Below are 54,851 nucleotides of genomic sequence, written 5' to 3'. Positions count from 1 at the left end.
TTGATCCAGCGCATGGACAGGGCCAGGCGACGGACAGGGCGCACTTCGACGGGCACCTGGTAGTTGGCACCGCCCACGCGGCGGGACTTCACTTCGACCATGGGCTTCACGTTGTTGATGGCAACGGTGAACGCTTCCAGAGGGTCCTTGTCAGGGTGCTTCTTCTCGATCAGTTCCAGGGCGCCGTAAATGATGCGCTCTGCAACTGCCTTCTTGCCGCCTTCCATGATCACGTTCATGAATTTGGACAGCTCTACATTGCCGAACTTGGGATCCGGCAGGATTTCACGTTTGGGGACTTCGCGACGACGTGGCATTTTTCACCTCTATCTTTGCTTCAGTTGGCATCTTTTCAGACACCGCGAGAGCCAATCAGGACTCCCACTTACTCGACCCGCGCAGAACACCTGCGTTTGGGGTCACTACGCTGCATCACCGCGCCACGCGGGAGACAGCACCGAAAATTCTGTTGTGCAAAAGCGCAGGGCTTACTTGGCCTTGGGCTTCTTGGCACCGTACTTGGAGCGCGATTGCTTGCGGTCTTTCACGCCTTGCAAGTCGAGCGAACCGCGCACGATGTGGTAACGCACACCGGGCAAGTCCTTGACACGACCGCCGCGAACCAGCACCACGCTGTGTTCCTGCAGGTTGTGGCCTTCACCGCCGATGTAGGAAATCACTTCGAAACCGTTGGTCAGGCGAACCTTGGCGACCTTCCGCAGAGCGGAGTTAGGCTTCTTTGGCGTCGTGGTGTACACACGGGTGCACACGCCGCGGCGCTGGGGGGAGTTCTCCATCGCAGGGCTCTTGGACTTGATCTTTTCGACCTCGCGCCCCTGACGGACTAGTTGATTGATGGTTGGCATGAAATACGTCCCTAAACGTAAAAAACGAAAACGTGAAACCCTTCGGAAATTCCGAAAAGCCTTCTAATGTAGCAGCAAGGGTGTAAAGAGGCAAGCCGCAGCGGCTTTCTCAAAAAACCACGCCACACGGATGGCCTGAACCTGCCATTGCCGACGGCCGTCGAAAGCGCACGGCAAATGTGAGGGCAGCCGTGCAAGGGCCGCCCCGCCGCACTGGCTGCGTCCCCCTTCCCGAATGGTGCAGCCATTCGAGAGGAGGGGTGAAGGCGCGAAAGCGCCTCAGGGGGTTGCACCCTATTTAATCCACAGCCGGATCGCATCCCAGGCCCGGCCCAGGATCCCCGCCTGCTCCACGCCTTCGAGCGCGATGAGGGGCACCTCGGCCAGGGCCTGCTCGCCCAGCATCACCTTGAGGTGGCCGACGGACTGGCCCTTGGTGAACGGTGCCACCAGCGGGTCGGGCCGCGCGATCTGCGTGGTGATCTTGCCTGCGCTGCCCGAGGGCACCGCCACGACGATGGCTTCCTCGCGGCCGATCTTGAGGGTGTTTTCCGTGCCCTTCCAGACGGCGGGCGTGGCCACGGGCTTGCCGGCCTCGAACAGCTTGACGGCCTCGAACGCGGTATAGCCCCAGTTCAACAGCTTCTGGCTTTCATTCGCACGCGCATTTTCGCTGGCGGCCCCGAGCACGATGGACAGCAGGCGGCGCTGGCCCACGCCGGGGAATTCACGCTTGGACGTGGCCACCAGGCAGTAGCCCGCGGCAGCGGTATGGCCGGTCTTGAGCCCGTCCACCGTCGGGTCGCGGAACAGCAGCGAATTGCGGTTGCTCCCGTTCGACGCGGGAGTGCCGGGGTAGCTGTACTGCTTGGTGGAGTAGTAGTGCATGTACTCCGGGAAGTCCTTCATCAGGCGCATGGCCAGCACGGAAAGGTCGCGCGCGGTGGTGGTGTGGCCGGGTTCGGTGAGGCCTTCGGGGTTCTTGTAGCTCGTGCCCTTCATGCCCAGTGCCTGGGCCTGGTCGTTCATGAGCTTGACGAAGTTCTCGGCCGTGCCGCCCACGCCTTCGGCCAGCGCCATGGTGGCGTCGTTGCCCGACTGCACGATCATGCCCTTGATGAGGTCTTCCACCGGCACCTGCATCTTGGGGTCGATGAACATGCGCGAGCCGGGCATCTTCCAGGCGCGCACGCTCACGGGCAGCTTCTGCTCCAGGGAAATCTTCTTGGCGCGCAACGCATCAAACACCAGGTAGCCGGTCATGAGCTTGGTGAGCGAGGCCTGCTCGACGGGAGCATCGATGTCCTTGGCCGCGAGCACCTGGTTGGCGGTGACATCCACCAGCAGGTATGTGCGCGCGGCGATTTCGGGAGGTTGTGGCGCCTGGGCAAAGGCCCCGAAGGCGGCAGGGGCCACCGCAGCAAGGACGGCCAGGGATCGCAGCGCGGACAGGATTCGTTTCATGGGGCAATAGGGGGCTGGAAAGGCTCGAGAAAAAAAGGGAATGAAGAAAAAAGACGGGACAGGAAGAGGAAGGCGCGGCGGCGTGGCCTGCCGCGGCCGGGGCGTTTCAGCCCCCCGACCGCAGGTGGCGCACCACCAGATTTTTCAGAAGCGGCAATTGTCCGTGAAAGAAATGGCCGCCCGCGGGAATGACTGTGACAGGCAGTATCTGGGGCCGCGCCCAGTCCATCACGGCGGAAAGCGGCACGGTGTCGTCCTGCTCGCCATGCACGACCAGGGTCTGCAGATGGGCGTCGGGGGGCACCGGGGCGACGGTGAAGCGGCTGGCCGCGGTGCCCACCAGCACCGCGTGGTCCACGCGGCCCTGCGGCCAGAGGGCGGCCAGCGCGTGGCTGGTGACGAATGCGCCGAACGAAAAACCCGCCAGCGCGATGCGCGGCCCCGCGTCGCCCGCGGGCGCCACCTGTTCCACCACGGCCAGCAGGTCCTGCAGCTCGCCCCGGCCTTCGTCGTGCACGCCTTCGCTGCCGCCCACACCCCGGAAGTTGAAGCGCACCGCCGTCCAGCCGCACTGCACGAAGGCGCGCGCCAGCGTCTGCACCACCTTGTTGTCCATGGTGCCGCCAAAGAGGGGATGGGGGTGCGCGATGATGGCCACGCCCCGGGGAGGCGCACCGCCGTCGGGCGCGGCGGCATCGCGCACGGCCTCGATGGCGCCAGCGGCGCCGGACAAGCTCAGGCGTTCGGTTTGGGCATTCACGAATTGCTACTCAATCAATAGCTGTTAGCGCACGGCAGTCGTGCGCCAGCGGCTGAAATCATTCCAAAGTCCAGGATGGAGGCGCTTTCAGCGCCCGAGTTCCGCCGGTGGCACCAGGCGTTCCACGATCTGGCCATTCTTGAGGTGCGACTCGACGATCTCGTCGATGTCGGCATCGTCGACATAGGTGTACCAGGTGCCTTCGGGGTAGACCACCGCGACGGGGCCGGCCGCGCAGCGGTCCAGGCAGCCCGCCTTGTTCACGCGCACCTTGCCGGCGCCCGCCAGGCCGGCCGCCTTGACCTGCGCCTTGCAGCGGTCAAAGCCCGCCTGCGCGTTGTGGTGGGCGCAGCTGTCTTCGCCGTTGGTCCGGTCGTTCAGGCAGAAAAAGATGTGGCGCTGGTAGTAGCCGGGCGCTGCGGCCGGCGAGGGGTTGGTGTCGCTCATCCACCCATTTTAGGTTTGCGACTCGCGCCGGGACACGCGCAACAGCACATACAGCAGCGTGGCATAGGGCCACAGCCAGCCCAGCCACTGGCCCAGGCCGTAAAAACGGATGAACCGGCCCTGCTCCCAGATCTGCAGCGTCTGCGCGAAGTAGGCGCTGGTGGGCGCCTGGTTGAGCAGCGCCAGGTGCCAGACCAGCGCGACCAGCAGCACGGCCGCGCAGGCACGCCGGGGCAGCGCCAGCAGCAGCAGCGCCAGCGCCAGCGCACCCCACACGCCCACGCGCGTGGGCAGGCCCATCCACTCCCAGGCATGCACGGGCCCCCAGCTCAGGGCGGCCGACAACGCGGTGAGCGTGACGCCCACGGCCACGACCCCCAGGGCAAACAGCGCGCGCCGGCCCACGGAGCGGATCACGCAGTAGCCCAGCAGGCAGGGGGTCAGCAGGCCCAGCGTCACGCACAGGAGCTCGCCGCTGGGCGAGAGCGGGTCGAACGCGGCGTCGCGCAGCGGAAGCCATTCCAGGAACGGGGTATCGGCCAGCAGCTCGATGAGCGCGGCCTCCAGCCGCTCGAGCACCTGGCCCAGCCCGAACGGCACGGCCGCCGGGAACAGCAGCGCCAGGGGCCACAGCGCCAGCAGCACGATGGCGCCGCTGGCATCGGCGACGAACCAGCGCCCCCTGAAGTCGCTCCAGCGGTCGATGGCGCCCGCGCGCTCCAGCAGCGCGGCACTCAGCGCCCCCACCAGCGCCCCCGCCGCGTTGAGCAGCAGGTCCAGGTTGGAGGGCACGCGCCGGGGCAGGTAGATCTGCAGAAACTCCATGGCCAGCGACAGCAGCACGCCCACCAGCGTGGACAGCAGCACCGCGCCGCGCCGCCAGCCCGAGCGCAGCATGGCCAGCACCAGCAGAAAACCCAGCGGCGCATAGCCCACGACATTGGTGGCGATGTCGAAGCCCGTCCAGTACGGCGGCGGCAACGGCGCCAGCAGGAACACCAGGGGATCGATGCCCTGCGCGCGCCACCCGTCGAACGGGAACAGGCTGGCGAAGACGATCAGCGCCGTGTAGATCAGCGCCAGAGGCCAGGCGGAGGTCTTGTGCATGCCGTCTCAGCCATCCATGGCGCCATGTATCACCCATGCCCCGCAAGCACGGGCGCGGTACAGGGCAGGGGCGCCGCGCGGGGCCCGGCCACCGCAGCGGGCCGGTAGAGGGGACCAGGGAGAAGGCGCGCGGCGCCGCAGGGAGCTGCCCACTTCAGAACGGCTTGACCACCACCAGCACCACGGCGGCCAGCAGCAGGACCACCGGCACTTCATTGAACCAGCGGAACCACGCATGGCTCCTGCGGCTGGTGCCGTTGGCCAGCTTGCGCAGCAGCACACCGCAGGCGTGGTGGTAGCCGATCACCAGCAGCACCACCGCCAGCTTGGCGTGCATCCAGCCGTTGCCCGGGCCGCGCCCGATGCCATAGCCCATCCACAGCCACGCGCCCAGCGCCAGCGCGGGCACGGCCAGCAGCGTGGTGAAGCGCAGCAGCTTCCTGGCCATGAGCAGCAGGCGGTCACGCTCCGCGGCCGAGCCCGGCGCCACCATCGCCAGATTGACGAAGATGCGCGGCAGGTAGAAAAGGCCGGCAAACCAGCTGGCCACGAAGACGATGTGAAAGGCTTTGACCCAGAGCATGGGGGCAGTTTAAGGGCCCGCACCATGCCGCCGGGGCCACGCCAAAAAAAAGCCCGGCAAATCCGCCGGGCCGGGAAAGCCTGTTTTGCATCGCTGCAATCCAAGGCCCCGCTCAGGGAGGGAAAGCGGGGGGCAGCAAGCCGCCCGGCGCCAATTTAGCACCGGGCAAGAGGTGTTACAAGCGGCATTTCCAGGGCGCGGCGCTGCGGCGCCAGCGTTTGGCAACGGGCGCTCCGCCATGCCAGTGCACCCGTGGATCCGGCTTTGCCGGTCCACCGGGTGCGTCCCCCTCTGGGGGAAGCCGCGCAGCGGCTCAGGGGGATAATCTTCACATGCATCTCCAAAGCCCCGCCCCCTTCCCCCAGAACCGCCCGCGCCGCCTGCGCCGCGATGCCTTCACCCGCAATCTGGTGCGTGAGAACTCCGTCACGCCGCACGACCTGATCTACCCCGTGTTCGTGCACGAGGGCCAGGGCCGCAGCGAGGCCGTGACCTCCATGCCCGGCGTGGACCGCCTGAGCCTGGACCTGCTGCTGCCCGTGGCCGAGGACTGCGTGCAGCTGGGCATTCCGGTGCTGGCGCTGTTCCCGGCCATCGACCCGGCGCTCAAGACACCCGACGGCAAGGAGGCGCTCAACCCCGACGGCCTGATCCCGCGCGTGGTGCGCGCCCTGAAGAAGGAATTTCCGGCCCTGGGCGTGATGACCGACGTGGCGCTGGACCCGTACACCAGCCACGGCCAGGACGGCGTGCTCGACGACACCGGCTACATCATCAACGACGACACGGTGGAGATCCTCACCGGCCAGGCGCTCACGCACGCCGAGGCGGGCGTGGACATCGTCGCGCCCAGCGACATGATGGACGGGCGCATCGGCGCCATCCGCGAGGCGCTGGAGGTGCAGGGCCACATCCACACCCGCATCATGGCCTACAGCGCCAAGTACGCCAGCGCCTTCTACGGCCCCTTCCGCGACGCGGTGGGCACGCGCGGCGCCTTGGGCAAGGCCGACAAGAACGTCTACCAGATGGACCCCGGCAACAGCGACGAGGCCCTGCGCGAGGTGGCCATCGACATCGCCGAGGGCGCCGACATGGTGATGGTCAAGCCCGGCATGCCCTACCTGGACATCGTGCGCCGCGTGAAGGACGAGTTCAAGGTGCCCACGTTCGCCTACCAGGTGAGCGGCGAGTACGCCATGATCAAGGCCGCCGCCGCCAATAGCTGGCTGGACCACGACGCGGTGATGATGGAATCGCTGCTGGCCTTCAAGCGCGCGGGCGCCGACGGCGTGCTGACCTACTTTGCGCGCGATGCCGCGCGCTTGCTCCGAAAATAAGAGCTGCCAGCGCTTGATGGACAGGCGCCAGAAGCACTTTTTATTGCCACCCGGGGTCGCATGCGCATTTTTCACATCCACAGCGGCAGCGTGCAGGAGCTGGCCGAGCTGCCCACGCAGATGCCTGCCCAGGGCTTTGTCTGGATCGCCTGCGCGCGCCCGGCCTTCCAGGCGCGGCTGGCCGAGATCCAGGCGAGCCTGCAGGCCCTGGTGGGGCTGCAGCTGGTGGACCTGCATGTCTCCGACCTGCTGAACGCGCAGCTTCCCTCGCACTACGACTACACCTCCCAGTACGACCTGCTGGTGTTCCGCCGGCTGGCCACCGCGCAGGGCGGCGGCCCGGAGGCCGAAGCGGGGCAGCCCGGCGACGCCGCCTCCCCGCTCAGGCGGGCCGGCCCGCCGGTGCTGCGCCGCATCGACACCAGCCCCGTGGGCTTCGCGGTGTTCGACCAGCTGCTGCTGACGGTGCACCCCACGGACTGCGCCGTGCGCGATGCGTATGCCGCGCGCCTGCTGGCCGCCACGCCCGCCCCCGCGAGCGAGGGCCGCAGCAGCCCCGTGCCCGGGGCGCGCCGGCCCACCAGCCCGGCCGACCTGATGCTGCGCGTGGTCAACCTCATGGTGGACGGCTACCTGGACCTGCGCCGCGAACTCACGCGCCAGCTGGACCACTGGCAGACCGAACTGCTCAAGCCCCGCGCCCGCTACGTGAACTGGAGCTCGCTGCTCGAGGCGCGGCTGGCGCTGCACAAGCTCGATGAAATCTGCGAGGACCAGCGCACCGCCGTGCAGGACTGGATCGACGCCCTCGAAACCTGGGCCCTGCCCGACACCCCCGCCGGCCTGCGCGAGCTGGACCTGCTCAAGGTGCGCAGCCGCGACGTGCTGGAGCACATCGAGCGCGTGGTGCACCACGTGCGGCGGCTGGAGCAGAGCACGGAGACCGCCGTGCAGATGCACTTTTCCGTGCAGAGCAACCGCACCAACGACATCATGCGCACCCTCACGGCGCTCACCGCCGTGTTCCTGCCGCTGAACCTCATCGCCGGCATCTTCGGCATGAATTTTGAGTTCATTCCGCTGATCCACAAGGCCAACGGCTTCTGGTGGGCGATGGGCTCGATGGCGTTCATCGCCGTGGCGCTGGTGCTGGTGTTCTGGCGCAAGCGCTATCTGGCGCGCACGAGCAGGTAAGGGAGCGCGCCTGCCCGCCGCCGTCAGACGAAGGGTTCGGCCAGCGCCTCGTTGAACAGCACACGCTGCACGGCGGGGCGCTCCAGCATGCGCCGCAGGTACGGCCCCAGGTGGGGACGGCTGCGGGCCGGCGCGGTGCGCTGGAAGTTGCGGGTCCAGCGGCACAGCGTGAACACGTAGGCGTCGAGCGCGCTGTAGCCCGCGCCCAGGAACCACGGGCCGCCGTGGCGGGCCAGCTCGGCATCGAGCTGCGCCAGCAGGCCGTCGATGCGCAGCTCCGCGTGGCGCTGCAGCTCCAGCATGCCGGCCTCATGGCCCTCGTCCACCCAGCGGTGGGGATAGAAGTACACGATGAGCGTCGCCTGCAGCGTGTTGGTGAGCCACATCAGCCACTTGTAGAACTGCGCGCGCTGCGCCGTGCCCAGCGCGGGCGCCAGGGCCGCGGCGGGGTGGGTGTCGCACAGGTGCAGGGTGATGGCGGCCGTCTCGTAGAGCACCAGGTCCCCGTCGGTGAGCACGGGCACCAGCCCGTTGGGGTTGAGCCGCAGATAGGCGGGCGCCTGGTGGGCGCGCTGGCCGATGTCCACGGGCACGCGCGCGTAGGGCGTGCCCAGCTCTTCAAGCAGGATGTGCGGCACCATGGCGGCGCTGCTGGGGGCGTGGTGAAGCTCGAGCATGGTGTTGTGCGGGGGGACCGGTGGCCTGAAAAAGAGGAGGATGCGCGGACCGCGCGGGGATCGATCAGGGCCGCGCCACGCCGAACAGGCCGGCGCCGTTGTCCCACGCGACCTTGCGCGCCACATCGGCGGGCAGGCCGCCCAGCCAGGTGCGGTAGCCCTGCATGAGGCTTTCATAGTGCTGCCAGCGCTGGTTCACCCAGGTGTCGGAGCCCACGACAAAACGCGTGGGGTACTTGAGCAGCAGCGCGCGCCACGCGGGGCACAGCTGGTCGTCGTCGCACACCAGGCCCGGCCGGTACGAGAGTTCGCCCACGAGGCCGGGGTAGCGCGCGAGCAGCGCGTCCACCCGCTCGGCCGGCGCGCCGCCGATGCCCGTGTGCGCCCAGATCAGGCGCAGCTTGCGCCCTTGCGTGGGGGTGTGCGCCATGAGCTTGTCGATGGCCACGTCGTCCACATGGGCCAGCACCACCAGGTCGCGCTCCTCGGCCAGCGCCATGAGCTTCCTGGCCACCGGGCCGTCGGCATTGGCGCTGTCGTACAGGTGGAACTCGCCGATGCCCCGGTACGGCCCGGCCGCCGTGCCGCGCGCCAGCTCGGCCTGCACCATGGCGTAGATGCTCTCGTCGGCGAACCAGCCTGTGTAGTCGGCGCGGCTGCGGTACAGCCGCACGAAGGGCACCACGGCGACGCCGGCCTCGCGCGTCTCGCGCAGGCCGGCCAGCGTGAGCGAGCCGGTGTTGGGCCGGGAGTTGGCCACGATGGCCCGCACGCCGCTTTTCTGCATGCGGCCCAGCACGTCGGCCGGCGGGTGCGGGCCGTTCTTGCCGTCCCACGCCTCTTCGTTGTAGTGCAGGTGGGCGTCGAACAGCGGCCCGGGATAGTCGGCCGCATGAGGCTGGATCCCGAACGCTATCAAACCGATAGCTATCAGCGCCTTACCAGCAAGCGCCAGATGCCAAAAAGGCTTCACACTCTGAAGCGGGGCGGCCATGGTGCCGCCCCTCAGGCGAGATGTTTGTCGAAGAACGCCAGCGTGCGGTCGCGCGCGGCCATGGCCGAAGGCTCGTCGTAGCTGCCGCGCTGGTCGCAGTTGAAGCCGTGGTCGGCGTCGTAGATGTGGACCTCGACCTCGGGATGGGCGCGGGCAAATGCCTGCACGGTGTCGAGCGGGATGTAGTGGTCGCGCTGGCCGAAGTGCGCCAGCACCGGCACCTGCGGGTGGCGCGCTGCTTCGTCGGCTGAGGTCATGCCGCCGCCGTAATAAGGCACGGCCGCCGACAGCCCGCTCAGCGTGCAGGCCGCGCGCCAGGTCAACAGGCCGCCCCAGCAAAAGCCCACGATGCCGACCTTGCGGCCGCTTTGCTGCGCGGCGTAGTCGATGGCGGCCTGGATGTCGGGCATCACGCCTGGCGCGGGCAAGGCCTCGACCGCGGCCTTCAGACCCATGCCGGCCTTCATGTCGTCGCCGGTGTAGCCCATGTCCACATCCTGCTGCACGCGGTGAAACGTCGACGGTGCGACGGCCAGGTAGCCGCGCGCGGCAAACCGGTCGGCCACCGCGCGGATGTGCGAGTTCACGCCAAAAATTTCCTGCAGCACCACAATCGCACCGCGCGGCGCCGCATCGGGCTGCGCCACCCAGGCGGGCACGGCGAGACCATCGCTTGATGTCAGATTGACGAATTGACCCATGGCATTGACTCCTTGCTGCGTTGATGGACTGATGTGTGACTCGGGGGCATGCGGCCAGCGCGGGTGCCGGGGCTCCCCCACGCGCCGGTCCCGGCGCCCGCTGAACGCGCCATTCTGGCCGCTGAGCGGACCTCTGTTCAAATGCGGGCCATTTTCAGAGGAGTCCTTGCAGTGACCCACACCCACAAAGTAGCACTGATCACCGGAGGGTCGCGCGGCATCGGCGCGGCCACCGCCCGGCTGGCGGCGCGCCAGGGCTGGGCCGTGGCCGTCAACTACGCCCGCGACGCGCACGCCGCCGAGGCCGTGGTCGCCGCCATCGCCGCCCAGGGCGGCCGCGCCCTGGCGGTGCAGGCCGACGTGGCCGACGAGGCGCAGGTGATGGCCATGTTCCGCACGGTGGACGCGCAGCTGGGCCGCCTCTCGGCCCTGGTGAACAACGCCGGCGTGGTGGACGTGCCCGCGCGGGTGGAGGCGATGGGCGTGGCGCGCCTCAAGCGCATGTTCGACATCAACGTGATCGGCAGCTTCGTCTGCGCGCGCGAGGCCGTGCTGCGCATGGGCACGCGCCACGGCGGGGCCGGCGGCAGCATCGTCAACGTGTCCAGCGCCGCCGCGCGGCTGGGGGCGGCGGGCCAGTACGTGGACTACGCTGCCGCCAAGGGCGCGATCGACACCATGACCCTGGGGCTGGCGCGCGAGGTGGCCGCCGACGGCATCCGCGTGAACGCCGTGCGCCCCGGCCTGATCGAGACCGACATCCACGCCAGCGGCGGCCTGCCCGACCGCGTGCGCGACCTCTCGCACCAGGTGCCCATGCTGCGCGGCGGCACGGCCGAGGAGGTGGCCGAGGCCATCGTGTGGCTGATGTCGCCCGCCGCCAGCTACACCACCGCCACGCTGATGGACGTCTCGGGCGGGCGCTAGAGCGCTGCGGTGCAGCATGCGCGGGCGCCAAACCGCGCCAAAAACACCGCATACTCGCGCACAGCAGCCCGGCGGCGGCGCCTGTGCGCTGCCTTGCCGGGCCCAGCCCGATCCACCGCCCTGCCCCCTGCCTCCCGGAGCGCCCTGATGGACCTCAAACCCCTGATCACCCTGCTGGCCATCGTCAACCCGCTGGCCATCGTTCCCTTTTTCATCCACTACACGCAGGGTTTCTCGTACCCCCAGCGGCGGCGCACCATCCAGGTGGCGAGCTTCAGCGTGTTCTGCGTGATCGCCGCCTGCGCCCTGCTGGGCCTGCAGATCCTGGACTTCTTCAACATCTCGCTGCAGAGCTTCCAGGTGGGCGGGGGCATGCTGCTGCTCATCAGCGCGATGAACATGCTCAACGCCCAGCCCGCCGAGGCCAAGCCCAGCACCAACGAATACGAGGAAGGCGCCGAGAAGGCCGCCGCGGGCAGCAGCATCGCCGTGGTGCCCCTGACCATCCCGCTGCTCACCGGGCCGGCCAGCATGTCCACCGTGGTGATCTACGCCGACCGCGCGCAGACCTTCTGGCAGCATGCCGCCCTGGTGGGCTACGGCGTGGTGATCGCCCTGGCCACGGCCGTGTGCTTCGCGCTGGCCGACCCGATCGCGCGCGTGCTGGGCAAGACCGGCATCAACGTGATGACCCGGCTGATGGGCCTGATCCTGGCCGCGCTGGCCGTGGAAGTGATGGCCGACGGGCTGGGCAAGCTCTTTCCCATCCTCATCTCCCGCTGAGATGGAGCACCCCCTGAATCGCCTTCGGCGGCCTTCCCGGCCGCGACCGTGCCAGTTTCGTATGCCGCGGGTGTCTCGCAGCACGAGGGGCGACTAGGCATGTCTGCAAGGCTTCTGCTGCTGGAGGACGACCCCGCCATCGCCCGCACCGTGGCGTACGCGCTGGAACGCGACGGGCTGTCCGTGACGCACAGCCTGCTGGTGCACGACGCGCGCCAGCAGATGCTCTCGCACCGCTTTGACCTCCTGGTGCTGGACGTGGGCCTGCCCGACGGCAGCGGGCTCGACCTGCTGCGCGATGTGCGCGGCGCCCCGCAGACCGCGGCCGTTCCCGTGCTCATGCTCAGCGCCCATGGCGAGGAGATCGACCGCGTGCTGGGCCTGGAGCTGGGCGCCGACGACTACCTGGCCAAGCCCTTCAGCCCGCGCGAGCTGGCGGCCCGCGTGAAGGCCCTGCTGCGGCGCGCGGGCACCCGCCTCGCCGCGGCGCCCACCGCCACGGCCAGCCTGTTCCATGACGACGAGGCCGGGCAGCGCATCAGCCTGCACGGCCAGCCCCTGCCGCTGACGCGGCGCGAATACCGCCTCCTGTCGTGCCTGCTGCGCGGCGCGGGCCGCATCCACTCGCGCGACGCGCTGCTGGCCGCCGCCTGGGGCGACGACAGCGACAGCACCGACCGCACGGTGGACACGCACATCAAGACCCTGCGCGCCAAGCTGCGCGAAGTGGACCCGGCGCGCGAGTACATCAGCACGCACCGCGGCATGGGCTACTGCCTTGACGTCTGAAACCAAATGGGCCACTGGCGCTTGCCCATCAAGCGCTGACAGATATTGTTCTTGAAGCAGACCCCACAGATCCATGCGCCTCGGCATCCGCCTGCTCTTTGCGTTTTTCCTCATCAACGGCATCGCCGCGTTCTTCGTGCTGCGCGTGTTCATGGCCGAGATCAAGCCCAGCGTGCGCGAGGTGATGGAGGACATGATGGTGGACACGGCCAACATCCTGGCCGAGCTGGCCAGCGAGGACCTGGCGGCCGGCCGGCTGTCCGACGGCACGGGCCAGCACAGCCCGTTCGCGCAGCACGTGCGCCGCTATGCGAGCCGGCCCATCGACGCCGCGATCTGGGGTTTCTCCAAGCAGTCGCTGGACTACCGCATCTACGTGACCGACACCACGGGGCGCGTGCTGTTCGACTCCGAAAACCGCGCCATTGGCGCTGACTATTCGCGGTGGCGCGACGTGGCCCGCACGCTGCGCGGCGAGTACGGCGCGCGCTCCACGCGCGACGTGGAGGGCGACGACACCAGCGGCGTGATGCACGTGGCGGCCCCCATCTACGTGAACAATGAGATCGCCGGCGTGCTGACCGTGGCCAAGCCCACGCGCACCGTGCAGCGCTTCATCGACCGCGCCGAGCGCAAGGTGTTCATGGGCGGGCTGCTGCTGCTGGCGCTCTCGGCCGCCGTGGGCGTGGCCGTGACGCTGTGGATGGTGTGGAACGTGCGCCGCCTGCGCGACTACGCCCTGAGCGTGCAGGGGCCGGCCGACGGCGAACACCGCGACCCCGACACCCCGCCCATGGCGGCCCTGGCCGTGCCCCAGGTGCCCGGCGAGCTGGGCGACCTGGCCCGCGCCATGGACCGCATGCGCGCCCGGCTGGAAGGGCGCGACTACATCGAGGGCTACGTGCGCGCCCTCACGCACGAGCTCAAGAGCCCCGTGGCCGCCATCCGGGGCGCGGGCGAACTCCTGCAGGACGACCTGCCCGCCGCGGACCGCGCCGAATTCGCCACCCAGGTGGTGCAGCAAAGCGAGCGCCTGCAGCGCATCATCGACCGGCTGCTGGAACTGTCCAAGCTGGAGCAACGCCAGCACGCCGAAGGCCGCGCGCCCGTGGCGCTGCACGACTGCGCCGAGGCCGCCATCGCCCAGACCCGCGCCCGCGCGGGGCAGCGCGGCATCACGCTGGCGCTGCAAGGGCACGGCACCAGCGGCCCGTGGGAGGCCGAACTGGTGACGCTGGCGCTCACCAACCTGCTGGACAACGCCATCGACTTTGCCCCGCAGGGCAGCACCGTGCAGGTGGAGCTGGAAGGCAGCTGCGTGGCCGTGCAGGACAGCGGCCCGGGCGTGCCCGACTACGCGCTGCCGCGCCTGGGCGAGCGCTTCTTCACCACGGCGCGCCCGGGGGGCGAGCGCAGCGGCTCGGGCCTGGGCCTGGCCATCGTGCGGCGCGTCATGGCGCTGCACGGGGGGCAGCTGGTGGTGCGCAACACCGCACCGGGGCTGCGCGCCACGCTGGACTTTGCCGCGGCCTAGCTCCGCTGGCGCAGGTGCACGGCCACCCCCGCCACCAGCAGGGCCAGCGCCACCGCATCCACCCGCACGACCACGGCCAGCGGGGCGCCCAGGCCGCTGCCCCGCTGCAGCCACGCCAGGAGCAGAAAGGACACCACGCTCACCAGCCCCGCCACCAGGGCCAGCCGATGGAGTCCGGGGCGCATGGCGGCATACCCCATGAAGGCGGCCAGCAGCCCGAACAGGACGGCCCGGTGCCGCAGCAGCAGCTCCAGCCCCGCATCCGGCACCGGGGTGCCGTACAGCTGCGCCAGCCTGCCCGCCCCCAGCACCCCCACCACGGGCAGGGCGTGGACCACCGCCACCACCCCCAGAATCACCGCGACCACATGGCGCATGCCAGCCCCTTTGTTGTGAAGCGGTGGTTGTAGGCGCAAGGGGCGCGGCCGTCGATGACCTGGCAGGTCATGGCGGCGCGGCACCAGACTTCACACTGGCCTCACAAACTTCATAGCGCCCTCACACCGGCCCACAACACTGCCTCCACAACATTCACTTGTGGAGGACCTCTTGTTCAAGCACCCCCTGTTCACCAAACTGGCCGCGCTCGCGGCCGTCACCCTGCTGCTGCTCCTTGGCCTGGGCATGATCGACAACGTGGTGCGCGACCGCCAGCGCTACCGCAGCCTCACCGCGCAGAGCGTGGCCGACAGCCTGGCCGGGCCGCAGACGCTGATGGGCCCCATGATCCACAGCGCCTGCGTGGAGACCTGGGACGTGGAAACCGGCAAGGGCGACGAGCGCCGCATGGTGGAGCAGCGCCGCGAGTTCCTGCTCACGGCCATGCCCGAGCAGCTCAAGCTGAGCACGGGCGCGGCGATGGAGGAGCGCGCGCGCGGCCTGCACAAGGTGAACACCTACAACCTCAAGGCCCACGTCACGGCGCAGTGGGGGTCGCTGGCCAGCCTCGAGCCGCAAAGCACCATGAAGAACTCGCGCATGCACTGCGGCGCGCCCATCGCGATGATGGCCGTGGGCGACGCGCGCGGCATCCGCACGGCGCAGCTCACGCTGGCGGACCAGGCCCTGGCCCTCAAGCCCGGCACCTTCCACCCCACCTACAGCCGGGGCCTGCACGCCGTGCTGCCCGAATCGGTGCGCGGCAAGGCCGATGGCCTGACCGCCACGCTGGACCTGGAACTGGTGGGCACCGAGCGCCTGGCCATCGTGCCCCTGGGGGGCAGCACCGAGGTGGTGATGACCAGCAGCTGGCCGCACCCCTCGTTCGCGGGGCGCTTCCTGCCGTCGGAGCGGGAGGTCAAGAAGACCGGCTTCTCGGCGCAATGGCGGCTGTCGTCGCTGGCCACCACGGCGCAGGCCGATGTCGCCCACGGCAAGCGCATCTGCCTGGGGGGCGCGGACGACGGTGCCCGCGGCGACGACGCGCCCTCCGGCGCCACGCCGGGCGACTGCGCGGACAGCTTCAGCGTGGCCTTCGTCGACCCGGTGAACCCCTACTCCCTCTCCGACCGCGCCACCAAGTACGGCGTGCTGTTCATCGCACTCACCTTCGTGGCCGTGGGCCTGTTCGAGCTGATGAAAAAGCTGCGCGTGCACCCCGTGCAGTACCTGCTGGTGGGCAGCGCGCTGTGCAGCTTCTTCCTGCTGCTCGTGAGCCTGTCGGAGCACCTGCCGTTCGGCGCCTCCTACGCCGTGGCGGCGACCGCCTGCGTGCTGCTGCTGGCCTACTACGCCAGCCACATGCTGGGCAGCCTGGCGCGCGGCATTCCCCTGGGGGCCGGCATCGCGCTGCTGTATGGCCTGCTGTACCTGCTGCTGCAGCTGGAGCAGACGGCGCTGGTCGTCGGTGCCATCGCGCTCTTCCTGGTGCTGGCGGCCGTGATGGTGCTCACGCGCAAGGTGAACTGGTACGGGCTGTCGCAAGGCGGCGCGCCAAGCCGCCCCACCCCGCCCGCCGCCCGCCCCACCGCCCCCCGCGCGGAGGCCGCATGAGAACGCACACCGCGCCGACAGCCTGGGCGCAGCACTTGGCAGACCCGGCGGCATGCACCGGCGCACCCGTGCCCACGCTGACCCCGGCGGAAGCCGAGCGCGTGCAGCGCCACCGCGACCAGCTGACGGCGGCCCTGCGGGCGCAGGACCGGGCGGCGCTGCTCAGCGCCAAGCAGCACGTGCTGGAAGCGGCCTACCACCCGTGCGGCGCCCCCGATGCGGCCTGCGACCCCACCGACTCCCCCGCCTTGCGCAGGGCGCTGCGCGACCTGTCATGGCGCATGGCGGGCCTGCTGCTGCCGCGCAGCCCGCGGCACTGAGTGCCCGGCGCCGGGTTCTTGATGAAAATAGCCGCCAACGCTTGATTGGCAAGCGCTGGCAGCTATCAAAACAAAAGCGCATTACCCATCCCGGCCATTGCGGCTGGCCGGGCCTGGCGCACCGGCAGGCGGGAGAAAGGTCAGGCCACCGCTTCCCGCGGTGCGCAGGCGGCGGCGGGCGATGGAGCCCCGGCATCCTCCGAGCAGGTCGCACCGCCGCATCCGTGGATCAGCTCGCCCGGCAGCGCCCCGGGGGCGTGCACCACGCCCGAGACGGGGTCGAATCCCACGCGGCGCAAGTGCAGGGCCAGCGCGGCATCCATGCTCTGCGCATGCTGCGGAAACCACAGGGCCAGTTCGCTGGCCATCACGCGCAGCACCGCGAGGTCGCCCTGCTGCGCACGCGCGGTGCCTTCACGCATCACCTGCAGCACCACCCGGTGCTGCATGCTGTGGCAGTTGCCCGATGCGAAGCGCGTGGAGGCCATCCAGGCGTCCTCCTGCGCGAAATGGTGGTCGGTGTGCTCCACCAGCGCCTGCCAGGCAGCCAGCAGGCGCGCGTCGTCCGCGCCATCGACGGCGGCCAGCAGGTCGACGAACTCACGGTGGGTGTCGTCCATCAGGGCCAGGTCCAGGGCCAGGGCGTCGGACCATTCGAGTTGAGCCATGCAAATCCCCTTGTGCACCAGGTCAAAGACAGGGGAGCGAGGTTAGTTTTTCGCGGCGGCCCGCATATTGATGCAGGTCAGGGTTCCGCCCCAGGGCCGCGGCCATCCCCATGAAAAAAGCCCCGCACGGGGCGGGGCTCCTGGGTGGGCGCGGGCCGGGGCCCTGCGCGCTCAGCTCTTGCCGTACATGCGCTTCATGTCATCCACGCACTTGGACTTCAGGTCGCCGGACATCGCGTCGCAGCGCTCCTTGGCGGCCTTGTAGGCGGCATCGTTCTTTTCGGCGTTGGCATCCTTGCGGGCCTCGGCCACCGCCGCGTTCTTCTCGGCGGCGTTGTCCGCGGGCTTGGCCTGGGTCTCGGCCACCTTGGCATCTTCCTTGGCCTTCACGCGGGCTGCCTTCGCATCCTTCTCGCACACGTCCTTGTCATTGCCCTTGAGGTCGTCGCACTTTTCCTTGGCGACGCCGTAGGCCGCATCCGCCCGCGCGTCGGCGACCTTGCGGGTGGCCTTGGGGCTGGGCTTGTGCTGCGCGTCGAGCTCGGCCTTGGCCACGTCCTCGGCGCCCTTGGCCTCCTTCACACAGATGTCCTTGGCGTTGCCTTGCAGGCCATCGCACTTTTGCTTGCTGGCCTTGTAGTCGGCGGAAATGCGTTCCTTGCCAGCCTTGTATTCGGCGTCCGTCAGCGCGAAGGCGGAAGTGGCCAGCAGGCCGGCTGCGACAGAAGCCATCAGGGTGCGGGTGAATTTCATGGGTTTCTCCTCGATCGGTAATGGATAGAAATAGGAAGGGAGGGGCCGGGAAACGAAGGGGCCGTGGCCTCAGTCGTTGAAGCGGAAATCGGGGTGGCGGGCCTGCCAGTCGCTGAGCTGCTTCTCGGCCACGTCGCGGGCGATGCCCTGGCGTTCCTGCAGCTTGCCCAGGAACTGTTCGCGCTTGCCGTCGATGACGTCGAAATCGTCATTCGTGAGCTTGCCCCACTGCTCGATCATTTTTCCCTTGAACTGCTTCCAGTTGCCCTTGACGGTGTCTTCATTCATGGCGTGCATCCTCGAAAAGATTTCGCGTCAGCCATCCACCCGGAATGCGTGGAACAGGTGCGTGATGCGATGGGATTGACTCTAGAAATGATTCGCGGCGGGGACCGTAGGCCATGCCACGCAGCACGCGTCAGCACAGGACTACGGCGGCTGAAGGACAGGGCGCGGCGGCGAGGGCGGCTCCCCTCGCCAGCGGCCAACAAAGTGTTGCAATTTGCCATCACTGCTCCACTGTTACGCGCGGCCCCTTCCCAGCAAGCTGTTTCGTTTGGTAACGCTTGTGTTTCCACGCCGCAACGGCATGTGGTGAAGTCCTGAAATGCGCTGGTTTTGAACGCGCACCTTCACCCCCCACGATCCATGCACACCACCTCCGAGGCGCCTCCCGCAACGCAGACTGCGGGCGAGGCACAAGACAGCCCGCGCCACCCCGCGCCGGCCGCCGTTTCTTCCCAAGACACGAAGAACCCCCTTCCCCTGCTGGCCGGGCTGGCCGCATCCGCGGCGCTGGCGGCCTGCGGCGGTGGCGGAGGTGGCGGGGAAGAGGGCACGACAGCCAGCCCGGGCGCCGGTTCCGCGCTGCCCGGCGCAACCCACACGGCGCCGCTGACGGACGCGGAGGCCGCGCGCTTCCTGCTGCAGGCCCAGTTCTCCGCCTCCACCGCGGACATCGCCGCCCTGCGCTCCACCACCTACGCCAGCTGGCTGGAGAGCCAGTTCGGCGCCCCCCCGTCGCTGAGCGGCTGGGACTGGCTGAACCAGCGCGGCTACGCCGACGTCAACAAGGACACGGCCTACTACGACAACACCTACCCGGGCGACTACATGATCTGGCACCAGCTCCTGCAGTCCAGCGACGGGGTGCGCAAGCGGGTGGCGCTCGCGCTGTCGGAGATCTGCGTGGTGTCGCTCTCGGGCCTGGACCTGAGCTGGCGCAGCCATGCCCTCGCGTGGTACTGGGACCAGCTGGTGGCCAACGCGTTTGGCAACTACCGCAACCTGCTGCAGGACGTGACGCTCAACGCGGCCATGGGCTACTACCTCAATACGCGCGGCAACCAGAAGGAAAACGCCGCCACCGGCCGCCAGCCCGACGAGAACTACGCGCGCGAGGTGATGCAGCTCATGTCGATCGGCCTGGTGCTGCTCAACCCCGATGGCACGCCCCAGCGCGACAGCGCGGGCAAGCCCATCGACAGCTACACGCAAAGCGACGTGACCAACCTGGCGCGCGTGTTCACCGGCTACGACTACGACCAGTCGCAGAACACGCCGACCACCGTGCCGGGAACCACGCGCGTCGTGCCCGGCACCACCTTCGCGCGCCTGCCGATGGCGCTCACCGAGTCGCGCCATTCCACGCTGGCGGCCTCCTTCCTGGGCACCACCATCCCGGCCAACACGCCGGGCGCGGCGGCCCTCAAGACGGCGCTGGACACCCTGTTCAACCACCCCAACGTGGGCCCGTTCATCGGCAAGCAGCTCATCCAGCGGCTGGTCACCAGCAACCCCTCGCCCGCCTATGTGGCGCGCGTGACCGCCGCCTTCAACAACAACGGTGCCGGCGTGCGCGGCGACATGCGCGCGGTGGTCCGCGCCATCCTGCTCGACGACGAGGCGCGCGCGCCCGCCGGCCTCGCCCAGCCCGGGTTTGGCAAGCTGCGCGAGCCCATGCTGCGGTTTGTCCAGTGGGGCCGCACCTTCGGGCTGGAGTCGGCCCAGGGCAGCTGGAAGATCGGCAACTTCAGCGACCCGGGCTCGCGGCTGGGGCAAAGCCCGCTGCGCTCGCCCTCGGTGTTCAACTTCTTTCGGCCTGGCTACATCCCGCCGTCCACCGCGCTGGCGGCCAATGGCGCGGTGGCGCCCGAGTTCCAGCTGGTCAACGAAAGCAGCGTGGGCGGCTACCTCAACTTCATGCAGGGCGTGATCCGCAACGGCATCTTCGTGAACGCGCCGGAGCTGCCCCACAACGCCAGCACCGCCAACAACGGCTTCGACCTGAAGGCCAGCTACGCGCAGGAACTGGCGCTGGTCGCCGACGCGGACGCGCTCGTCGCGCGCATCAACCTGCTCATGTGCGCGGGCCAGCTCTCGGCCGGCACCGTCAAGCTCATCACCGATGCGCTCAAGGCCACCAACGTCACCGCGGCCAGCGCGGACAACGTCCGGCGCGACCGCGTGGCGGCCGCCGTCTTCCTGGTCATGGCCTCGGCCGAGTACCTCATCCAGAAATAAGCAACAAGCCCGGACCGCACCCGAGAAGCCACGCCATGCACCTGCTTCAACCCGAACTCCACACCCGCCGCGCGTTCCTGCGCCGCTCCACCCAGCTGGGCCTGGCGGGCACGGCCCTGCCCTTCGCGATGAACCTCGCCGCGATGGGCGAGGCAGCCGCCTTCGCGGCCAACGACTACAAGGCCCTGGTCTGCGTGTTCCTCTATGGCGGCAACGACTACGCCAACACCGTGGTCACCTACGACGACGCCAGCCACGGCCGCTACAGCGCCATCCGCGGCAGCATCGCGCTGCCCAAGGCCTCGCTCACGCCCACGCTGCTCAACCCCTCCACGCCGCTGCCCGACGGGCGCCAATACGCGCTGCACCCCGCCATGACCGGGCTGGCGGGCTTGTTCAACAGCGGCAAGGCCGCCGTGCAGCTGAACGTCGGCCCGCTGGTCGTGCCCCTGACCCGCGCGCAGTACAACAGCCCCGACCGCAAGGCCTACCCCGTCCCGCCCAAGCTGTTCTCGCACAACGACCAGCAGTCGGTGTGGCAGTCGTCCTCGCCCGAGGGCTCCACCGTGGGCTGGGGCGGCAACATCGGCGACCTGGCGCTCTCGTCCAACGGCAACTCGCTGTTCACCTGCATCGCCGTCACCGGCAACGCGGTGTTCCTCTCGGGCGACTCGGCCCTGCAATACCAGGTCAGCACGAACGGCGCCGTGGCCATCAACGGCGTGAAGAACAATGTCTACGGGTCCAGCGCGGTGCGCGGCGCGCTGTCGGCGCTCATCCAGCAGCCCAGCGCGCACACGCTGGAGAACGAGTACACCCGCGTGACCACCCGCGCGGTCACGTCCGAAAGCCAGATCACCGGCGCGCTGGCCGGCACCACGCTGGGCACGCCGTTCCCCGCCAACAATTCGCTGGCCGACCAGCTCAAGATGGTGGCCCGCCTCATCGGCTCGCGCAACGCGCTGGGCAGCAAGCGCCAGGTGTTCATGGTGTCGCTGGGCGGGTTCGACCTGCACGACAACCTGATCTCGCAGCAGCCCTTGCTGATGCAGCGCGTGAGCGACGCCCTGACGGCCTTCCACAGCGCCACGGTGGAACTGGGCGTGGCCGACAAGGTGACCGCGTTCACCGCGTCGGACTTCGGCCGCACGCTGAGCTCCAACGGCGACGGCTCGGACCACGGCTGGGGCAGCCACCACCTGGTGGTGGGCGGCGCCGTCAAGGGCAAGGCGTTCTACGGCAGCGCACCGCCCGTGAGCATCACCAACACCGCGGCCCCCGAGGACCAGTGGCACGTGGGCCAGGGCCGCCTGCTGCCCACCACCTCGGTGGACCAGTACGCGGCCACCCTGGCCAGGTGGTTTGGCGTGGCCGACAGCGAAATGGCCGGCGTGCTACCCAACATCACGCACTTCGGCGCCGCCGCCGGCCGGCCCGACTATCCGGTGGACATGGGGTTCATGGGCCCTCCCTGAAGCGGCGCGGGCGGTGCCCCAATAATGGGGGCATGACCCCAGCCTCCACACCTTCGTCCCGCCCCCGCGTCGTCATCATCGGCTGCGGCTTCGGCGGCCTGGAAGCCGCCCGGGCGCTGCGCGGCGCGGCCGTGGACATCACCCTGGTCGACAAGACCAACCACCACCTCTTCCAGCCGCTGCTGTACCAGGTGGCCACCGCCGGTCTGTCGGCCCCCGCCATCGCGGCCCCCATCCGCCACCTGTTCCGCCAGCAGCCCAACGCCACCACCTTGCTCGGGGAGGTCACGCGCATCGACGTGGCGGCGCGAACCGTGTATCTGAAGGACGGCCCCCATCCCTCCGCCCCCCTGCCGTACGACCACCTCGTCGTCGCGGCCGGCGCCACGCACAGCTACTTCGGCCAGGATGCATGGGCCACGCACGCGCCCGGGCTCAAGACGCTGGACGATGCCTTCGAGATCCGCCGCCGCATCCTGCTGGCCTTCGAGGCCGCCGAGAAGGAGCCCGACCCCGTCCGCCGCGCCGACTGGCTCAACTTCGTGGTCGTGGGCGCCGGGCCCACCGGCGTGGAGATGGCGGGCACCCTGGCCGAGATCGCGCGCCACACACTGCCCGGCGAATTCCGCCACATCGACCCGGCCAGCGCCAGGATCATCCTGCTCGAAGGCGGCACGCGGGTGCTGCAGGCCATGCCGGAAGCACTGAGCCAGCGCGCCAGGGAGCAGCTGGAAAAACTGGGCGTGGAAGTGCGCCTGCAAGCCCGCGTCACCACCATCGACGATGACGGCCTGAGGGTCGAATCGCCCCCTGACGCTGATTCATCAAGCGCAGGCAGCTATCAAATCAAGAGCAAATGCATCATCTGGGCGGCCGGGGTGGCGGCCTCCCCGCTGGGCCGCCATCTGGCCGAGGCCACCGGCTGCACGATCGACCGCGCGGGCCGCGTGGTCGTGGCGCCCGACCTCACGCTGCCCGGCCACCCGGAGATCAGCGTGATCGGCGACCTGGCCGCCGCCCAGAGCCACGCGCCCGGCCAGCCTCCCCGGCCGGTGCCCGGCGTCTCGCCCGGCGCCAAGCAGATGGGCCGCGCGGCGGCCGCCAACATCCTGCGCCGCCTGCGCGGCCAGGCCACGCAAGCGTTTCGCTACCGCGACTACGGCAACCTCGCCACCATCGGCCGCAACTCCGCCGTGGTGGACCTCACCTCGCCCGCGGGGCCGGTGCGGTTCTCGGGCTACTTTGCCTGGCTGTTCTGGCTGTTTGCGCACGTGTATTTCCTGATCGGCTTCCGCAACCGGCTGGTGGTGCTGCTCGACTGGGCCTGGGCGTACTGGAGCTTTGCACGGTATGCGCGTGTGGTGACGGGGATCGAGCCGGGCACGGCCCCGCCGCCCCCGCGGTCCTGACGCGGGCCAGGCACCACACCGCGCGGCGAACGCCGCTGCGGCGGGCGGATGGCCCGGGGGGCCCGGGAGCGCGCGCGCCGCGAGAGGGCGCACGGGCGGGGACCGGTGGTGCCCCCGGCAGCTCAGTTCGTGCGCCGCGTCACCTGTTCCAGCCAGTCCGCCAGCTCCTGGGCGACCTGTGTGGAGGCCTCCGCCAGGGCCTTCACGCCGCCGGCCGCGTCGGCGCTGGGCGCCGGGGTGCGCACGATGAACACACGCTGGCCGCGCAGCGACTCGCCCGCCAGCGTCAGGTCCACCACCGTGGCACGCAGGCGCACCACGCCAGCGCTTTCGGTGGGGCTGGCGAAGAGGTGGCTGAATTCCTCCAGCTCCACGCGCAGCACCGGGGGCAGCCGGCCGCCCTGGCTGGCGTCGCGCGCCTGGGCCGCACCGTCGTCGGCCTTGAGGATGGCGCGCCGCTGGCCCAGCTGCTCGCGCAGCCGCTGCTGCAGCAGCTGGGCGGGGGGCTGGCTCCAGCGGGCCTGGCTGTAGGGGCGCAGCTGCTGGGCATCGGCATAGCCCAGGCGGTAGAGCACGGCATTGCTGCCCTCGGGCAGGCCGGGCGCCTCCACGTCGGCCAGGGCCAGGGGCTGCAGCGGTGCCCGGCGGTCGGCCGGCGCCGGGGCCACCGGGCCGGGGCCAAAGTCGTACAGCACGGGGCGCGAGGGCGGGCTGGGCAGGGCCGAGCAGCCGGCCAGGCCGATCACCACCACCAGAACCATGCCGCCCAGCAGGCCGCCAGCGCTTTTCGGGAAGGCGCCGGCAGCTATGTTTTTAATAGTACTTTTCATGAACACTCCTCACGGTGCCGCAAAGCCGGGCTCGCCGGGGCCGGGCGGTATGCGGCCGGACCCATAGATGAACAGCTGCGGGTTGTCGGTGACGCCGCCCGCCGTGCGGCCGAGCTGGCGGGCCGCGCGCGACGTGTCGTCGGCGGCGCGGTTCAGGCGCGGCAGCGTGGAGGCGCCGAACTGGTCGGCCGCGCGGGCGAGGGACTGCGTGCCGATGGTGATCTGGTCGATGGGGCCGCCCTCCGCGCCCAGGCGCTGGGTGGTCTTGCTGACGTCGGCGGCCAGGGACGTCACGCTGGCGCCGGCCTGCTGCAGCGACTGCAGCGTCTTGCGCGCGTCGCTGGCCAGCGGCGGCAGCGCGGCCAGGGCCGGGTCCAGCCGCTGCGCGACGGTGGCATCGAGCCGCTGGCTCAGGGTGTTGACGCTGCCCGCGGCCTGGCCGATGTTGGCGAGGGCTTCGGTGAGCTTTTGCTGGTTGGTGTCGCCCAGCAGCTGGTTGATGCGGCGCGTGGCCTCCTCCACCTGCGCCAGGATGGCCGGCGCCTGCTCGGCGAGCTTGCCAAACGGCGAGGGCTTGAGCGGCAGGCGGGGCAGCCCGCTGGGGCCGGGCGGCAGTTCGGGATAGGGCTTGTCGGCGTCGTCCAGCTGCACATGGGCCAGGCCCGTGACGCCCTGGTAGCCCAGCACGGCGAAGGTGGTGGGGCTGATGGGCGCCTGTTCGTTGACGGCGATGCGGATCAGCACGTTGCCGGTGACCTGGGGGTCGAACCCGATGCGCGTGACCTTGCCCACGGCCACGCCCTTGTAGCGGACGGTGGCCTGGGGCTGCAGGCCGCTCACGCCGTCCTTGGTGGACAGCTCGTACTGCTCGTAGTTGGCGTTGTCGCGCGTGAGCCAGATGGCCAGGCCCGCCAGCATGGCGGCCACCACCAGCACGAAGATGCCTGCGGCGAGGGCGTGTGATTTGTTTTCCATCAGGGATGTTCCTTGTCTGGCGGGGAGGCGGCCGGCCGCGCCGCCGCCGGTACCGGGGCCATGGCGCGCTGGCCGCGTTCGCCCATGAAGAAGTGCTCGATGAAGGGGTGCCTGAAATGCGCGACCTCGTGCGGCGGGCCGGTGACGATGACCTTCTTGTCGGCCAGCACGGCCACGCGGGTGCTGAGCGCGAACAGCGTGTCCAGATCGTGCGTGACCATGACCACCGTGAGCCCGAGCGCGGCGCGCAGCTCGCGCAGCAGCGCGCAGAAATCGTCGGAGCTGCTCGGATCCAGCCCGGCGGTGGGTTCGTCGAGCAGCAGCAGCGGCGGGTCCATGATGAGCGCGCGCGCCAGCGCCACGCGCTTGACCATGCCGCCCGACAGGTCGGCCGGCATGCGGCTGGCGTGCTCGGGCTTGAGGCCCACCATCTGCAGCTTGACCAGCGCGGCATCGCGCACCAGGTCGTCGGGCAGGGTGCCCTGCTCGCGCAGCGCGAAGGCCACGTTGTCGAGCACGTTGAAGGCCGAGAACAGCGCGCCGTGCTGGAACAGCATGCCCACGCGGCTGGCCGCGCCCTCGCGCCCCATCTCGGACGCCGGCCGCCCCAGCACCGTGACCGTGCCGCGCGCCGGCCTGGCCAGCCCCAGGATCTGGCGCAGCAGTACCGTCTTGCCCGTGCCCGAGCCCCCCACCAGCGACAGCATCTCGCCGCGCTGCACGGTGAAGTTCAGGTCCTGGTGCACGGTGAAGGCTTCGTCGCCCTTGCCGAACACCGTCCACAGGCCCTGCACGTCCACGATGGGCGGCTCGCCCGGCGCGACTGCGATGTGCTCGGGCTTGGCGATGCGTTCAGTCATGGCCACGCTCCGGTAGAAACTGGCGCGGCGCAATACCCGTGCCTCCGTGGAACTGGCTTTGCCAGGCCACGGGTGGCGTCCCCCCTTGGGGGGAAGACGCGAAGCGGCTCAGGGGGGGCTTCACATGCGGGTGCTGGCGGCGTCCCCCTTCCCGAGCTGCGCAGCAGTTCGGGAGAAGGGGGAAGCGGCGAAGCCGCTCAGGGGGAAGCCACCTCATCTTCATATTCCGATGTTCTTGAAGGCCACCGCGAACAAGGCGTCCACGATGATGACCATGGTGATCGACGTGACCACCGAGGCCGTGGTGCCCTCGCCCAGGCTCTGGGTGTTGGGTTTCACGCGCAGCCCCCAGTGGCAGCCGATGAGCGCGATGAAGGCGCCGAACACCACCGACTTGGCCATGGCGAGCCCCAGGTTGCCCACCTTCACCGCCGCGGGCAGCGCCTGCACGAAATACGCGGGCGAGATGTCCATGGAGATGTCGGCCGCCAGCATGCCCCCGGCCAGCGCGGCCAGCGTGGTCCACACGCTGATGAGCGGCATGGCCAGCGCCAGCGCCAGCGTGCGCGGCATCACCAGCCGAAAGCCGTGCGGGATGCCCATGACGCGCATGGCATCGAGTTCCTCGGTCACGCGCATCACGCCGATCTGCGCGGTGATGGCCGAGCCCGAGCGCCCCGCCACCAGGATGGCCGCCAGCATGGGGCCCAGCTCGCGGATGAGCGAGATGCCCAGGATGTTGACGATGAACGACTCGGCCCCGAACTGGCGCAGCTGCAGGCTCATCAGGTAGGCCAGCACCACGCCGATCAGAAATCCCACCAGCGCCGTGATGGGCAGCGCCGTGGCGCCCATGCGGTACAGGTGGCCCGACACGTCGCGCCACGGCCCCCGGCGCGGCGCGCGCGCCAGGCGGCCCAGGTCGAGCAGCAACTGCCCCACCATTTCGAGCATGTGCCGCGCATGGCTGAGGCCGTGCAGCACCAGCACGCCCAGGTGGTCCGCCTGCTCGGCCAGGCGCCAGGGCTCCCGGGCCGGCGGGGTGGCCGTGGTGAACTCCGCCACGCGCTCCAGCATGTCGCGCTGGCCGTCGGTACAGGCCAGCTGCGCCGGCCAGGCCCGCTGCCAGTGGTTCCACACCAGCTGCGCGCCCACGTGGTCCAGCCACTGCAGCTGCGTCAGGTCCCAGCCCAGCCCGGGCGCGGGGGGGCTGGCGCGCAGCTGCTCGCAGACCGCCTCCCACTGCGACCGTGTGCCCAGTTCGGCCGCGCCCCAGCGCCCATGCAGTTGCGCACTCGCCCCCTGGGGCGTGTCGGCGCGAACAATGCGAGGTGCGTGGTCGGTCATGGACTGGGCGGCGCGGCCGCCAAGAGGGAAAGAGAGGGTGCATGGTAGCGGAGCCACGCACAGGCGGCGCGTAGGATTTACGCCCGCCCGCACGGGCCGCCAAGCACAGGCCGGCCGGGGCCGCGTGAAATTAATATCAAACAGGCCTCCAGCGCTTTGGCATCAAGCGCTTCAAGCTACATATTTAGTAGCAATAGGCAGTGACCCTCTCGACACGCGTGGTGCCATCCGCACAATGGCCCTCCGTCCCAACCCTTGCACCGCACCGCCTGCCCATGAGCGACCACACCACGTTTGACACCATCATCATCGGCGGAGGCACCGCCGGCGCCCTGCTGTGCAACCGCCTGAGCGCCGACGGCCGCCACCGCGTGCTGCTGATCGAAGCAGGCCGCAAGGACGACTACCACTGGATCCATATCCCCGTCGGCTATCTCTACTGCATCGGCAACCCGCGCACCGACTGGCTCTACAACACCGAGCCCGACGCGGGCCTGAACGGCCGCACCCTGCGCTACCCGCGCGGCAAGACGCTGGGCGGCTGCAGCAGCATCAACGGCATGATCTACATGCGCGGCCAGGCGCGCGACTACGACCAGTGGGCCGAGCTGACCGGCGACGCCAGCTGGCGCTGGGAGAACGCCCTGCCCTACTTCCGCCGCCACGAGGACCACTGGCGCCTGGACCAGCCCGATGGCGTGAATGAAAATTTCAAGCGCCTGCACGGCAACAAGGCCACGGGCAGCTCCGGCGAGTGGCGCGTGGAAAAGCAGCGCCTGCGCTGGGACGTGCTGGACGCCTTCGCCCAGGCCGCGCAGCAGGCCGGCATCCCCGCCACCGACGATTTCAACGGCGGCAGCAACGAGGGCGTGGGCTACTTCGAGGTCAACCAGAAAAGCGGCTGGCGCTGGAACACCGCCAAGGCCTTCCTGCGGCCCACCTGCTACGGCCGCCCCAACTTCGAGATGTGGACCAGCGCGCAGGCCGCCAAGCTCCTCATCGAGACGCAGCCCGACGGCAGCAAGCGCTGCACGGGCGTGTTGGTGTGGGACGGGCATGAGATGGTCACGGCCCGCGCCACGGGCGAGGTCATCCTGAGCGCCGGTGCCGTCAACTCGCCGCAGCTGCTGCAGCTCTCGGGCATCGGCCCCTCCGCGCTGCTGCGCCAGCACGGCATCGACGTGGTGCACGACCTGCCCGGCGTGGGCGCCAACCTGCAGGACCATCTGCAGATCCGCGCGGTGTTCAAGGTGGGCGGCGTGCCCACGCTCAACACCATGGCCAGCTCGCTCTGGGGCAAGGCCAAGATCGGGCTCGAATACGCGACCAAACGCAGCGGCCCCATGAGCATGGCGCCCTCGCAGCTGGGCGCCTTCACGCGCAGCAGCGCCGACCAGCCCTGGCCGAACATCGAGTACCACGTGCAGCCGCTGTCGCTCGACGCGTTTGGCGAGCCGCTGCACAGCTTTCCGGCCTTCACGGCCAGTGTGTGCAACCTCAACCCCACGAGCCGGGGCACGGTGAACATCAAGAACGCCGACTTCAAGGCCGCACCGGCCATCGCGCCCAACTACCTGAGCACCGCCGAAGACCGCCAGGTGGCGGCCGACAGCCTGCGCGTCACGCGCCGCATCGTGGCCCAGCCCGCGCTGGCCAAGTACCGGCCCGAGGAATGGAAGCCCGGCGTGCAGTTCGAGAGCGACGAGGACCTGGCGCGCCTGGCCGGCGACATCGCCACCACCATCTTCCACCCCGTGGGCACGACGAAGATGGGGCGGGATGATGACCCGATGGCCGTGCTGGACTCGCAACTGCGCGTGCGCGGCATTGCGGGCCTGCGGGTGGTGGACGCGGGGGCCATGCCCACCATCACCAGCGGCAACACCAACTCGCCCACCCTGATGCTGGCCGAGAAGGCGGCGGAGTGGATCATCCAGGCGCGGCGCGCGGCATAAGCGTGGGTACCATCGCGCCCATGTACTCCTCCACCTTCATCTTCGCCACCAAACAGTTCGACGACGCCTTCCACCGCCTGGACGAGGCGATTGCCACCGCCGCCCGCTCCATCGACGGCTACCTGGGCGAGGAATCGTGGGAGGACACGGGCAAGGGCCTGGTGTCCAACGTGTACTACTGGCAGTCGCTCGAGGCCCTGCAGGCATTGATGCAGCACCCCGCCCACCTGAAGGCCAAGGCGGCGCAAGCGCAGTGGCTCAACGGCTACCAGGTCGTGATTGCGCAGGTGCTGCGCACCTATGGCGACGACAAGCTGGCCGGGCTGCTGCCTACGGCGGGCCTGTTCGTGCAGGGCGCGGCAGCGCACTGACACCACCCGGGCAACGGCCACCCGGCCGCAGCGCGGTCAGCGAATCCCTCCCACATAGCGGGGAACCTCCGGCGCAGGCTCTGGCGGCGGCGGCGCCATGCGCTGGCGCACCGCCTGGGTGGCCACATCCAGCAAGGGGCGGCGCGGGGCGGCGGGTGGCGCGGCATGGATGGCCTGGTCCAGGCGGTCCGCCCATTCGGTGAGTTCGGGCGCGTTGTCCTCCTGCGCGCGCTGGCGCGCGAACCGCACGATCTCCAGCGCGTACTCGGCGTTGGCCGCCATCCACTCGGTGTCGGTCACGCGCCCCGTCTTGCGGCGCAGCAGCACATGCAGGTGGGCGGCAATGGCGAGCTTGTCGGAATCGGGCATGGTCGGCTCCTTACTGCATTTCAGTCATCCATTGCGCTGCGCACAACCCGCGGCGAATGAAACCGGTGCGGCCCAGGCGCGGGCCGCCGCGCTGGCTGCGCCCCCCGGCCCGCATTGCGCGGCGGTGCGAGAGCGGGGGAAGGCCCGCAGGGCCTCGGGAGAGCGGGCTTCATTCAGCCGCCCAGGTGTTCGCGGTGCTGGGCGATGTCGAGTCCGGTCTGCTCGCTCTGCGCATCCACGCGCACACCCATCGCAAAATTGATGATCCACAGCAGCGCGGCCGTCACCACCAGGCTGTAGGCCATCACGGCGCCCACCCCGATGGCCTGGGTGAGCAGGCTGCCCTGCACGCCCCCCACGGTCTTGCTGGCCAGCACCCCCGTGAGCAGCGAGCCCACGATGCCGCCAATGCCATGCACGCCAAACACATCCAGCGAATCGTCGGCACGCAGCAGGCGCTTGAGCCCCGTGGCCCCCCAGTAGCACGCCAGCCCGGCCACCAGGCCAATCACCACCGCCGAGCGCAGCGTGACGAAGCCTGCGGCGGGCGTGATCGCCACGAGTCCCGCGACCAGGCCCGAGCACAGCCCCAGCAGCGAAGGGCGCCCGCGCACCACCCACTCGCCCAGCATCCAGGACAGCGCACCAGCGGCGGCGGCCAGGTGCGTGACCGCCATGGCCAGGCCCGCCCGGCCATCGGCCGCCACGGCCGAGCCCGCGTTGAAGCCGAACCAGCCCACCCACAGCAGGCCCGCGCCCGCCATGGTGAGCCCCAGGTTGTAGGGCTCGAAGGGCTCGCGGCCATAGCCCGTGCGGCGGCCCAGGAACCACGCGCACACCAGCCCCGCCACGCCCGCGTTCACGTGCACCACGGAGCCCCCGGCGAAATCCAGCGCGCCCATCCGCGCCAGCCAGCCCCCCGGCTCCCACACCCAGTGCGCCACCGGGGCATAGACCAGCAAGGTCCACAGGCCGATGAAGATCAGCATGGCGGAAAACCGCATGCGCTCGACGAACGCGCCCACCAGGAGCGCGGCCGTGATGATGGCGAAGGTGAGCTGGAACATGGCGTACACCGATTCGGGAATGTGCGGCGCGACATGGCTCACGGCGAGCTTGCCGCCCGCCAGGTCGAAGTCCAGCCCCGTGAACCCCGCGCGCTCCCAGCCGCCCACCCAGGCGTTGCCGGGCGTGAACGCCAGCGAGTAGCCCGCCCCGAACCACAGCAGGCTGACCAGCGCCGCGATGGCGACCACGCTGGCCATGGTATTGAGCACATTCTTCTTGCGCACCATGCCCGCGTAGAACAGGGCAATGCCGGGCAGCGTCATCAGCAGCACGAGCGCCGTGGAGGTCATCATCCAGGCGGTGTCCGCCGCGCTGACGGCGCCGTGCGCCACCAGGCCAGGGCGCGCCAGGGGCGCGGCGGGGGCCGCCGCCACCTCGGGCACGGCCTGCGCCAGTGCGCTGGCGCATAGCCCCAGACCCAACGACACGACCGCGATGAACCGGTGGTTGACTGCCCGCATGAAGGCTCCCTTTCGCAAATTGTTACAAGCGCATTGCATGAGCCGTGCCAACCCGCGAACCCCGATTCGTGGCCCCGCGCGCGGTTTTCCCGCCCCACAACGGGGGCGGGAAACCCCCAATGCACCAGTGGGGTGCAGCCGTTACAGTTGCAGCACTCGAAAGCGCGCTTCGGTGTGCCAAGCGAGGGGCCCGAGGAGACATCCTTTCTACCAATAACCAAATTTCAAGCACCCAACGAGGTGCGTTTTTTTTCAGGCGCTGGCGATCCCAGCGCCTTTTTCTTGCCCGTTCGTCGCCGGGCCCGGTGCGCTGGTCTCTGTATCTGTTCCTAAATCCATAGCAGGCTGGGTGCGAAAATACTGCGATGGAATGGATTTTTATTACCCTGGCCTCGCTGCTCGCGGGCTTCGTGGACGCCATCGTGGGTGGCGGCGGGCTGGTGATGGTGCCGGCGCTGTTCGCGGCTTTTCCGGGGGCGCCACCGGCCACGCTGCTGGGCACCAACAAGGCCGCCTCGGTGTGGGGCACGGCCATGGCCACCTGGCAGTACAGCCGCCGCGTGCAGATCCGCTGGCCGGCGATGCTGCCGGCCGCGGCGGCCGGTTTCGCCGGCTCGTTCGCCGGCGCCTGGGCGGTGACGGTGATGTCGGCCGACTTCCTGCGCAAGCTGCTGCCCCTGGTGCTGCTGGGCGTGCTGGCCTACACGCTGGCCAAGAAGGAACTGGGGCGGCACCATACGCCGCGCTTCGCGGGCCGCGCCGAAGTGCTGGCGGCCTGCCTGATCGGCGTGCTGATCGGTTTCTACGACGGGTTCTTCGGCCCGGGCACCGGCAGCTTCTTCGTCTTCCTGTTCGTGCGGCTGCTCGGCTACGACTTTCTCAATGCCTCGGCCTCGGCCAAGCTGCTCAACTGCGCCACCAATGTCGCCGCCATCGTGCTGTTTGCCGCCAAGGGTCACGTCTGGTGGCACTTCGCGGTGACGCTGGCCGTGGCCAACGTCGTGGGCAGCCTGCTGGGCACGCACCTGGCGCTCAAGCACGGCACGGGTTTCGTGCGCGGCATCTTCATCGTGGTGGTGAGCACGCTGATCCTCAAGACGGGGTACGACGCGTTCTTGAGATGACCCCCTGAGTCGCCTTCGGCGCCTTCCCCCTGAAGGGGGACGCCCCCAGCGCGGCGGGGCAGCCCTTGCGCGGGGGCACTGGTCTGGCTCGCGCCGGTAGCGCAGACCGCGCCCTGTAGACGGAGGCGTAGCGCCTGCGTCCGGTTGGGGACACCGCTCTAAACCTGTTGTGAATTGGCACACAACGGGGCTTTGAGGGTTGTCCGCAGGCCCAAGGAAAAAATTCGCATATTTATAATCGTTACTACTTGATGACGGCAGACTTCGCGTTTCGCGATGCCTGTGCATCCGATCCACCAGCCTCCGGCCTGCTACCCGCATGCCGGATTTTTTGTACCTGAAATACCCCCGACAGGACCCATCCCATGAAATTGTTCAAGGCTGTTGCCACCGCCCTCGCGCTCTGCGCCGCTTTCGCTTCTGCCCAGGCCCGCACGCTGGACGAGGTCAAGAAGGACGGCAAGATCCTCATCGCGACCGAGGGGCAGTTCGCTCCGTTCAATTTCTTCAACGGCACCACGCTGACCGGCTTCGAGGTGGAGACGGCCGAACTGGTGGCCAAAAAGATGGGCCTCGCGATCCAGTGGAAGACCCTGGGCTTCGATGCGCTGCTCACCGGCCTGCGCCAGGACCGCTGGGACCTGGTGATCGCCTCGCACGGCATCACCGAAGAGCGCGCCAAGGCCGTCACCTTCACCGACCCGCACTACTGCTCGGGCGGCATGATCATCGCCATGGACCCCGCCATCAAGAGCGCCAAGGACCTGGCGGGCAAGGTGGTGGCCGTGCAGACCGGCACCAGCTACCTCGAGAACGTGCAGAAGGTCTCGTCCATCAAGGAAATGAAGAACTTCCCCACCGACGTGGATGCCCGCAGCGCGCTGAACTCGCGCCGCGTGGACGCCTGGGTGACCGACCGCTTCGTGGCCAAGGCCGTGGCAGAGAAGAACCCCGGCGCCGGCTTCAAGCTCGGCGACATGCTGTTCATCGAGCGCATCGCCGCCGCCGTGGCCAAGGGCAACAGCTCGCTGGCCGCCGGCTGGAACAAGGCGCTGGCCGAAGTCATGGCCGACGGCAGCTATGCCGCGCTGTCCAAGAAGTATTTCAACGAAGACGTCCGCTGCCAGTAAGCACGACCCGCTTGTAGTCACAGGGGTCTTTTTCATGCTCACCGCCTTTTGGCCGCAGCGCTGGAGCCGCCAGCAGCGCAGCAACGCCACGCTCGTCTCGGCCGTCATCCTGATGGTGCTGGTGCTGGCACTGCTCGGCAAGCTGCTGTCCTTCCTGCCCGAGCCCATCGGCCCCAACGCCCAGGCGTTCTCCGACGGCGCGCGCACCACCCTGTGGCTCACGCTGATCAGCGGCAGCGTCGGGCTGGTGCTGGGAACCGCCGCCGCGCTCGCCCGCACCGCGCGTTTTGCCGCCGTGCGCTGGGTGGCCAGCTTCTACATCTGGGTCATCCGCGGCACGCCGCTGCTGGTGCAGATCCTGTTCGTGTACTTCGCGCTGCCGGTGCTGGTGCCGGGCCTGAACCTGCCCGACTTCGCGGCCGCCGTGCTGGCGCTGGGCCTGAACGTGGGCGCCTACAACGCCGAGGCCATTCGCGCCGGCCTGCTGGCCGTGCCGCGCGGCCAGACCGAGGCCGCCAAGGCCCTGGGCCTGGGCCGCATGCATGTGTTCCTGGACGTGGTGTTTCCACAGGCCTTCAAGATATCGCTGCCGCCGCTGGTCAGCAACTTCGTGGCGCTGCTCAAGGACTCGTCGCTGGCCTACGCCATCGGCGTGGTGGAGCTGACCAACGTGGGCAACCGCATCCAGTCCGCCACGTTCCAGCCCATTGCCACGCTGTCCACCGTGGCCATCACCTACCTGCTGCTGACCACCCTGGTCACGCAGATCTCGAACGCGGTGGAATACCGCTTCGACGTGGAAGGCCGCAACCAATGACACGCCAGGCCACACCCTTCATCGTGGTGGACCGGGTCTGCAAGTCGTTCGGCGCCCACCAGGTGCTGCGCGATGTGTCCACCGTGTTCAACACCGGCGAGGTCACCGTGATCATCGGCGCCTCGGGCTCCGGCAAGAGCACGCTGCTGCGCGCCATCAACCGGCTCGAACCCCATGACTCCGGCCGCATCACCATCGGCGGCGAGGAAGTCACCGACGACCTGGCCACGCTGCAAAAGCAGCGCAGCGAGGTCGGCATGGTGTTCCAGCAGTTCAACCTGTTCGGCCACATGAGCGTGCTGGACAACGTGACCCTGGCGCCCCGCCGCATCCGCCGCACGCCGCGGGCCCAGGCGAACGAGCAGGCGATGGCCTTGCTGCGCCGCGTGGGCATGCAGGACCACGCGCACAAGTACCCCTGGCAGCTGTCGGGCGGCCAGCAGCAGCGCGTGGCCATCGCCCGCGCGCTGGCGATGCAGCCGCAGGTGATGCTGTTCGACGAGCCCACCTCGGCCCTGGACCCGGAGATGGTGCAGGAGGTGCTCGACGTGATGCGCGAGCTGGCCCGTGGCGGCATGACCATGATCGTGGTGACCCACGAGATGGGCTTCGCCCGCGAGGTGGCCGACCGCGTGATGTTCTTCGACCAGGGGCGCATCGCCCACGACGCCACGCCCGCCGAATTCTTCAACAACCCCGCCAACGACCGAATCCGCGCCTTCATCGGCCGCATGAGCGCCTGAGATCCAGGCCCATGCAATGCCATTACCAGCCCCTACCGGAGTGACCATGAAACTGAACCCCACGTTCCTCGCCCTGCTGGCCGCCGGCCTGTGCAGCCTGCCCCCCGCCGCGTTCGCGCAGTCCGCCAAGGACTTCGAAGAGATGCGCAACGAGCTCAAGGCCCTGCGCGCCGAGCTCAACCAGCTCAAGGCCCAGCAGGCCCAGGCGCCTGCCGCGCCCGCCGCGTCGGCATCGGCCTGGAACGACCGCATCGAGGCCGTGGAACTCAAGCAGAAGGACGCCGTGGTGCTGGGCGACATTCCGGGCAGCTTCCGCCTGCCGGGCAGCGAGACCTCGATCCGCGTGTACGGCTTTGCCGAGGCCAACATGGTCAAGGACTTCAAGGGAACGGCGCCCGGCGACACCTTCACCAACCTGATGGAGCAGCCCCTGGGCGACAGCCGCCACGGCAAGAGCAGCCTGACGGCGCAGACCTCGCGCTTCGGCTTCGAGACCTCCACGCCCACCTCCATCGGCACCTTCAACACCAAGATCGAGGCCGACTTCTACGCCTACTGCGGCGCCGAGTGCAACCGCAACCGCCTGCGCCTGCGCCACGCCTACGGCGAGTACGCCGGCTGGCTGATCGGCCAGACCTGGTCGACCTTCATGGACGTGGACAACCTGCCCGAGACCGTGGACTTCAACGGCCCGCCCGGCGCCACCTTCCGCCGCCCGGCCCAGGTGCGCTACACCTACAACAACCCGGACCTGGCCAAGTTCCAGTTCGCGGTGGAAGAGCCCACCGACGGCGCCAAGAGCCTGAACTTCGTGGCCCGCGTGGACAAGGCCTTCGACTGGGGCAACATCAACGCCCGCCTGCTCTCGCACGAGCAGCGCGTGGACGGCATCGGCAAGCGCGGCACCGGCTTCGGCCTGGGCGCGGGCTACAAGATCACCGGCACCACCACGCTGATGGCGCAGTACACACGCCTGGACGGCGACGGCGACGGCGCCTACCTGGTGGGCACCAACTACCCCGTGCTGGACGGCGGCACCGTGCGCCTGGACAAGTCGCACGGCGTGGTGCTGGGCCTGTCCAACGTGTTCAGCGAGAAGCTGCGCGGCACCGTGTCGCTGGGCATGGTCCGCTCGCGCCACAAGCTGGGCGACGCCTACGTGGACGCCTACGGCGCCGAAGGCAACCACAAGCTGTACCAATGGCATGCCGGCATGTACTACCTGCCCATCAAGAACGTGGAACTGGGCGGCGAGCTGATCGGCGGCCGCCGCACGACGTTCGACGGCCAGCAGGGCGAGATGCTGCGCCTGAACCTGCAGGCACGCTATCTTTTTAATTGACACCCCCTGAGGCGCTGCGCGCCTTCACCCCTCTCTCTACGCGCTGCGCGCCAAGGGAGGGGGACACCACCGGTGGCCTGGCAGAGCCAGTTCCGCGGCTACCTCGCTGAGGCCGCGCCAGTGCGACGGCAGCAGGTCGTGCGCAGGCGCTGCGAGGAAATCTTCTGCAAGTGGCTGGCCGGGGAACCGACCAGTCTTTTCTTGTTTTTGGAGCCTATGAAACCCGAACGTCTGGGCCTGATTGCCCTGCTGGTGGTGACCGTGGTGTGGGGCACCACCTTCCCCGCCATGAAGCTGTTGTCCGCGCACCTCGATGCACTGCAGATCATCTGGCTGCGGTTCGTGATCGCCCTGGTGGTGCTGGCCCCGCTGTGGTGGGGCATGCGGCGCCACGAGCGGCGGTGGGGCTGTGCGCTGGGGGTCCTGCTGTTCCTGGCGTTCTGGCTGCAGATCGAGGGGCTGGCGCGCACCAGCAGCAACCGCAATGCCTTCGTGACCGGGCTCAATGTGCTGGTGGTGCCATTGATTGCGATGGCGGCGCTGGGGCGCCGCTACGGCTGGCCGCTGTGGGCGGCGTGTGCCCTGGCCTGCACGGGCATGGCGCTGATGTTCCACGAGAACGAGCCCTGGAACCTGGGCGATACGCTGACGCTGGCGAGCACGGTGTTCTACGCCATCTACATCCTGGCGCTGGAGGAGTGCGCGCGCCGCACGGCGGCAAGCCCGCCGCGGGCCACGCGCATGGCGGCCGCGCAGGCGACCGTCATGGCACTGGCTTCCACGTTCATGCTGCTGGGCCAGGGCGGCGGCATGGGCTGGCTGCACACCACCGCGCAGTTGCCCGCCGATGCCTGGGTGGCGCTGCTGTACCTGGGCCTGCTGGCCAGCGTGGTGGTGGTCACGCTGCAGGCCTGGGGCCAGCAGCGGGTGGACGCCATGCGCAGCGCCATCGTGTTCGGGCTGGAGCCGGTATTCGCCGCGCTCACCGCCTGGGCCCTGCTCGGCGAGCGGCTGGGATGGGCGGGCCTGGGCGGCGCGGCGCTGATCGTGGCGGCGCTGGTGTTCAGCCAGCTTCAGCCACCGCCAGCGCGGGCGGCGGCGGCCTGAGGGCGGCCCGGCATCGGCCAGCGCCCAGCGCAGGCACCGGGTTCATTTCAAGAATGGCCGGCACCGCGATTCGATGCCGGATTGGGCTCCAGCGCCTATCTGTATTGCGCTAACAGCTATTGTTTTTATATCAAGGCGCCGCCACGGGCACATCCGCCGCCTTGCGCGGCTTGCCAATGGGAGCGCCGGCCTGGCCCTTTTGCACCGCCGCGATGTCTTCCTCGCTCGGGTAGTCCCCCATCAGCCAGTAGTCGAATACGCGGCGCGCGATGGGCGCCGCATGGGCCGCGCCAAACCCGGCGTTCTCGACAATCAGCGCCAGCGCTATCGTGGGCTGCTCTGCCGGGGCGAACGCCGCATACAGCGAGTGGTCGCGCTGGTGCTCTTCCAGCGCCTTCGCGTTGTACTTCACGTTCTGGCCCATGGTCACCGCCTGCGCCGTGCCGGTCTTGCCGCCGGAGGTGTACGGCGCCCCGGCAAACACGCGCGTGCCGGTGCCGCCCTTGTTCACGGCGACCATGGCATTGCGCACGATGTCCACGTTCCGGGGCAGATACCCCAGGTCTTCGCCGGGCGGCTGCACGATCTCGGTGACGACGCCCGTGACCGCGTTCTTCACGGCCTTGGCCATGTGCGGCCGGTAGCGGATGCCGCCGTTGGCCAGCGTGCCCTGCGCCAGCGCGAGCTGCAGCATGGTGAAGTTGTTGTAGCCCTGGCCGATGCCCAGGGACACGGTCTCGCCGGGAAACCAGCGCTTCATGTCCGGGCGCTTGTAGGCATTGCGTTTCCACTCCGTGCTGGGCAGCGTGCCCCGCACTTCGCCATTGAGGTCGATGCCGGTGGACTGCCCAAAGCCCAGCGGCTTCATGAAGTCATGGATGGCATCGACGCCCATGTCCACCGCCAGCGAGTAGAAGTAGGTGTTGCTCGACTGCTGGATGGCGCGGTGCATGTCCACACCGCCCAGCCCGCCCTCGTGGCTGCGGAAGGTGTGGCCGCCGAAGGTGTAGTACCCCGGATCGTTCACCACCAGGCTGGGCGAGCGCTTGCCCAGCTGCAGCGCGGCCAGCGCCATGAAGGGCTTGTAGGTGGAGCCTGGCGGGTACGTACCCCGCAGGGCCCGGTTCAGCAGCGGCTTGTCGATGGATTCGTTGAGCGCGGTCCAGTTCTCCACATCGATGCCTTCGACGAAAAGATTGGGGTCGAACGTGGGCTTGCTGACCAGGGCCAGGATCTCGCCGTTGCGCGGGTCGATGGCCACCAGCGCGCCACGGCGGGTGCCGTACAGCTCCTCGATGAGTTTCTGCAGCTTGATGTCGATGGACAGCATCACGCTGTCGCCGGGCGTGGCCGCGTGGCTGGAGAGCTTGCGCACCGCCCGCCCGCCCGCCGAGGTCTCCATCTGCTCGACCCCGGTGGCGCCGTGCAGCGCGGACTCGAAGCTCTGCTCGATCCCCAGCTTGCCGATGTATTCCGTGCCCCGGTAGTTGGCCTCGTCCTCGGAATCCTGGATGCGCGCCTTCTCGCTCTGGTTGATGCGGCCGATGTAGCCGATGGCATGGCTGGCCACGTCGCCCAGCGGGTAGTTGCGAAACAGGCGCGCCTTGATGTCCACCCCCGGGAAGCGGTAGCGCTGGGCCGTGAAGCGGGCCACTTCCTGGTCGGTCAGGCGCGTGCGGATGGGCAGCGATTCGAAGTTGCGCGACTCTTCCATGAGCCGCTTGAAGCGGCGGCGGTCGCGGCTCTGGATCTCCACCACCTTGGACAGCTCGTCGATGGTGTCGTCGAGCGTTCCCGCCCGCGAGGGCGTGATCTCCAGCGTATAGGCCGAATAGTTGGTGGCCAGCACCACGCCGTTGCGGTCCAGGATGAGGCCCCGGTTGGGCACGATGGGCACCACCGCCGTGCGGTTGCTCTCGGCCTGCGCCGCAAGGTCTTCGTGCCGGACCACCTGCAGGAACACCAGCCGGGCCGCGATGAGGCAGAACGCACAGAACACCAGGGCGCCGACGATCAGCGCCCGCACGCGAAAGCGCGAGGCATCGGCCTCGCTGCTGCGCACCTCGGTCATGCGGCAGCTCCATCGCGCCACGCCCCGAAGGCGTGCGCTGAAACCGGCGCGCGCCCGTCCCCCGGCCCGCAGCGCTGCGGGACAAGGGGGATGCGGCGCGGGCGCTCAGGAGGTTGCTTCATGGCTACAGAGGCCGGTTCTGGTCGCGGTCGGGAGGCCGGCGCTGCGGCGCCAGCAGCACCCAGCTGGCCAGCGGCCAGAGCAGGGCTTCGAGCACCGGCGCCAGAAAGCTCCACAGGCCCGGGAATATGCCCCCGGACGCCATCCGCAGCAAGAGCTCGATGGCATGGGCCAGAGCGAACAGGGGAAGCACCTGCAGGGCCTGCGACGGCACGCTGAACCACAGCAGGCGGCGGTGGATGGCGATGGCGCCAAACGACAGCACGGTGTAGGACAGCGCGTGCTGGCCCAGCAGCGCCGACTGGCTCACATCCATGCACAGGCCCAGCACGAAAGCCACGCCCATGCCAATGCGCAGGGGCTGGTGCACGCCCCAGAAGACCAGCAGCACCATCAGGACATCCGGCGTCCAGACAATGCGGCCCAGCGGCAGCATGTTGATGGCCAGCCCCGCAGCGAGGCTGGCGACGATGAAGACCGGATTGACCGGAAGCAGCAGCGGCTCGCCGCGCGGCATGATCATCGCGCACCTCCCCGCGGCAGCCACGGGCCATCGCGCAGGACGCGCGGCCCCACAAGGGCCATGGCAGGCACAGGCGATGCCCTCATCCCTTGCGCCCCCCGCGTTTCGCTGGCGCCGGGTGCGCGGGCTCCGGCCGCGGCAGCTCGTTGTCGGCCAGCGGCTTGAGCACCACCACATGGCGGGCGCCCTGCACCTGGGCCAGGGGCACGCAGTAGATGCGCGCGAAGGCGGAATCGGCCCTGCGCTCCACGCGCACCACCCGCGCCACGGGGAGCCCCGACGGGTACAGGCCATCCACGCCGCTGGTGGTCAGCAGATCGTCCTCCCGCACATCGGCGTTGGCGGGCATGAAGCGCAGCTCCATGCCGCCGCCATGCCCGGCCACCGGATCCCCATAGGCGACACCCCGCGCACCCGTGCGAATGTTGAGGACCGGAATGGCCTGGTCGCGGTCCACCAGCAGCGTGACCTCGCTCACGAGCGGAAAGACACGCGTCACCTGGCCGAGCACGCCCGCCTCATCCATCACGGGCGCGCCCATCTCCACGCCGCCCATCTGCCCCCGGTCGATGACCACGCGGCGCGTGTAGGGGTCGGCGGTGTCATAGATCACCTCGGCGGCCTGCGCGGGCGTCTCCAGGCGGCCGCGCAGCGCGAGCAGTTGCCGCAGCCGCTCGTTCTCCAGGGCCAGCTGCTCCGCCTGGTTGGCGCGCTGGCCCATCACGGTCATTTTCTTGCGCGCGGCGTCCAGTTCCTGCTGCGCGGTCTGCAGCGACTGGAAGTACCCGGAACCATGGCTTGCGAACTCCACCGGCTTGAGCATCAGCCACTGCACCGGGTAAAGCACGGTGGCAACCGCCTGGCGGAACGGCCCCGTGAGCTGGAAACGTGCATCGGCCACCATGAGGAACAGCGCCAGCGCGCTATAGACGGCCAGGCGCGAAAGGGCCGAAGGGCCCTGTTTGAAGAAAGGCGGAGCGCTGCGCTCGAGGGTACCCAGTGGCATCGTGCGCAGCGGTCAGGATCTGTCGCGTGGAGCCGGGGCCACGGACGCATGCTCAAAAAGCATTGGAGCGGGTGCAATCATGCAGTTCAGAGCGCAAAAAAAGTGCCTGCAGCATACAGGCCCGGGGGCTTACTCGCTCGTGAAAATGCTGCCCAGGCGGTCCATGCGCTCCAGCGCGATGCCGCAGCCGCGCACCACGCAGGTCAGCGGATCTTCGGCCACCAGCACGGGCAGGCCGGTTTCCTCGGCCAGCAGGCGGTCCAGGTCGCGCAGCAGCGCGCCGCCACCCGTCAGCATCATGCCGCGGTCGGCGATGTCGGCGCCCAGCTCAGGGGGGGTTTGTTCCAGCGCGTTCTTCACGGCGGAGACGATCTGGTTGAGCGGGTCGGTCAGGGCTTCGAGCACTTCATTGCTGGAAATGGTGAAGCTGCGTGGCACGCCTTCGGACAGGTTGCGGCCCTTGACTTCCATCTCGCGCACTTCGGAGCCGGGGAAGGCCGAGCCGATGTTCTTCTTGATGGCTTCTGCGGTGGGCTCGCCGATCAGCATGCCGTAGTTGCGGCGGATGTAGCTGATGATGGCTTCGTCGAACTTGTCGCCGCCCACGCGCACACTGCCCTTGTAGACCATGCCGCCCAGCGAGATCACGCCGACCTCGGTGGTGCCGCCGCCGATGTCCACGACCATGGAGCCCGAGGCTTCGGAGACGGGCAGGCCCGCGCCGATGCCGGCGGCCATGGGTTCCTCGATCAGGTACACCGCCGTGGCGCCGGCCGCTTCGGCCGCGTCCTTGATGGCGCGCCGCTCGACCTGGGTGGAGCCGCAGGGCACGCAGATGATGATGCGCGGGCTGGGGGTGAACAGCGTGCGCGGGTGCACCATCTTGATGAACTGCTTGATCATCTGCTCGGTGATCACGAAGTCGGCGATCACGCCGTCCTTCATGGGCCGGATGGCTTCGATGTTGCCGGGCACCTTGCCCAGCATGGCCTTGGCCTCGTGGCCTACGGCCTGGATGACTTTCTTGCCATGGGGCCCGCCTTCGTGGCGGATGGCGACGACAGAGGGCTCGTCGAGCACAATGCCTTTGTCGCGGGCGAAGATGAGGGTGTTGGCTGTGCCAAGGTCAATGGCAAGGTCGGTGGAGAAATACCGACGGAAAGCTCCGAACATTCAAAAATCCTCTCAGGCACGGCATGCACGTCGGCCTGCCATCGCCGGGTTTACGGGGTCAAATATCGCTTTTTTCGCACAATGACCGGCAGGTAGGAGGGTATTGCGGCAAAGCCGGGATAATACCCCATCCCCTGTGAATAACTCCCTCCGGCGCGGCCCGGATCACAGCTTTACTTCTGGTTTCCCTCAATTCTCCTCCCTATGGCACTGACCCCCCAGGACATCGGCCGCATCGCCAATTTGGCACGGCTTGAGCTGACCCCCTCTGAAAGTGAGCGCATGCTGACCCAGCTCAATGGCTTCTTTGACATCGTGGAACAGATGCGGGCTGTGGATACCTCGGGCATCACGCCCCTGGCGCACCCCGTCGCGGCCGTCCAGGACGTGGCCCTGCGGCTGCGCGAGGACGTGGCCAGCGAGCCCAACCAGCGCGAAGCCAACCAGAAGAGCGCCCCCGCCGTGGAGCGTGGCCTGTTCCTCGTCCCCAAAGTGATCGAGTGAGGCGCGCATGAGCACGACAACGACCAAAGCCCTGCACGACCTGGGCGTTTCCGAGCTGGCCTCCGGCCTGCGCGACAAGCAATTCTCCGCCGTCGAAGCCGCCCGGCATTTCCTGGCCCGCGCCAAGGCGCACCAGAACCTGGGCGCCTACGTGGCCCTGAACGAAGACGCCACCCTGGCGCAGGCGCAGGCCGCTGACGCCCGCCTTGCCGCCGGCACGGCGGGCGCGCTGGAAGGCGTGCCGATCGCCCACAAGGACATCTTCGTCACGCGCGACTTCCCCTGCACCGCAGGCTCCAGGATGCTCGCGGGCTACCAGTCTCCGTTCGACGCCACTGTGGTCACCCGCCTGGCCGACGCGGGCGCCGTCACCCTGGGCAAGCTCAACTGCGACGAGTTCGCGATGGGTTCGTCCAATGAAAACTCGGCCGTGGCGCCCGTGGGCTTCGACGCCCCCGCGCCCGTGCGCAACCCCTGGGACACCCACCGCATCCCCGGCGGCTCGTCGGGCGGCAGCGCCGTGGCCGTGGCCGCGCGCCTGGCCCCTGCCGTCACCGGCACCGACACAGGCGGCTCCATCCGCCAGCCCGCATCGTTCTGTGGCATCACCGGCATCAAGCCCACCTATGGCCGCGCCAGCCGCTACGGCATGATCGCATTCGCCTCCAGCCTGGACCAGGCCGGCCCCATGGCCCGCAGCGCCGAAGACTGCGCGCTGCTGTTGTCTGCCATGTGCGGCCCCGACCCGGACCGCGATTCGACCAGCCTCGATGTGCCAGCCGAAAACTTCAGCGCCCACCTGAACGGCAGCATCGACGGCCTGCGCATCGGCATTCCCGCCGAGTTCTTTGGCGAGGGCCTCGCGCCCGACGTGCGCGCCGCGGTCGACGGCGCCCTGAAGGAATACGAAAAGCTCGGCGCCAGGCTCGTGCCCATCAGCCTGCCGCGCACCGAACTGTCCATCCCGGTGTACTACATCATCGCGCCCGCCGAGGCGTCGTCCAACCTCAGCCGCTTTGACGGCGTGAAGTTCGGCCACCGCGCCAAGGACTACACCGACCTGGTGGACATGTACAAGAAGACCCGCGCCGAAGGTTTTGGCGACGAGGTCAAGCGCCGCATCATGATCGGCGCCTACGTGCTGAGTCACGGCTACTACGACGCCTACTACCTGCAGGCACAGAAGATCCGCCGCATGATCGCCGACGACTTCCAGAACGCGTTCAAGGAATGCGATGTGATCGCCGGCCCCGTGGCCCCCACCGTGGCCTGGAAGCTGGGCGAACATGGCAACGACCCGCTGGCCGACTACCTGGCCGACATCTTCACCCTGCCCGGCTCCCTGGCCGGCCTGCCGGGCATGAGCGTGCCCGCCGGCTTTGGCGAAGGCGGCATGCCGGTGGGCCTGCAGCTCATCGGCAACTACTTCCAGGAAGCCCGCCTTCTGAACGCTGCGCACCGCCTGCAGCAAGCCACCGACTTCCACCTCCGCCAACCCGGAGGCCTGTGACATGACGACGACCAGCAAATTGATCCACGGTTATGAAGTCGTCATCGGCTTCGAAACCCACACCCAGCTTGCCACGCAGAGCAAGATCTTCAGCCGCGCGCCCACCGCCTTCGGCGCCGAGCCCAACACCCAGGCCTGCGCGGTGGACCTGGCCCTGCCCGGCACGCTCCCCGTGATGAACCGCGAGGCGGTGGCCTGCGCTATCAAATTAGGACTGGCCCTCGGTTCCCACATTGCGCCAGTGAGTATTTTTGCCCGTAAAAACTACTTCTACCCCGACCTGCCCAAGGGCTACCAGATCAGCCAGTTCGAGATCCCGGTGGTGCAGGGCGGCGAGGTGGAATTTTTCCTCGGCGACGAAAAGAAAACCGTGCGCCTGGTCCGCGCCCATCTGGAAGAGGATGCGGGCAAGTCCCTGCACGAGGACTTCATCGGCCAATCGGGCATCGACCTGAACCGCGCCGGAACGCCCCTGCTGGAGATCGTGACCGAGCCCGACATGCGCTCGTCCGACGAAGCCGTGGCCTATGCGAAAGAGCTGCACAAGATCGTGACCTGGATCGGCATCTGCGACGGCAACATGCAGGAAGGCAGCTTCCGCTGCGACGCCAACGTGTCCGTGCGCAAGCCCGGCGGGCCGCTGGGCACGCGCCGCGAGATCAAGAACCTGAACTCGTTCAAGTTCATGCAGCAGGCGATCGACTACGAGATCCGCTGGCAGATCGACCAGATCGAGGACGGCCACGCCATCCAGCAGGCCACCGTGCTGTTCGACCCGGACACGGGCGAAACGCGTGCGATGCGGACCAAGGAGGACGCGGCGGACTACCGCTACTTCCCCGACCCGGACCTGCCGCCGCTGCACATTTCGGAGCAATGGGTGCAGGAACAGCGGGCGCTGATGGCCGAATTGCCCCGCACCATGGCCGCGCGCTTCGTGGCCGACTACGGCCTGCCCGAGTACGACGCCACGACGCTCACGCAGAGCAAGGCCATGGCGGCGTACTTCGAGGCGGCTGCCAAGGTTTGCGGCCAAGCCAAGCTGGCATCCAATTGGGTAATGGGCGAGCTATCGCGTCGCTTGAACATGGAAGAGATTGGTATCGACGATGCCAAGGTGAGTAGCACTCAACTGGGCGCTCTGATCCAGCGCATTGGCGATCGCACGATTAGCAACAACGCTGCGAAGCAGGTGTTTGAAACACTGTGGGATGCAGGTGTGATTGCTGGGCAACCTATCTCTGATGGATATGTTGACCGCGCGATAGAAGATCTCAAAAAAATCGACGAGATCATCGAATCCAAGGGCCTCAAGCAGATGAACGACTCCGGCGCGCTGGAGAAAATCATCGACGAAGTCATCGCCGCCAACCCCGACAACGTGGCCCAGTTCCGCGCGGGCAAGGACAAGGCGTTCAATGCGCTGGTCGGCCAGATCATGAAAGCCAGCAAGGGCAAGGCCAACCCGCAGCAGGTCAATGATCTGCTGCGCGCAAAGCTGGGCAGCTGACGCCTGACCGGCCTGCCCTGCGGGGCAAAGGCACGGTAAAAAAACAAAAGGGGCCTCAGGGCCCCTTTTGTTTTTACTGCCCCAGCCCGGCCCTAGGGCACGCGCGCCGCCGGTGCGCCAACGGGGGGAACGGCACTGGCCGAGCCCATGGCGGGAGGCACACGCTGCGCGTCCCACAGCTTGCGCAGATGGGCCAGTTCCGCATCGAACCGCGCGTGCACGCGCCGCTTTTCCTGGTCCTGGCCGGCAATGAACCGCTGCTGCTCGGCAACGCTGTCATCGACTTCACCGATCTTGCGGCGCAGCGTCATGGGTGCCTTGTTGGGGTCCTTCTTGTAGAACTCCATTTCCACATCCAGCTTCTTGCGCTCCGCTTTCAGCTCGGCAATGCGCTTTTCGGCGGTGGCGGTCACATCGTCCACCAGCTGGATCGCGGCCGCGCGCTCCACATCGTGGGCCGCCTTGTCGGGGTAGCGCGTCACCAGCACGCGTTCGCGCCGGCGCTCCTCCACCACGCGGGCCCGCTCCTCGGCATCCTTGCGGTTCTGGGCGTCCTGGGCCGCACGCTCCAGCTCGGTGAGCGACGGCCCGATCTGCCGGCGCGTGATGCCCGAGGGGCTCAGCTCGCGCTGCTCCCGGTCCAGGCATTCAGGAATGGGCCGGTCGGCCGTCAGCCGGCGCCCACTGCGGTCCACACAGGTATAGATGCTGCCGGGCGCACCCTGGGGCTGTGCCGAGGCCAGCTCGGCGCCCAGGGTGACCAGCAGAACACCGCCCATGATCCACGCCGACTTGCTCAAATCATCTACCCTTCGTTGACGCCATACCGCTGGCGGTAGGCCAGCACTTTCTCATGATGGGAGCGCATCCCCTCTTCCCCGTTGTGCGAGAGGTACAGCAATAAGTCTGCCAGTCGGGCAATGGCGCACACCTGCATGCCCAGTTGCCCGCGAACGTACTGCACCGCGCTGTGGTCCACATCCTGGCCATTCTCCGTGGCTTTTTCCTGCCGGTCCAGCGCTATGGCCACCGCGTGGGGCGTGGCGCCCGCGGCGCGGATGATGGCGATCGATTCGCGGGCGGCGGTGCCGGCCGACATGACGTCGTCCACGATCAGCACCCGCCCCTTGAGCGGGGCGCCCACGAGCGTGCCGCCCTCGCCGTGGTCCTTGGCCTCCTTGCGGTTGTAGGCAAAAGGCACGTTGCGCCCCAGCCGGGCCAGCTCCACCGCGACCGTGGCCGCCAGGGGAATGCCCTTGTACGCGGGGCCGAAGACCATGTCGAATTCAATGCCGCTGGCCAGCAGGGCTTTTGCATAGAATTCCGCGAGCCGACCGATCTTGCGGCCATCATCGAACAGGCCCGCATTGAAGAAATACGGACTCAGGCGGCCCGCCTTGGTCTTGAATTCACCGAACCGCAGCACGCCTGATTCGACGGCAAACCGTACAAAATCCTGCGCGAGCTGGCCCTGCTCTGAGGTTTGCGCGCCAACATCCACCATGGGGAAATCCTTGTTCAAGTTAACCAGCCTCAATCTCAATGGCATCCGCTCGGCCACCAGCAAAGGCGTGGAAAGCTGGATGGCAGCCACGCGGCCGGATTGTATTTGCGTGCAGGAAGTGAAGGCCCAGGCGGCCGACATGGCCAACCGCTTCGAGCGCCTGGCCGGCCTGCAGGGCCACTTCCACTTTGCCCAGAAAAAGGGCTATTCCGGCGTGGGCATCTATACCCGGCATGAACCCTCTGATGTAGTCATTGGCTATGGGTCGCCAGAGTTCGATACAGAAGGCCGCTACGTGGAACTGCGCTTTGACACGCCGGCCCGCAAGCTGTCCATCATCAGCGCCTATTTTCCCAGCGGCTCGTCCGGCGAGGAACGCCAGCTGGCCAAGTTCCGCTTCCTCGCCGAGTTCCATCCCCATCTGATGAAAGTCAAGGGCGAACGCGACTTCATCCTGTGCGGCGACATCAACATTGCGCACCAGCAAATCGACCTCAAAAACTGGCGCAGCAACCAGAAAAACAGTGGTTTTTTGCCCGAAGAGCGGGCCTGGATGACAAAGTTGTTGCACACAACTGATGAAGGCGGCGGCATCATAGACGTTTACCGCCAGTTACAACCTACCGCCACCGACACCGCCTACACGTGGTGGAGCAACCGGGGGCAGGCGTATGCCAACAACGTGGGCTGGCGGCTGGACTACCACCTGGCCACCCCCGCGATCGCGGCGCTGGCACGTGCTGAATCCATCTACAAAGGTGAGAAATTCTCGGACCACGCGCCCATCACGGTGGACTATGACTTCAGCCTTTGACGATGCCCGCCCCTGACCATTGATGCCCGACACCGCTGCCTCCACCGCCCCCCCGCCCCATGGTTTTCGCCCCGTCAACGCGGAATCCTTGTGGAAGCAGCTCTCCACTCCCCACCCCACCGTCGGCAAAGCGCGGCACCTGGGCGAGGCGCTGATCCATGCCGGCATGGTGTCACCCTCGGCCCTGCAAGACGGCCTGCAGACCCAGCAGCAGGAGCGCAGCGGCGGGCAGCACCGGCTGATCGGACAGATTCTGGTGGAGGATGGCGTCCTGACCCAGGAGCAGTTGCGCCAGGTCATTGCCGCGTGGCTGGGCGAGTACACCGTGCACCCCGGCGACATCACGCCCGAGGCGGCGGCCCTGGCCCTGGTGCCCCGGGCGATGGCCGAACGTGAATCCGTGCTGCCGCTGATCGCCCGCGAGGATGCGCTGGTACTGCTGATGGCCGACCCGCTCGATCGCGTGCTGCTGGACGAACTGCGGTTTCTCACGCAGCGCCGGCTCATTCCGCTGCAGGCCGCGCCAGGCACGCTGATGCCCGCCATCCACAGCGCCTACCGCACCCAGCCTGGCGGCGCCTCTGACGCCACCGCCGCCGCCCGCGCCACCTCGCGCGAGCTGGCCGCCAACCTGGGCAGCACCGTCCCGGACACGGACTCCGAGCAGGCCGACGTGATCAGCGAGTCGGACAACACCCTGGTGCGGCTCATCAACTCGGTGATCGACGAAGCCATCCACCACCGCGCGTCCGACATCCACATCGAGACCGAGCCCGCGCCGCAGAACGTGCGCATCCGCCTGCGCATCGACGGCGACCTCACGCCCTACCTGGAGCTGCCAGCGCGCTACCGCTTCGCCATGGTGGCGCGCATCAAGATCATGGCGGGCATGGACATCTCGGAGCACCGCAAGCCCCAGGACGGCAAGATCGACTTCGCCCGCTTCGGCGGCCCGCCGGTGGAGCTGCGCGTGGTCACCGTGCCCACCTCGCGCGGGCTGGAGGACGTGGTGCTGCGCCTGCTGGCCGGTGCCAAGCCGCTGCCACTGGAGAACATCGGCCTGAGCCCGCCCAACCTGCAGGCCCTGCGGGCGGTGGTGCAGAAAAGCTATGGCCTGGTGCTGGTGTGCGGCCCCACGGGCTGCGGCAAGACGACCACGCTGCACTCGGTGGTGCGCGACATCAACACGGCAGGCCGCAAGATCTGGACGGCCGAAGACCCCATCGAGATCACCCAGGAAGGGCTGCGCCAGGTGCAGGTGAACCCGCGCATCGGCTGGACCTTTGCCGCCGCCATGCGCACCTTTCTGCGCGCCGACCCGGACGTGATCATGATCGGCGAGATGCGCGACGAGGAAACCGCGCGCATCGCCATCGAGGCTTCGCTGACGGGGCATCTGGTGCTGTCCACCCTGCACACCAACTCGGCGCCCGAGAGCATTGCGCGGCTGCTGGAGATGGGCCTGGACCCGTTCAACTTCTCCGATTCGCTGCTCGCCATCCTGGCCCAGCGCCTGGTGCGCCGCCTGTGCACGGCCTGCCGCGCGCCGCGTGTGGCCGACCACGACACGCTGCTGGGCCTGGCATCGCAGTACCTGGACAGCGGCACCCACAACACCCCCGAGGCCCGCGCGGCACAGGTGGCGCGCTGGCGCCAGCAGCACGGCGGAGCGCAGGGCGAGCTGCGCCTGTGGCGCCATGTGGGCTGCACGCAATGCGACGGCCATGGCTACCACGGCCGGCTGGGCATCCATGAACTGATGCTGAGCGACGAGACCATCCGGCAGCACATCCGCCACCGCGCCCCCGCCTCGGACATCCGCCACTCGGCACTGGCCGCCGGCATGCTGACCCTGCGCCAGGACGGCATCGAGAAGGTGCTGCAGGGGCTGACCGACATGTCGGAAGTGGTGGCCGCGACCAACCTGTGAGATGGGCCCACTTCGGAGATGGCGATCACTGTAAAAATGTGACCAAATTGGCCACTAACGCTTAACGGATAAGCGCTAGCAGCTATCAAAAAATGAGTCTCATCCGGATTGAGCCCCAGTCGCCGACTTGTTCACGCCGTCGCCTCAGCGATCCAGCTCGTAGTGAAACACCTTGGCAATGATCTGCCAGCGCCCGTCCACATGGATCAGGGTCAGCAGGTCGGTGAAGTGCTTGGGCAGGATGGCGCATTCGACCTTGGCCAGGGCCGTCACCGGTCCGGCGAATTCAATCGACAGGATGCGCTCCTGCACCGTCTCGCCCCGGCTGGCGGGCGAGGGGCGCTGGTCCACGATGGGGAAATACGCCTCCATGCGCAGGATCACCGCAGGCTCGGCCGTGGCGCAGGCATAGACCGCCTGCGGGTGGAACACGCGGCGCAGGCGCTGGGTATCGCTGTGGCACAGGCCGTCGAAATATTCCTGCAGCACGGCGGCGACTGCGTCGAAGCGCGGGTCACTCATGGCGCATTCCCTGCGGCGGCCACCCGGGCACGCTGGCGCCGCACGGTCACCGTCTCACCGGCCACACCCCAGTTGTCGGTCTCGACCTCGTCGATCACGACAAAGGTGGTGGCGGGCTCCTTGTTCAGAACGCGCACCAGCAAATCGGTCGCACCCTGGATCAGTGCGGCCTTTTGCGCACTGCTGACACCTTCGCGGGTCACTTTGATGTTGATGTAAGGCATGGCGTGTTCCTTGTGGATGGATGAATGAACGGCGTCTCAGCCCAGCAACCCTTCGGCCCGCATCGCGGCCTGCACGGCAGGGCGCGCGGCCACGCGGCGCATGAACGCCTGCAGATGGGCCAGGTCGCTGATGTCCAGCTTCACGAACTTGGCCCAGCCCAGCACCACAAAAAGATAGGCGTCGGCCGCCGTGAAGTGCTCGCCCGTCAGGTAGTTGCCGTCCTGCAGCTGCGCGTCCAGCCACTCCATCTTCTTGCGCAGCAGGGCGGCCAGCGCGGCCTTGGCCTTGTCGTCCAGCCCGGCCTGGAACAGGGGCGTGAAGGACTTGTGCAGCTCGGTGCTGACGTAGTTCTGCCACTCCATGACCCGGTAGCGCGCCCACGTGCCGGCGGCCGGCATCAGTTGCGTGGCCTGGGCCTGGTCAGCGATGTATTGCGCGATGACCGGGCCTTCGGTGAGGCGGGAGCCGTCGTCCAGCTCCAGCACGGGCACCTGGCCTTTGGGGTTGATCGCATGGAAATCCTGTCCGTCGGCCGTCTGGTGGCGCGCGGTATCGACCTTCTCCAGCGCAAACGGCAAGCCACATTCCAGCAGCAGGATGTGGGGCGACAAGGAGCAGGCGGCGGGGGAAAAGTACAGCTTCATGGAGAGGCCCAGGGGGTGTGGTGGAAAGGTGAAGCGATGGTATTGGCGATGTAAACAGCAATAAACTAGGTTCTGGGAATTTCACTGATTACATGAAGTAATAAACAAGACATGGCGCGCCAATTCGACGACCTGAAGCTGGGCAGCATCGAGCTGTTCTGCCTGACCGCGCAGTGGCAAAGCTTCACGGCCGCCGCCCAGGCGGCCGGGCTGACGGCGGCGGCCGTGAGCCGATCGGTGGCGCGCATGGAGGCGCGCCTGGGCGTGCGCCTGTTCCAGCGCACCACGCGCCAGGTGCGGCTGACCGACGCCGGCAAGCGCTACTACGAGCAATGCCGCCAGGCACTGGGGCAGCTGGCCGAGGCGGAGCGCGAACTGTCAGGCCAGCAGCAAAGCCCGGCAGGCCTGGTCCGCTTCAGCCTGCCCACGTCCTACGGGCACTGCCGCATCCTGCCGCTGCTGCCCGCATTTGCGCAGGCCTACCCCGGCGTGGAGCTGGAGCTGCAGTTGAGCAACCGCAACGTGGACTTCACCGAGGAAGGCTTTGACCTGGCCGTGCGCGGTCGCGCGCCCATCGACTCGGGGCTGGTGGCGCGCAAGCTGGAGGACGCCGCCCTGGTGGTGGTCGCCGCCCCGGCGTACCTGGCGCGTCGCGGCACGCCGCACGAAACGGCCGACCTGGCGGCGCACGAGTGCATCCAGTTCGTGCTGCCCAGCAGCGGCCAAGCGGTGCCATGGATACTGCGCGACGCCGCCGGGCGCGATGTGGAGGTGCCCACCCAAGGCCGCCTGCGCTGCGCCGACGACATCCTGGGCCCCGTGACCCTGGCGCGTGCCGGCGCGGGGCTGCTGCAGACCTACCGGTTCATTGTGGAGGCCGACCTGCGCAGCGGCGCGCTCCAAGAGCTACTGCCCGCGCACGCGGGCGCCTCCCGCCCGTTTTCGCTGCTGTACCCCGCCAACCGGCACATGCCGCTGCGCGTGCGCGTGCTGGTGGATTTCCTCGTCGATCGGCTGGCGCGGGCTTGAGCCTGGCCCGTCCACCCTGCGCCATGCGCCGGACCGCAAAATACACACAACCACCCTCACCCACCATGCTCCGCTACCTCACCATCCCTGTTACTGCGTTCCAGCAAAACTGCTCCCTCGTCTGGTGCGACGCCACCCACAAAGCCGCCGTGATCGACCCTGGCGGTGACCTGGATGTGCTGCTGGCAGAAATCCAGCGCCTTGACCTCACGCTCGAACAGATCTGGCTCACCCACGCCCACATCGACCACGCGGGCGGCACGGGCGAGCTGGCCCAGCGGCTTTCGCTGCCCATCGTGGGCCCCCACCCGGGCGACCAGTTCTGGATCGACGGCCTGCCGCAGCAGAGCGCGATGTTTGGTTTTCCGCCCGCGCAGCACTTCACGCCCACGCGCTGGCTGCACGATGGCGACCAGGTGCAGATCGGCAACGAGACGCTGAACGTGCGCCACTGCCCGGGGCACACGCCGGGGCATGTGGTGTTCCACGCGCCGCAGATCGACCGCGCGTTTGTGGGCGACGTGCTGTTCGCAGGCAGCATCGGCCGCACGGACTTCCCGCAGGGCAACCACCAGCAGCTCATCGACAGCATCACGCAGCGCCTGTGGCCGATGGGAGATCAGACGGTGTTCATTCCCGGCCACGGCCCCGAGAGCACGTTCGGGCGGGAGCGCCAGAGCAATCCCTACGTGGGCAATACCTGACCTGGGCCGTTTCGCTGCCAGCGGACTTCGCCCAGGATGCAGTGGCGCAACGGCTACTACCTGGTGACGCCTGCCATGGTGGCGCCGGCGCAGCGAGCATGTCGACAAGGACGTGAAGTTCTCGGGACATGCCCCGTCACGCAGGTCTACGATTTCGCCCTATGCCCCCCGCCCACAGGCACGGGACCGGAAGGCGCTGCTACGGCGCATCTGGTGCATGCCCAGGCCAGCCGCCATCAGCGACAACAGGATCAGCCCCCACTCGCTCAGGGTGGGAATGGAAGCTGGGCCTGACGTGCCGGGGATCGCAGCCAGCAACACCGGTGCGAACGGGTCTTCAATCACCCCCGCATCGGCTGTATTGCCATCGCCCATGCCGTTGTCGGTGATCGCGTACGCCACAGTCAACCGGTCTGCACTCAGCGTTGCACCGGTCATTGGATACCAGCTGCTGGCGGCCCCCACGCTGGCAGGCCCATACTTCATCAGCTGCACCCCGGCAGGAAGTGCGTGGGGGTAGGTGATTCGCACCGTCAGCGTGTTGCCCGCGCAGCCTGTGGAGCGGAAGCGAAACATCCCGGCGGGCGTGCTGGCGTTGGCTGGCAGGCCTGAAGGCACCGCGCTGCTGAACCCCGTGGCGGTGGTATCGAGCGCGCAGCCTGGCGCGCCGCCGCTGATCGCTACCGACCCCACACCCGTGCCCACGCTCCCCCCTCCGCCCGGCCCGCCACCAACCAGAACGGACACCATGGCGCTGTATGTCTGCACTGCAGGGGCAGAAGTTGCATAAAGCTCGACGCTGGCGTCAGAGCTGCCGCTGCCCCCTGTAGCCAGGACCCTGCCGTCAGCGAGCAGGGTGGCTCGGTGGTTGACGCGCCCGGTGTTCAGGCTGCCCGTGGCGCTCCAAGTGGCGGTGGCCGGGTCGTAGAGCTCAGAGCTGGCGAAATCGCCGCTGCTTCCGCCCGCGAGGAGGACCTTGCCACTGGGCAGCAGGGCGGCCGTGTGACCTGTGCGGGTGCGTACCAGACTGCCCGCGGCGCTCCAGGTATTTGCGCCAGGGTCGTAGAGTTCTGCATCGGCCGGCATGCCACTGACGCCCCGCCCCCCCGCGACGATGACCTTGCCGTCGGGCAGCAGGGTGGCCGTGTGGGAATAGCGCCAGGTGGCCATGCCGCCCGCGGGGCTCCAGGCGTTGGATGCGGGGTCGTAGAGTTCAGTGCTGGAGAGCATGCCGACGCTGGTGTATCCACCTGCGAC

General features: G+C 68.5%; 56 protein-coding genes (2 of these 56 cut by a window edge). 26 read left to right on the top strand and 30 right to left on the bottom strand.

The genetic code is table 11. The annotated features are described in order from the left end of the window. The 7 genes from rpsG to AC1RCS_RS01260 all read right to left on the bottom strand — a co-directional run. Positions 1–317: the 5' portion of a 30S ribosomal protein S7 gene (gene rpsG, locus AC1RCS_RS01290; protein ID WP_005798541.1), read on the bottom strand. It extends 157 nt beyond the left edge of the window; 317 of the gene's 474 nt are visible here — the first part of the coding sequence; its start codon is at positions 315–317; its stop codon lies off the left edge, out of view. A 171-nt stretch (positions 318–488) separates the two neighbouring features. After that, complete coding sequence (gene rpsL, locus AC1RCS_RS01285; protein ID WP_007851137.1) at positions 489–866, bottom strand: 30S ribosomal protein S12; 378 nt, start codon at positions 864–866, stop codon at positions 489–491. Positions 867–1,160: 294 nt separating this feature from the next. Then, the gene (locus tag AC1RCS_RS01280) at positions 1,161–2,330 is read right to left on the bottom strand and encodes a D-alanyl-D-alanine carboxypeptidase family protein (protein ID WP_369641148.1); all 1,170 of its coding nucleotides are present in this window, start codon (positions 2,328–2,330) and stop codon (positions 1,161–1,163) included. A 106-nt stretch (positions 2,331–2,436) separates the two neighbouring features. Next, complete coding sequence (locus AC1RCS_RS01275; protein WP_218339103.1) at positions 2,437–3,090, bottom strand: alpha/beta hydrolase; 654 nt, start codon at positions 3,088–3,090, stop codon at positions 2,437–2,439. 87 nt (positions 3,091–3,177) lie between these two features. After that, positions 3,178–3,537: a (2Fe-2S) ferredoxin domain-containing protein gene (locus AC1RCS_RS01270; protein WP_218296704.1), complete on the bottom strand. Its 360-nt coding sequence runs from the start codon at positions 3,535–3,537 to the stop codon at positions 3,178–3,180. A gap of 9 nt (positions 3,538–3,546) precedes the next feature. Further along, positions 3,547–4,644: a VanZ family protein gene (locus AC1RCS_RS01265; RefSeq protein ID WP_218296703.1), complete on the bottom strand. Its 1,098-nt coding sequence runs from the start codon at positions 4,642–4,644 to the stop codon at positions 3,547–3,549. 154 nt (positions 4,645–4,798) lie between these two features. Further along, the gene (locus AC1RCS_RS01260) at positions 4,799–5,227 is read right to left on the bottom strand and encodes a CopD family protein (protein WP_218296702.1); all 429 of its coding nucleotides are present in this window, start codon (positions 5,225–5,227) and stop codon (positions 4,799–4,801) included. Between the two features lie 332 nt (positions 5,228–5,559). Here AC1RCS_RS01260 and hemB point away from each other — a divergent pair, with 332 nt between their 5' ends. Together hemB and AC1RCS_RS01250 are read left to right on the top strand one after the other, a co-directional pair. Continuing rightward, positions 5,560–6,567, top strand: coding sequence for a porphobilinogen synthase (gene hemB / locus AC1RCS_RS01255; protein WP_492244709.1), 1,008 nt, complete (start codon positions 5,560–5,562; stop codon positions 6,565–6,567). A 60-nt stretch (positions 6,568–6,627) separates the two neighbouring features. After that, the gene (locus AC1RCS_RS01250) at positions 6,628–7,761 is read left to right on the top strand and encodes a magnesium transporter CorA family protein (RefSeq protein WP_369641145.1); all 1,134 of its coding nucleotides are present in this window, start codon (positions 6,628–6,630) and stop codon (positions 7,759–7,761) included. A gap of 23 nt (positions 7,762–7,784) precedes the next feature. On the opposite strand, the gene AC1RCS_RS01245 is transcribed toward AC1RCS_RS01250, so the two are convergent. From AC1RCS_RS01245 to AC1RCS_RS01235, 3 genes are all read right to left on the bottom strand, one after another. Then, positions 7,785–8,438: a glutathione S-transferase family protein gene (locus tag AC1RCS_RS01245; RefSeq protein ID WP_218296699.1), complete on the bottom strand. Its 654-nt coding sequence runs from the start codon at positions 8,436–8,438 to the stop codon at positions 7,785–7,787. A 64-nt stretch (positions 8,439–8,502) separates the two neighbouring features. Then, positions 8,503–9,432, bottom strand: a complete 930-nt coding sequence (locus AC1RCS_RS01240) for an amidohydrolase family protein (RefSeq protein WP_492244710.1) — start codon at positions 9,430–9,432, stop codon at positions 8,503–8,505. 11 nt (positions 9,433–9,443) lie between these two features. Then, positions 9,444–10,133: a dienelactone hydrolase family protein gene (locus tag AC1RCS_RS01235; RefSeq protein ID WP_218296698.1), complete on the bottom strand. Its 690-nt coding sequence runs from the start codon at positions 10,131–10,133 to the stop codon at positions 9,444–9,446. Positions 10,134–10,304: 171 nt separating this feature from the next. Here AC1RCS_RS01235 and AC1RCS_RS01230 point away from each other — a divergent pair, with 171 nt between their 5' ends. From AC1RCS_RS01230 to creC, 4 genes are all read left to right on the top strand, one after another. Then, the gene (locus AC1RCS_RS01230) at positions 10,305–11,060 is read left to right on the top strand and encodes an SDR family oxidoreductase (RefSeq protein ID WP_370627736.1); all 756 of its coding nucleotides are present in this window, start codon (positions 10,305–10,307) and stop codon (positions 11,058–11,060) included. Positions 11,061–11,207: 147 nt separating this feature from the next. Then, positions 11,208–11,843 carry a MarC family protein gene (locus AC1RCS_RS01225; protein ID WP_218296696.1) on the top strand — a complete coding sequence of 212 codons (636 nt, stop codon included), beginning with the start codon at positions 11,208–11,210 and terminating at the stop codon, positions 11,841–11,843. A gap of 99 nt (positions 11,844–11,942) precedes the next feature. Further along, positions 11,943–12,632 carry a two-component system response regulator CreB gene (gene creB, locus AC1RCS_RS01220; protein ID WP_492244711.1) on the top strand — a complete coding sequence of 230 codons (690 nt, stop codon included), beginning with the start codon at positions 11,943–11,945 and terminating at the stop codon, positions 12,630–12,632. Between the two features lie 73 nt (positions 12,633–12,705). Then, on the top strand, positions 12,706–14,166 hold the full coding sequence (gene creC / locus AC1RCS_RS01215; protein ID WP_218339106.1) for a two-component system sensor histidine kinase CreC: 1,461 nt from the start codon (positions 12,706–12,708) through the stop codon (positions 14,164–14,166). Here creC and AC1RCS_RS01210 read toward each other — a convergent pair. Next, positions 14,163–14,543, bottom strand: a complete 381-nt coding sequence (locus tag AC1RCS_RS01210; RefSeq protein WP_218296693.1) for a phosphopantetheine adenylyltransferase — start codon at positions 14,541–14,543, stop codon at positions 14,163–14,165. The genes creC and AC1RCS_RS01210 overlap by 4 nt on opposite strands. A gap of 172 nt (positions 14,544–14,715) precedes the next feature. Here AC1RCS_RS01210 and creD point away from each other — a divergent pair, with 172 nt between their 5' ends. Both creD and AC1RCS_RS01200 read left to right on the top strand, forming a co-directional pair. Next, positions 14,716–16,158 (top strand): cell envelope integrity protein CreD, encoded by a 1,443-nt coding sequence (creD, locus tag AC1RCS_RS01205; protein ID WP_218296692.1) that lies wholly within the window; start codon positions 14,716–14,718, stop codon positions 16,156–16,158. Continuing rightward, positions 16,155–16,478, top strand: coding sequence for a hypothetical protein (locus tag AC1RCS_RS01200; RefSeq protein WP_492244712.1), 324 nt, complete (start codon positions 16,155–16,157; stop codon positions 16,476–16,478). The genes creD and AC1RCS_RS01200 overlap by 4 nt, the downstream gene beginning before the upstream one ends. Before the next feature lie 140 nt (positions 16,479–16,618). On the opposite strand, the gene AC1RCS_RS01195 is transcribed toward AC1RCS_RS01200, so the two are convergent. The 3 genes from AC1RCS_RS01195 to AC1RCS_RS01185 form a co-directional block, all read right to left on the bottom strand. After that, positions 16,619–17,146, bottom strand: coding sequence for a hemerythrin domain-containing protein (locus AC1RCS_RS01195; protein ID WP_492244713.1), 528 nt, complete (start codon positions 17,144–17,146; stop codon positions 16,619–16,621). 171 nt (positions 17,147–17,317) lie between these two features. Next, on the bottom strand, positions 17,318–17,899 hold the full coding sequence (locus AC1RCS_RS01190; protein WP_218296690.1) for a hypothetical protein: 582 nt from the start codon (positions 17,897–17,899) through the stop codon (positions 17,318–17,320). Between the two features lie 69 nt (positions 17,900–17,968). Next, positions 17,969–18,187: a CsbD family protein gene (locus tag AC1RCS_RS01185; protein ID WP_142149166.1), complete on the bottom strand. Its 219-nt coding sequence runs from the start codon at positions 18,185–18,187 to the stop codon at positions 17,969–17,971. Positions 18,188–18,547: 360 nt separating this feature from the next. Here AC1RCS_RS01185 and AC1RCS_RS01180 point away from each other — a divergent pair, with 360 nt between their 5' ends. Genes AC1RCS_RS01180 through AC1RCS_RS01170 form a run of 3 tightly spaced genes read left to right on the top strand, consistent with a single transcriptional unit; the run spans position 18,548 to position 23,306 of the window. Continuing rightward, positions 18,548–20,422: a DUF1800 domain-containing protein gene (locus AC1RCS_RS01180; protein ID WP_492244714.1), complete on the top strand. Its 1,875-nt coding sequence runs from the start codon at positions 18,548–18,550 to the stop codon at positions 20,420–20,422. Positions 20,423–20,457: 35 nt separating this feature from the next. Next, positions 20,458–21,897 (top strand): DUF1501 domain-containing protein, encoded by a 1,440-nt coding sequence (locus tag AC1RCS_RS01175; protein ID WP_369641141.1) that lies wholly within the window; start codon positions 20,458–20,460, stop codon positions 21,895–21,897. A 32-nt stretch (positions 21,898–21,929) separates the two neighbouring features. Further along, on the top strand, positions 21,930–23,306 hold the full coding sequence (locus tag AC1RCS_RS01170) for an NAD(P)/FAD-dependent oxidoreductase (RefSeq protein WP_492244715.1): 1,377 nt from the start codon (positions 21,930–21,932) through the stop codon (positions 23,304–23,306). Positions 23,307–23,428: 122 nt separating this feature from the next. Here AC1RCS_RS01170 and AC1RCS_RS01165 read toward each other — a convergent pair whose 3' ends face one another. From AC1RCS_RS01165 to AC1RCS_RS01150, 4 genes are all read right to left on the bottom strand, one after another. Next, positions 23,429–24,136: an ABC-type transport auxiliary lipoprotein family protein gene (locus AC1RCS_RS01165; RefSeq protein ID WP_492244716.1), complete on the bottom strand. Its 708-nt coding sequence runs from the start codon at positions 24,134–24,136 to the stop codon at positions 23,429–23,431. A gap of 9 nt (positions 24,137–24,145) precedes the next feature. Next, positions 24,146–25,111 carry an MlaD family protein gene (locus AC1RCS_RS01160; protein WP_492244717.1) on the bottom strand — a complete coding sequence of 322 codons (966 nt, stop codon included), beginning with the start codon at positions 25,109–25,111 and terminating at the stop codon, positions 24,146–24,148. Further along, positions 25,111–25,971: an ABC transporter ATP-binding protein gene (locus tag AC1RCS_RS01155; RefSeq protein ID WP_218339112.1), complete on the bottom strand. Its 861-nt coding sequence runs from the start codon at positions 25,969–25,971 to the stop codon at positions 25,111–25,113. The genes AC1RCS_RS01160 and AC1RCS_RS01155 overlap by 1 nt, the downstream gene beginning before the upstream one ends. A gap of 219 nt (positions 25,972–26,190) precedes the next feature. Further along, a complete protein-coding gene (locus AC1RCS_RS01150) occupies positions 26,191–27,318 on the bottom strand; it encodes an MlaE family ABC transporter permease (RefSeq protein WP_218339113.1) in 1,128 nt (375 codons plus the stop codon). 275 nt (positions 27,319–27,593) lie between these two features. Between AC1RCS_RS01150 and AC1RCS_RS01145 the strand changes: the two genes are divergently transcribed. Together AC1RCS_RS01145 and AC1RCS_RS01140 are read left to right on the top strand one after the other, a co-directional pair. Further along, entirely contained in the window at positions 27,594–29,273 is a 1,680-nt protein-coding gene (locus tag AC1RCS_RS01145) for a GMC family oxidoreductase (RefSeq protein ID WP_218296681.1), read from the top strand. A gap of 20 nt (positions 29,274–29,293) precedes the next feature. Further along, a complete protein-coding gene (locus AC1RCS_RS01140) occupies positions 29,294–29,644 on the top strand; it encodes an antibiotic biosynthesis monooxygenase family protein (RefSeq protein WP_369641137.1) in 351 nt (116 codons plus the stop codon). A 36-nt stretch (positions 29,645–29,680) separates the two neighbouring features. Here the strand turns inward: AC1RCS_RS01140 and AC1RCS_RS01135 are convergent, their stop codons facing one another. Both AC1RCS_RS01135 and AC1RCS_RS01130 read right to left on the bottom strand, forming a co-directional pair. Further along, entirely contained in the window at positions 29,681–30,013 is a 333-nt protein-coding gene (locus AC1RCS_RS01135; protein WP_218296679.1) for a hypothetical protein, read from the bottom strand. Between the two features lie 173 nt (positions 30,014–30,186). Further along, positions 30,187–31,542: an ammonium transporter gene (locus AC1RCS_RS01130; protein ID WP_218339116.1), complete on the bottom strand. Its 1,356-nt coding sequence runs from the start codon at positions 31,540–31,542 to the stop codon at positions 30,187–30,189. 365 nt (positions 31,543–31,907) lie between these two features. On the opposite strand from AC1RCS_RS01130, the gene AC1RCS_RS01125 reads away from it, so the two are divergent. From AC1RCS_RS01125 to AC1RCS_RS01100, 6 genes are all read left to right on the top strand, one after another. Next, positions 31,908–32,666, top strand: coding sequence for a sulfite exporter TauE/SafE family protein (locus tag AC1RCS_RS01125; protein ID WP_218296677.1), 759 nt, complete (start codon positions 31,908–31,910; stop codon positions 32,664–32,666). A 365-nt stretch (positions 32,667–33,031) separates the two neighbouring features. Beyond that, positions 33,032–33,796, top strand: coding sequence for an ABC transporter substrate-binding protein (locus tag AC1RCS_RS01120; RefSeq protein ID WP_218296676.1), 765 nt, complete (start codon positions 33,032–33,034; stop codon positions 33,794–33,796). Positions 33,797–33,830: 34 nt separating this feature from the next. Beyond that, positions 33,831–34,613, top strand: coding sequence for an amino acid ABC transporter permease (locus AC1RCS_RS01115; protein WP_218296675.1), 783 nt, complete (start codon positions 33,831–33,833; stop codon positions 34,611–34,613). Continuing rightward, positions 34,610–35,356: an amino acid ABC transporter ATP-binding protein gene (locus AC1RCS_RS01110; RefSeq protein WP_218296674.1), complete on the top strand. Its 747-nt coding sequence runs from the start codon at positions 34,610–34,612 to the stop codon at positions 35,354–35,356. The genes AC1RCS_RS01115 and AC1RCS_RS01110 overlap by 4 nt, the downstream gene beginning before the upstream one ends. A gap of 46 nt (positions 35,357–35,402) precedes the next feature. Beyond that, entirely contained in the window at positions 35,403–36,698 is a 1,296-nt protein-coding gene (locus AC1RCS_RS01105; protein ID WP_218296673.1) for a DcaP family trimeric outer membrane transporter, read from the top strand. Positions 36,699–36,914: 216 nt separating this feature from the next. Then, complete coding sequence (locus AC1RCS_RS01100) at positions 36,915–37,805, top strand: DMT family transporter (RefSeq protein WP_492244718.1); 891 nt, start codon at positions 36,915–36,917, stop codon at positions 37,803–37,805. A 130-nt stretch (positions 37,806–37,935) separates the two neighbouring features. Here the strand turns inward: AC1RCS_RS01100 and mrdA are convergent, their stop codons facing one another. From mrdA to AC1RCS_RS01080, 4 genes are all read right to left on the bottom strand, one after another. After that, positions 37,936–39,876: a penicillin-binding protein 2 gene (mrdA, locus tag AC1RCS_RS01095; RefSeq protein ID WP_369641136.1), complete on the bottom strand. Its 1,941-nt coding sequence runs from the start codon at positions 39,874–39,876 to the stop codon at positions 37,936–37,938. Between the two features lie 124 nt (positions 39,877–40,000). Beyond that, a complete protein-coding gene (mreD, locus tag AC1RCS_RS01090; RefSeq protein WP_218296670.1) occupies positions 40,001–40,519 on the bottom strand; it encodes a rod shape-determining protein MreD in 519 nt (172 codons plus the stop codon). 82 nt (positions 40,520–40,601) lie between these two features. Continuing rightward, positions 40,602–41,525 (bottom strand): rod shape-determining protein MreC, encoded by a 924-nt coding sequence (gene mreC, locus AC1RCS_RS01085; protein ID WP_218296669.1) that lies wholly within the window; start codon positions 41,523–41,525, stop codon positions 40,602–40,604. A 129-nt stretch (positions 41,526–41,654) separates the two neighbouring features. Then, positions 41,655–42,698 (bottom strand): rod shape-determining protein, encoded by a 1,044-nt coding sequence (locus tag AC1RCS_RS01080; RefSeq protein ID WP_008907364.1) that lies wholly within the window; start codon positions 42,696–42,698, stop codon positions 41,655–41,657. Positions 42,699–42,902: 204 nt separating this feature from the next. On the opposite strand from AC1RCS_RS01080, the gene gatC reads away from it, so the two are divergent. Genes gatC through gatB form a run of 3 tightly spaced genes read left to right on the top strand, consistent with a single transcriptional unit; the run spans position 42,903 to position 46,222 of the window. Continuing rightward, positions 42,903–43,202 (top strand): Asp-tRNA(Asn)/Glu-tRNA(Gln) amidotransferase subunit GatC, encoded by a 300-nt coding sequence (gene gatC, locus AC1RCS_RS01075; RefSeq protein ID WP_218296668.1) that lies wholly within the window; start codon positions 42,903–42,905, stop codon positions 43,200–43,202. Positions 43,203–43,209: 7 nt separating this feature from the next. After that, positions 43,210–44,712 (top strand): Asp-tRNA(Asn)/Glu-tRNA(Gln) amidotransferase subunit GatA, encoded by a 1,503-nt coding sequence (gene gatA, locus AC1RCS_RS01070; RefSeq protein ID WP_492244719.1) that lies wholly within the window; start codon positions 43,210–43,212, stop codon positions 44,710–44,712. 1 nt (position 44,713) lies between these two features. Next, a complete protein-coding gene (gene gatB, locus AC1RCS_RS01065; protein ID WP_492244720.1) occupies positions 44,714–46,222 on the top strand; it encodes an Asp-tRNA(Asn)/Glu-tRNA(Gln) amidotransferase subunit GatB in 1,509 nt (502 codons plus the stop codon). A gap of 92 nt (positions 46,223–46,314) precedes the next feature. Here gatB and AC1RCS_RS01060 read toward each other — a convergent pair whose 3' ends face one another. Next, on the bottom strand, positions 46,315–47,022 hold the full coding sequence (locus AC1RCS_RS01060) for a DUF4124 domain-containing protein (RefSeq protein WP_369641132.1): 708 nt from the start codon (positions 47,020–47,022) through the stop codon (positions 46,315–46,317). Between the two features lie 5 nt (positions 47,023–47,027). After that, complete coding sequence (gene pyrE, locus AC1RCS_RS01055) at positions 47,028–47,726, bottom strand: orotate phosphoribosyltransferase (RefSeq protein ID WP_218296664.1); 699 nt, start codon at positions 47,724–47,726, stop codon at positions 47,028–47,030. A 10-nt stretch (positions 47,727–47,736) separates the two neighbouring features. Between pyrE and AC1RCS_RS01050 the strand changes: the two genes are divergently transcribed. Together AC1RCS_RS01050 and AC1RCS_RS01045 are read left to right on the top strand one after the other, a co-directional pair. Continuing rightward, positions 47,737–48,540, top strand: a complete 804-nt coding sequence (locus tag AC1RCS_RS01050) for an exodeoxyribonuclease III (protein ID WP_218296731.1) — start codon at positions 47,737–47,739, stop codon at positions 48,538–48,540. Positions 48,541–48,562: 22 nt separating this feature from the next. Next, complete coding sequence (locus AC1RCS_RS01045) at positions 48,563–50,470, top strand: GspE/PulE family protein (RefSeq protein ID WP_218296663.1); 1,908 nt, start codon at positions 48,563–48,565, stop codon at positions 50,468–50,470. Between the two features lie 144 nt (positions 50,471–50,614). Here the strand turns inward: AC1RCS_RS01045 and AC1RCS_RS01040 are convergent, their stop codons facing one another. Genes AC1RCS_RS01040 through gstA form a run of 3 tightly spaced genes read right to left on the bottom strand, consistent with a single transcriptional unit; the run spans position 50,615 to position 51,861 of the window. Beyond that, complete coding sequence (locus AC1RCS_RS01040) at positions 50,615–50,992, bottom strand: nuclear transport factor 2 family protein (protein WP_369641130.1); 378 nt, start codon at positions 50,990–50,992, stop codon at positions 50,615–50,617. Next, positions 50,989–51,216 (bottom strand): tautomerase family protein, encoded by a 228-nt coding sequence (locus tag AC1RCS_RS01035; protein ID WP_218339123.1) that lies wholly within the window; start codon positions 51,214–51,216, stop codon positions 50,989–50,991. Before AC1RCS_RS01035 ends, AC1RCS_RS01040 begins: the two co-directional genes overlap by 4 nt. A gap of 36 nt (positions 51,217–51,252) precedes the next feature. After that, positions 51,253–51,861, bottom strand: coding sequence for a glutathione transferase GstA (gene gstA / locus AC1RCS_RS01030; RefSeq protein WP_492244721.1), 609 nt, complete (start codon positions 51,859–51,861; stop codon positions 51,253–51,255). 111 nt (positions 51,862–51,972) lie between these two features. On the opposite strand from gstA, the gene AC1RCS_RS01025 reads away from it, so the two are divergent. Then, entirely contained in the window at positions 51,973–52,890 is a 918-nt protein-coding gene (locus AC1RCS_RS01025) for a LysR family transcriptional regulator (RefSeq protein WP_492244722.1), read from the top strand. Between the two features lie 65 nt (positions 52,891–52,955). Continuing rightward, complete coding sequence (locus AC1RCS_RS01020) at positions 52,956–53,594, top strand: MBL fold metallo-hydrolase (RefSeq protein WP_492244723.1); 639 nt, start codon at positions 52,956–52,958, stop codon at positions 53,592–53,594. Between the two features lie 159 nt (positions 53,595–53,753). Here the strand turns inward: AC1RCS_RS01020 and AC1RCS_RS01015 are convergent, their stop codons facing one another. After that, positions 53,754–54,851 carry the final stretch of an IPTL-CTERM sorting domain-containing protein gene (locus AC1RCS_RS01015; RefSeq protein WP_492244724.1) on the bottom strand. The gene runs 1,596 nt beyond the window's last position, so the window shows 1,098 of its 2,694 coding nt (coding positions 1,597–2,694); its start codon lies beyond the right edge, outside the window; it ends in the stop codon at positions 53,754–53,756.

The organism is Acidovorax sp. GW823-FHT01C06, from assembly GCF_058798375.1.
This window is presented reverse-complemented; position numbering and strand designations above follow the sequence as displayed.

Excerpts from the sequence above, each read along its gene's own strand:
- rpsL (WP_007851137.1), bottom strand. The coding sequence starts at position 866 with ATGCCAACCATCAATCAACTAGTCCGTCAGGGGCGCGAGGTCGAAAAG.
- AC1RCS_RS01280 (WP_369641148.1), bottom strand. The coding sequence starts at position 2,330 with ATGAAACGAATCCTGTCCGCGCTGCGATCCCTGGCCGTCCTTGCTGCG.
- AC1RCS_RS01270 (WP_218296704.1), bottom strand. The coding sequence starts at position 3,537 with ATGAGCGACACCAACCCCTCGCCGGCCGCAGCGCCCGGCTACTACCAG.
- AC1RCS_RS01265 (WP_218296703.1), bottom strand. The coding sequence starts at position 4,644 with ATGCACAAGACCTCCGCCTGGCCTCTGGCGCTGATCTACACGGCGCTG.
- AC1RCS_RS01260 (WP_218296702.1), bottom strand. The coding sequence starts at position 5,227 with ATGCTCTGGGTCAAAGCCTTTCACATCGTCTTCGTGGCCAGCTGGTTT.
- hemB (WP_492244709.1), top strand. The coding sequence starts at position 5,560 with ATGCATCTCCAAAGCCCCGCCCCCTTCCCCCAGAACCGCCCGCGCCGC.
- AC1RCS_RS01250 (WP_369641145.1), top strand. The coding sequence starts at position 6,628 with ATGCGCATTTTTCACATCCACAGCGGCAGCGTGCAGGAGCTGGCCGAG.
- AC1RCS_RS01245 (WP_218296699.1), bottom strand. The coding sequence starts at position 8,438 with ATGCTCGAGCTTCACCACGCCCCCAGCAGCGCCGCCATGGTGCCGCAC.
- AC1RCS_RS01240 (WP_492244710.1), bottom strand. The coding sequence starts at position 9,432 with ATGGCCGCCCCGCTTCAGAGTGTGAAGCCTTTTTGGCATCTGGCGCTT.
- AC1RCS_RS01235 (WP_218296698.1), bottom strand. The coding sequence starts at position 10,133 with ATGGGTCAATTCGTCAATCTGACATCAAGCGATGGTCTCGCCGTGCCC.
- AC1RCS_RS01225 (WP_218296696.1), top strand. The coding sequence starts at position 11,208 with ATGGACCTCAAACCCCTGATCACCCTGCTGGCCATCGTCAACCCGCTG.
- creB (WP_492244711.1), top strand. The coding sequence starts at position 11,943 with ATGTCTGCAAGGCTTCTGCTGCTGGAGGACGACCCCGCCATCGCCCGC.
- creC (WP_218339106.1), top strand. The coding sequence starts at position 12,706 with ATGCGCCTCGGCATCCGCCTGCTCTTTGCGTTTTTCCTCATCAACGGC.
- AC1RCS_RS01210 (WP_218296693.1), bottom strand. The coding sequence starts at position 14,543 with ATGCGCCATGTGGTCGCGGTGATTCTGGGGGTGGTGGCGGTGGTCCAC.
- AC1RCS_RS01200 (WP_492244712.1), top strand. The coding sequence starts at position 16,155 with ATGAGAACGCACACCGCGCCGACAGCCTGGGCGCAGCACTTGGCAGAC.
- AC1RCS_RS01195 (WP_492244713.1), bottom strand. The coding sequence starts at position 17,146 with ATGGCTCAACTCGAATGGTCCGACGCCCTGGCCCTGGACCTGGCCCTG.
- AC1RCS_RS01190 (WP_218296690.1), bottom strand. The coding sequence starts at position 17,899 with ATGAAATTCACCCGCACCCTGATGGCTTCTGTCGCAGCCGGCCTGCTG.
- AC1RCS_RS01185 (WP_142149166.1), bottom strand. The coding sequence starts at position 18,187 with ATGAATGAAGACACCGTCAAGGGCAACTGGAAGCAGTTCAAGGGAAAA.
- AC1RCS_RS01180 (WP_492244714.1), top strand. The coding sequence starts at position 18,548 with ATGCACACCACCTCCGAGGCGCCTCCCGCAACGCAGACTGCGGGCGAG.
- AC1RCS_RS01175 (WP_369641141.1), top strand. The coding sequence starts at position 20,458 with ATGCACCTGCTTCAACCCGAACTCCACACCCGCCGCGCGTTCCTGCGC.
- AC1RCS_RS01170 (WP_492244715.1), top strand. The coding sequence starts at position 21,930 with ATGACCCCAGCCTCCACACCTTCGTCCCGCCCCCGCGTCGTCATCATC.
- AC1RCS_RS01165 (WP_492244716.1), bottom strand. The coding sequence starts at position 24,136 with ATGAAAAGTACTATTAAAAACATAGCTGCCGGCGCCTTCCCGAAAAGC.
- AC1RCS_RS01160 (WP_492244717.1), bottom strand. The coding sequence starts at position 25,111 with ATGGAAAACAAATCACACGCCCTCGCCGCAGGCATCTTCGTGCTGGTG.
- AC1RCS_RS01155 (WP_218339112.1), bottom strand. The coding sequence starts at position 25,971 with ATGACTGAACGCATCGCCAAGCCCGAGCACATCGCAGTCGCGCCGGGC.
- AC1RCS_RS01150 (WP_218339113.1), bottom strand. The coding sequence starts at position 27,318 with ATGACCGACCACGCACCTCGCATTGTTCGCGCCGACACGCCCCAGGGG.
- AC1RCS_RS01145 (WP_218296681.1), top strand. The coding sequence starts at position 27,594 with ATGAGCGACCACACCACGTTTGACACCATCATCATCGGCGGAGGCACC.
- AC1RCS_RS01140 (WP_369641137.1), top strand. The coding sequence starts at position 29,294 with ATGTACTCCTCCACCTTCATCTTCGCCACCAAACAGTTCGACGACGCC.
- AC1RCS_RS01135 (WP_218296679.1), bottom strand. The coding sequence starts at position 30,013 with ATGCCCGATTCCGACAAGCTCGCCATTGCCGCCCACCTGCATGTGCTG.
- AC1RCS_RS01130 (WP_218339116.1), bottom strand. The coding sequence starts at position 31,542 with ATGCGGGCAGTCAACCACCGGTTCATCGCGGTCGTGTCGTTGGGTCTG.
- AC1RCS_RS01125 (WP_218296677.1), top strand. The coding sequence starts at position 31,908 with ATGGAATGGATTTTTATTACCCTGGCCTCGCTGCTCGCGGGCTTCGTG.
- AC1RCS_RS01120 (WP_218296676.1), top strand. The coding sequence starts at position 33,032 with ATGAAATTGTTCAAGGCTGTTGCCACCGCCCTCGCGCTCTGCGCCGCT.
- AC1RCS_RS01115 (WP_218296675.1), top strand. The coding sequence starts at position 33,831 with ATGCTCACCGCCTTTTGGCCGCAGCGCTGGAGCCGCCAGCAGCGCAGC.
- AC1RCS_RS01110 (WP_218296674.1), top strand. The coding sequence starts at position 34,610 with ATGACACGCCAGGCCACACCCTTCATCGTGGTGGACCGGGTCTGCAAG.
- AC1RCS_RS01105 (WP_218296673.1), top strand. The coding sequence starts at position 35,403 with ATGAAACTGAACCCCACGTTCCTCGCCCTGCTGGCCGCCGGCCTGTGC.
- AC1RCS_RS01100 (WP_492244718.1), top strand. The coding sequence starts at position 36,915 with ATGAAACCCGAACGTCTGGGCCTGATTGCCCTGCTGGTGGTGACCGTG.
- mrdA (WP_369641136.1), bottom strand. The coding sequence starts at position 39,876 with ATGACCGAGGTGCGCAGCAGCGAGGCCGATGCCTCGCGCTTTCGCGTG.
- mreD (WP_218296670.1), bottom strand. The coding sequence starts at position 40,519 with ATGATCATGCCGCGCGGCGAGCCGCTGCTGCTTCCGGTCAATCCGGTC.
- mreC (WP_218296669.1), bottom strand. The coding sequence starts at position 41,525 with ATGCCACTGGGTACCCTCGAGCGCAGCGCTCCGCCTTTCTTCAAACAG.
- AC1RCS_RS01080 (WP_008907364.1), bottom strand. The coding sequence starts at position 42,698 with ATGTTCGGAGCTTTCCGTCGGTATTTCTCCACCGACCTTGCCATTGAC.
- gatC (WP_218296668.1), top strand. The coding sequence starts at position 42,903 with ATGGCACTGACCCCCCAGGACATCGGCCGCATCGCCAATTTGGCACGG.
- gatA (WP_492244719.1), top strand. The coding sequence starts at position 43,210 with ATGAGCACGACAACGACCAAAGCCCTGCACGACCTGGGCGTTTCCGAG.
- gatB (WP_492244720.1), top strand. The coding sequence starts at position 44,714 with ATGACGACGACCAGCAAATTGATCCACGGTTATGAAGTCGTCATCGGC.
- pyrE (WP_218296664.1), bottom strand. The coding sequence starts at position 47,726 with ATGGTGGATGTTGGCGCGCAAACCTCAGAGCAGGGCCAGCTCGCGCAG.
- AC1RCS_RS01045 (WP_218296663.1), top strand. The coding sequence starts at position 48,563 with ATGCCCGACACCGCTGCCTCCACCGCCCCCCCGCCCCATGGTTTTCGC.
- AC1RCS_RS01040 (WP_369641130.1), bottom strand. The coding sequence starts at position 50,992 with ATGAGTGACCCGCGCTTCGACGCAGTCGCCGCCGTGCTGCAGGAATAT.
- AC1RCS_RS01035 (WP_218339123.1), bottom strand. The coding sequence starts at position 51,216 with ATGCCTTACATCAACATCAAAGTGACCCGCGAAGGTGTCAGCAGTGCG.
- gstA (WP_492244721.1), bottom strand. The coding sequence starts at position 51,861 with ATGAAGCTGTACTTTTCCCCCGCCGCCTGCTCCTTGTCGCCCCACATC.
- AC1RCS_RS01025 (WP_492244722.1), top strand. The coding sequence starts at position 51,973 with ATGGCGCGCCAATTCGACGACCTGAAGCTGGGCAGCATCGAGCTGTTC.
- AC1RCS_RS01020 (WP_492244723.1), top strand. The coding sequence starts at position 52,956 with ATGCTCCGCTACCTCACCATCCCTGTTACTGCGTTCCAGCAAAACTGC.